Below are 57560 nucleotides of genomic sequence, written 5' to 3' on the forward strand. Positions count from 1 at the left end.
TATACTTAAAAAAAGCATCAGAACGAAGGCAAAGCAACTGAATAAATGAAGTTATTTGATAAGCAATAGTTCTGTATTCAGCCTCAGTTTTTTTATTGTTCTGATTTTCATAATGAGCTTTAACTAAAGGAAGTATCTCAAATGGATAAATAATTTCCTCTTGTACCAATATGTAGGGTACAGAAACTCTTATAAATTGACTATGTGCGTCTATAAATTCAAAAAATGCAATTATTATTTCTCGTAACTGCTGTTTAGGCACTAAATCTTTAATATCATGTGAGGCTTTATACTCATCCATATGACACTTTAAAAACTTTTTAATAGCAGTATTAACTAATGCTTCTTTAGATTTAAAACAATAGTTAATCATAGCTAAATTGACATTTGCTTTAGCTACAATTTCTCTAGCTGTAATGCTTGAAATATCTTTATGCGAAGATAATAACTGGATTGTGGCATTAATTAGCTGTTCTTTTGTAGAATCTGTTCTCATAATTTTCCCCTCAAAAATTTCCCTATAAAAAAATTAAACGTGTTTAATACACGTTTAGATACTATCATGAAAATTTTGGGATGTCAATGGGTGCTTAGACCTTTATAAGGGGGATTTGAACTTCTGTAAGATAATTCTCAGGATTTGATTCATTATGCTCACCTCTATGACCAAGCTGTCTATTTACACCTGACATCTTATAATCACTATTCTTATCCAACCAATAACAAAAGGATTCATATGCACCAGCTATATTTTCATATGGTCCATATACCATGGTGCATGCCATTATATCAACTTCTTCTGTCTCGCGATATGTAAATTTGGACTTATTCTTTCCAAACTTCTTTACAACCATTCCAACCTCAACATCTACGCCATTACCTGTAAGCTCTTCGTCATGATAAAACGCTATATTATTGTTGGATTGATGTGATACTTCTATATGTTCCTCATTAATAAAATCAGATAACTTTTTCCAGAGGATACCTTCATAGAAGTAGTCTGGTATTATTTCTCTAAGAGATATGATTTTATAACTTGGAATTTTCTTAAAGACAACATTATGACGAATCTCATCTTTATCACATTTTAAGGTTTCTATAAATTTATCAATTTTATTTATTCTCTGTTTCTCTTGTTGTATTTCCTTTTGTATTTCATTCTTTTTTCGATTTAATTCCTGAATTACAAATTCATCATCCCAGTTATGTAATATATTTGATATTTCTGCAACACTAAACTTTGAATCTCTTAATAAGACGATTTTTTGCAAAGTTGAAATCTGTTCAACTGAGTATAGGCGATAACCTGTATATTTATCTATTTCTGCTGGTTTTAAAATACCAAGTTCATCATAATAACGTAACATACGAATAGATATCTGTGTCAATTTTGAAACTTCTCCAATTTTAAACATGAAAATGCGACCTCCTTTTCACTTATAATCAGTATATATTTTGTTTTTATATACTTCAAGTGTTTAGGAAAATACGTTAAGGTTGCAAATCTAGCTCAAATTCAAAATCATTTGACTTTATCTGTTCAATTTCAGAATCTACCTTCTGTTTAAATTTATTAGAATAAAGTATGTATACAACAAATACTAGTCCAAATACTATTTGTACATATTGAGAGATTACACATAATTTAATAGAGTATTGAGATAACAATTGGATATTAAAAAAATTGTACATCATATGGACAAATCCAGCTGCTAAAATGCTTCTATTGGTATTTATATATACAAAATTAATTATAAAGGTTAAAAGTACAATGTTTGGTATAAATAAAACTGCATTAAATAAAGAATATTGTGCTAGATTATAGGGCATTTGACCAAAAGTAAAATAAGACCCTATATACCAAATTCCACAAATAATTCCTAAAATAATTGAAGAAGTTGTAAATCCAAATCTTACTAAGAGTTTGTCAATACAGTATCCTCTCCATCCTGCTTCTTGACTAAGTATACTTAATATAAAACTTGATAATAGCATGAATGCAATTTTAGAAGGCTCATATATTGCCATATGCATCAAATTTATATTAGAAGTTTTCTCATTAAAATGATTACCTATTATTAAAGAAACTATAAAGATTGAGGCAAAGAATAGTATTGTAAATAATGGCCATTTTATGCCCATTTCTTTAAAGCTAAAAGCTCTATAAGAAAAATCTTTTTTTGCATCATCTGGATATATGGTAGAGATAAAAAATAGACCTACAATAGCTGGCGATGTATATCCAAGATAAAAAATAAGTTCTCCAAGTATAGTACCAGTAATCCCGAACAGTACAGGTGTAAGACTGAATATCCAATTTAATAGTAAAGTAAATGTAAAAAAATAGCTTAAGTGTTTATTTGTATTAAAAGGGGTATTATATATTTGCATCTTTTCATTATCCTTTCATTTTATAAGAATGTTTTAATTTGTATTAGTTGATTTTTTTATAATAAGATATAATTTACTAGCAACTCTCAGTTATGATAATATATTATTTCTTATATTTTTGCTAATTGTTTCTACACTAAATATGATTAGTTAGCATTTAACACTGACCAAATATGTTGTACTGTTTTGATTATAATATAGGTCAATAAATATAAAATTAGTTATATTAATAAAATACTTTAAGATTTATTAAATGTTTAGCTTTTCTCTAATATTTTTTATGTAACGGCGATTAATAATAACCTTTTCATTATTTGTTAAAGTGGCTTGCATACGATTATGTGATATTATTTTTATGCTTTCTATGTAGTCCCTATTTAAAATCATGGATTTAGATATTCGTGAGAAGGACGTATTAACTAATAATTTTGATAATTTATATATCTTTAAATCAATTTCAAACACATCGTCCTCATAATAAGCAAATGTCTTGTTTCCTACTGTCTCAAAATATAAAATATCACAGACATTAAGTTTATAAATCTCTCCTGATTTTTTCCCTTTTATATCAAGTAGTGGTGTACTTAATAATGAAATTATTTTCTCGATGTTATTATCTAAGGTAGAGCATTTTATAGTTATCTCAATATCATCGCAATTAGTAGCTTGTTCGACATGTATTTTCATTAATCATCACCTCATTTTATTACTGTCATTAGAATAGCATTATATCTTATTGAGTCCAACTAGATGCGTTCTGAATTTCAAATTAAGTATAGTGAAATTCAAAAATAAAATAGTGAAATTCAAATTTGAGGTGGCAAAATTCAAAAAAATACTATAGATATTTGGATTATTTTTCCAAATATCATAGTATTTTTCATAGAATATATCTAATTATTTTACAAACAGACCTATTTTATGATTTTATATATTGTCAAAATTATTTCTTAAATACCAAAATATTTTTGGATAGTGTATCAATACTGTTTGATAAAGTATTTAATTTACCTTCAATTCTAACCAATAAATACATGGATAGGGCCATAGGGAAACCAACATTTGTTATTAACAGCTGTAAACTATCGTCCATGAAATTAACCTCCTATTCTATAACTAAGTCATAAGGAGTGGTATTTGTTTCTACAACCTTAGCTTCAACAGCAGAAGCAAGGTCGAATCCTCCAACTGAAAAAATATTTTTAGATATTATTAAATCCATAACAGATTTTATATCTTCTTCAGTTAAGTTATCTTTTGGATTTTCTATAGAAAAAGAAACTTGCTTATCCTTTATATTTTTAAAACTCATGACTAATTTTTTCTTAATCTCCATACAGTTACCTCCGTTATAATAATTTATATTTTTAATTGTTGCTATTAGTGGTTGATTTTAATTGTTGTTGGTATATTTAAAAGATATTATTTAGATAATGATGTACTATCTAATTTTAAAATATCTACAATAGGGTTTTCTTGAAGCCCTGCTATTGCTTCTGCAACAGTATAAACATCATCATCCAATGCTTCTGCCTTTACGTTTGCAAATGACTTACTTTTAATAACCGCCTTACCCTTATCATCAAAACCAGCATCCAATTTCAATTTTATACTAGATAAATTTTTTGTTGAAACAACTGCCATAAAATTACCTCCTAAAAATTTAATTTCAAAGATTTGTCGACTTTCTTTGGTAACTATAATACTATCATCTAAGATAATATCGGAGTTAAACAGTAATTTCTTAAGATTATTTGTGTAAATTTTTATTGGAAAAATTTTGATGTAGGTATATTTATTTAATTTATATGTTATATTTGAAGACTTATTTTCAATATTTTTGATGTGGTATTTGTGTGTTTTTCTAGGACTTTGAGCTATTGCTGTTTGAAATTGTGTGTGTCTAAAATTAAATACTCAAAGATTGGGGAGTGTTTAAAAAATTATTAAATTTAATCTGTAAATAAAAAAGTTAAAAGTCCAATATTAACATTTTACTTTTAAACCATTAAAATCTTTATTAAGGCCAACAAAGTTATTATGTTATGAAAAATTTTATTAAGTTTATTAAAAGGAGTAAATTTTTTGTTCAGATAAATAAAGTTATTAGATTAAGAAGATTTATACTGGAGCAAATGAAAGTGTAAAATTAATAAGCATTTTTTTTAGTAAATAGTGTTAATTGAGTCAATAGGGTTGATTGAAAATCAACAAAGTTAATTGATTTAATAGAACTGATTGAGTTAATAGAGCTGATTGAAAATCAATAAAGTTAATTGATTTAATAATATACTGAATAAAAACTTTGTTAAGGTTATAAAAAATATTTTAAGGGGGAATGTAGTTTATGAAAATAAAATTAGAGGATATACCAGTTCAGTTTCATGCAATGATAGAAATAGTGGGGATTGATAAGTTCATAGAGATTGCTAAGTTGTATGGAGGGACAAATACCTATATACCAACATGTAAGGGGCTTTTTAGATATGCAAGAGATAGGGAGATAGTAAAACAGTTTAATGGAGTAAATTACAACGAGTTGGCTATTAAGTATAATATGTGTGTAAGTAATCTTAAGCGAATATTAAATGAAAATGGAATATAAAATATAATACAAAATGTCTCATAAAGTCTAAAGATAAAAGACAGAAAAGACATTTTGCAAAATTTTTTTAGACAGAAAAACTAAAATTACTGCTTTTTAATTTAAATACATTGTATATTCTATAAAAGAATTTGTTAGATACTGGAGATATATTGAGAATGTAAAGAAAATAGTCGAAAATATTTGTTGGCTAAAAAATAGATAAAATGATACAATTGCTTGTACAAAGGGGAAAAAACAGTAAATAAGCCATATAAATAAAAAAATATAAATTAATATGACATAATATATTTGTATTTTTAAGGATATAAATAGATATTTTAAGGAATAAGTTATGTAATTAAAAAAAATATATATTTATATTTAAACTATTGTGTTATTTATATAAAAATAATAATTAACTTGTTACAAGCACTTATTAATAGAAATGGGGGAAATAGAGATGAGTAATGGATTTTACAAATTGAATTCAGCGGTATTGGGTTTTGATATAAAGAATGATATTAACAAAATAAGATTTAATCACTATATAATGAGAAAAGAAAATATACAAAGGTTTCAAGGTACTTTACCAATGGGTCAATTTTATATGACAGTGAGAAGAACTGCTACAGACTTACATCTGTCTATTTCTACTATAAGCAGGCTTGTAAGAGAGTTTTTGGATTTAGGAATAATAAGGTTGGTAGCTAAAGGTGTAAAAGGTAAAAACCATTCTATATATAGTTATGTAAGTGTAGAATTTAATGGAAACTTATCTGAAAACACTCACATGGAAGGTGATGTTAATGGGGATTTAGTTGATATTGATAGTGATATAGAATTTGATTATTATGATAAAGAGGAATCCTTTAATAGTGGCGTGAATGTAGAGCTTGAGTATAAAGATAATAAGGATTTGTCTAACGATACAGAGTATAGTCGTGATAATTTCCATAGCAAAGACACTATAATTAATAAATCCATTTCTAATATTAACACTATCAAAAACTATATCAATGAATCCTTTAATATAAAAAAATCAAAAGAGGACAACTCTAATCTACTATCAAAACCAGTAAATCTAAGCCTTAATGATACATACAATGACATATATAAAAGAGTTAATAATAGTATAGAAAATAATCAAGTTAAAAATGTCATAAAATCCAGCAATAGCAAAATATCCAGTGATATAGGTATCACAAGTAAAAATAATTCCTTTAATCGCATTCATAATATACAAAAAGAAACTAAATCTGTAACAAGTAAAAAAGAATCTTTAAATAAATTTAATAAAAAAAATATACAACAAAATATTATAAACATGCTAAACAAAAAATCAGGAAAGAATTTTAAAATCAATTCTCCAATAAGTATAAAACTTATCAATGAAAGGCTAAAGGAAGGTTATGTCTTAGAAGATTTCTACAGAGTTATTGAGGTAAAAGTAGCTAAGTGGAAGAATACCATAATGGAAATGTATATAAGACCAGAGACTTTATTTAGCTATAAATTTGAATCATATGTGAATGAAAACATATCTATAAAAAGTCAAAACAATGTTTATCAGTGTAAAGAGGGCAATAGTCACCACAACTGTAATTATGGACATTCTAACTATACAACATATGACAATAGTAGTCGTGAGAGAAAAAAACATGAGAATGTAAGGTACTGGAATCCTATATGTGAAATTTAATTAGTATAATAATGTATTCGTAGCTAATTGTCGTATTATAACTAATAATCATATTGTAACTGACAATGTATTCATAATAAACAGTGTATCACGTCATAATTAGTAATGTATCTATAACTAGCAATGTATTTTTATTCTAATAATGTATTCATAGCCAATAGTATTGTAACTAACAATATATTCATAACAAACAACATATCATATCATAATGAATAATGTATTTATAACCGATAATGTACTTAAAAATTAAAATATAAAAAACTTATGAAGAAAGTGAGATTAATTTATATGGGTAAATCAGATGTTGAAATAGAAAAATCTATTTTAGGCACAATTCTTTTAGACAATAAATTAAACTATAAGTTAGATGAATTAAGTGAGGACATGTTTATGGAAAATACATGTCTTGAGATATTTAAAATTATGAAAGAGCTTAAAAAAGAAAACATAGTGATTGATGTAGCTACTGTAAAGTCTAGGATAGATAGAAAATCTCTAGCGATAAAAACGAGTGACTTAACTAGTCTAATCACTTGGGGACAGAATTTTGGGATTGATAGCCATATTAAGATTTTAAAAGAAAACTTAGCTAGAAGAAGTATAAATCAAAACTGTCAAAGACTTTTACAAAGTCTAAACCTTGGAGAAAATATCGATACCTGTATATACAAGTTTGAAAATAATATAAAAGAAATTTTAGACAGAGATACCCATGAAAATGATGATGTAAATAGTATTGCAGAAAAGGTACTAGATTTCTTGGAAAATGATAAAGAAGTTGGTTTTAAATTTGGCATAAAGTTACTTGATGCAACTATAGGTGGTCTTTTTAAAGGGGAACTGACTACAATAGCAGCTAAGTCTGGGGTTGGAAAGACTGCTTTGGCACTTCAAATAATGTTAAATTCAGTTAAGCAAGGAAAAAAGACTTTATTTATAAGTAGAGAGATGACTAGCGAGCAAGTGTTTATGAGAAATATATGTAGGATGACAGGTGTAAGTACAAGAAATATGAAGTCTAAAGAGATAAGTGAAAATGATTGGAAGCTTATTGTAAGTGCAATAGGCGATTTGAGTGAGAATAACTTAATTTACATAAATGACAAGATAGATACAATTAGTTCAATTAGAAAGAGGATAAGGCAGGTAAAGCCAGATTTATTAATAGTGGATTATGTGCAACTACTTACATCTCAGAAAAGTATGGATAAAAGGGAAAGAGAAGTAGCTACATTTTCTAGAGAGCTTAAAAATATGACTTTGGATTTTGATATACCAATAATTCAATTAAGTCAGTTAAATGATGAAATGAAAGATTCAAGACCTTATGGAGATAGACCCATGAGGGATAGTAAGGCTATTTACCACGATAGCAACAATGTGGTTTATATACATCAATTAAAAGGGAGTGATTATGAAGAAGCAGTTAAAGATATAGGAGAAAGTGAGGAAGCAGTTAGGGAATCAGAGTACAGGGGAATTAAGATGGTTGATTTAATCGTTGCAAAGTGTAGAGATGGACAGACCAAGCATAAGCACTTTTGCTATTTTGGGGATAAGTTGCATTTTCAGGAGCTAAAGTATTAGGTGAGTAGGATAGCTATAATAAGCTTATTGAAAGGTAAGAAACAGGAAATATAATATAAAATATGAGGTGAAAATATGCTAGAATTAGAGAAAATTATAGAATTACTTGAAGAACACAAGATAGAAGTGAGTATTCCAAAGGAGTTACATAAGTATAGTTTGCTGGAATATCTTAAGTTGTGTCAAAAAAGCGGGGGAACCTATTTTTATATTAAGACAATGGAAGGTGCTTTAAAAGATGCTAGAAATGAGCTTATGATTAAATTGTTTAATGGAAAAAATTATATGGAGTTAGCAAGAATGTTCGATATGAGTGTTATTAATGTCAGGTATATTGTAAGAAAAAAATAGAGTTGATTTGGAGAAGGCAATTTTGAGGTGTTCATAAAATATAGGTTAATGTAGTTGGGGTTAAATTGTGATTAATAGATTAAGAATGTGTATAAGTTTAAGGATATAGAGGAATCTAAGTGTGATTAATAACATGATTTTGTGAATAAAGTTGGAGTTATATTTGGGTTAAATGTGTGGCTAACAAGGTAAAACTGTGTATAAGATTGTGAGTATGTAAAGGAATGAATTATAATTAGTAAGGTAAAATGGGATGTATAGTTAAGAATATGCAAGATTTTAAGGTATTAAACTATACTAATAAGGTAAATGTGCGTGTGTAGTTAAAGTTTGTATAAGAGTATGATGTGTGATTAATAAAGAAATATGTGTATAAAATTACGAGCATAGACAGGTCTAAGCTGTGAATAATAGAGTAGGAATGTGTATAAAGTTATAAGTAATAGATAGGTGAGATTGTGAGTAATAGAGTAAAAATGTATGTAAGATTAGAAACTAATAGATAGGTTCGTTATTAATTAAATTTCTTCCATAGATAGAGTACAATTTTAATATTGATATTTTATGTGATTAAGTCACAGATAAAAAGCAAATATATTGATATAATTCTTATAGATTAATAATATAGGGAGGTTATTATGTCTAACAAAAAAAAGAAGTATGCAAATATTTTAGAAAATGAGTGCGTAGCTTGTGGAAGCTGTATAAAAGTATGCCCAAGAGGGGCAATCTCAGTTCCACAGGGTATTAGTGCAAAAATTGATAGAGATTTATGTGTTGGATGTGGTATTTGTGAAAAGACATGTCCAGCATCTGTGATTGAGATTATAACAATATTAAAAGAGGAAGAAGGTAAGTGTCATGAATAATAAAAAACATTGGTATGACTATTTATGGATTTTTTCCTCAATATATTTAATATTAGGATTTGTAAATATTATTTTCGCTTGGATTGGATTAATTTGCTTCTTTGTACCACTAATTATTTCTATTATCAAGGGGAATAAGGCCTATTGTAATAAGTATTGTGGAAGAGGGCAACTGTTTAATCTGCTTGGAAATAAATTAAATCTGTCAAGAAATAAAGATATTCCTAGATTTATTAGAAGTAAGTGGTTTAGATATGGGTTTTTGACGTTTTTTATGGTGATGTTTATTAATATGCTTTTCTCAACTTATTTAGTATTTGAAGGGAGTAGAAGTCTTAAAGAGGTAGTGACTTTGCTATGGACTATAAAAATGCCTTGGCAGTGGGCGTATCATGGAACTTTAGTTTCACCTTGGGTGGTACAGTTTGCTTTTGGTTTTTATAGTGTTATGCTTACATCGACTGTACTTGGATTGATTACAATGGTATTGTTTAAGCCTCGTTCATGGTGTGTTTATTGTCCTATGGGGACTATGACTCAGATGATATGTAAGGCAAAGAGTAAATCTGTATAGAAAGAGGTTTTATGAAGATTTAAATATCAGCGAAAAAGACCTTGAAAATATTGAGGTAGATTTTGAATAATGTAATGAAGATAATAAGTTATATCATTTAGGGAAGATGGTTTAGTCTATGATATTGCAAGTGAAAGAATAAAAAAATGAATAAGAGACTTGGTTGCAAGTAAGTTTGTATGAACTTAGAATTACTTGCAACTAAGCATGTTTATATTTATGTTAAAATGTACAATAATTATTTAAATATATTATTCAGCAATTATTAGAAATTAGGATGGGAAAGTTTCTAGTATATACAACTATTAAGTAGATATAACTAATACCATATAGAAATACTTTTTATATTGAAAGTATTTTAAAATCAATTATTAATTCTTTATGACATTCTAAAAAAGAATCTCTTGTACTTATAATGTCAAAGAACGAAGCTTATCCTTATCCAATATTTTTATCCCACCACGAGATAAAGACACAATACCTTCACTAGCAAAATATTTTAACATTCTAGACACAACTTCTCTGGCACTACCCATATACTTAGCAATTTGCTCATGAGTCATCTTTATAGTAGTACTGTTATCCTTAGCTATTTCATCAATTAAAAAAGATGCCAAACGCTTATCAAAACTCATAAAAAGAATTTGTTGCATTGCCCACATAACATCAGAAAAACGTTCAGTAGCTAATTTATATGAAAATAATTCTACATGGATATTTTCAGTAGACAACTTTGAAAAAACAGAGGAACTAATCTGTATAATATCACAATCCGTTTCAGCATTTACATATACATCAAAAGTTATTGTTTTCAGAATACATGAAGCTGATAAGATACATACATCACCATTATCAAGGCGGAAGAGTGTAACCTCACGACCTTCATCTGAAAGTATGTAAGTACGTATTGTTCCAGTTTTTATGATTAAAACACCAATACAGTCACTATCGCCACAGTGTATGGGATTTCCTTTTTTATAATGGGAGATATCTGCTGAGGCAATTAGTAGCTCTTTTTGTGGGTCAGTGAGTTTATCCCAAAAAGGCAAACTGTGTGTAAGTATATCAATATCATTTTGTGAAATCATGTAAGCGCTCCTTTCTTAAAATCTTATAATCCCATGATACAAGTGAATTAATAAAATAACAAGTAGTTTATTAGTAGGATTGTTTAAGTGGATATTAATAGTATGATTTGTGTAGAAAAAATATGATAATACCTATATTCTTGCCTATTAATGAGTAAATTATATAAAGGGGAGTATTAATATATTTATAGATTGCAGTTATTATATGAAGTGATAAATACATGAATTTAGGTATATCTAGTAAGCAGAAAGAACTATTTGATAGTGTACTTACTGTATAATTCTTTGAGCTTACGAAAGATATACAATAGTTTTATTTATTGAATAAAAATATATATGAAGAATCTACGCGATAACTATTTGATAAAAGGACATATATGAAGAATCTATACAATAGATATTAAAAATAGATTTAAAATTTATATATATTTTAAAAGATAGAGTTTGTTTTTAAAAATTTAAGCTCTTTATGTAGCTTGATTGCCATGAAACCTGCAATTATTGCAGCCACCAAATCAGCTATTGGCTGTGCATATAAAATACCATTTAATCCATAAAATACAGGAAGAATCAAAATTATAGGAATAAAACACACACCCTGTCTACACATACCTAAAAATCCACCTTCCTTTGCTTTTCCTAGTGCAAGTAATAATGTAGAATACACTGTATAAAAACCAAATAACATAAATGAAAGTCCATTTGCTCTAAGTGACTTACTTCCACATTCAATCAATAGCATATCACCACTTGTAAATTGTGAGATTATAACCTTTGGGAAGATTATCATTACAAGACCAAGCACTACACAAAATACTGTAGTCCATAGTATGGATGTTTTTATTGCACTATGCAATCTATCGTAGTTCTTTGAACCAAAATTATAGCCAGCAATTGGTTGAAATCCTTTTATAAAGCCAAATACTATAAGACTACCTAAAGACATTATTCGTGTCACTGCACCCATACCAGCTATAGCAAAATCACCATATTTTGCGGCCTCCATATTAGTTAATGTGATAGCAAGACTAGTTAATAATTGAAATATCAAGGTAGGGATACCAATCTTCAAAATTTCTGACATGACATCTTTTGAAAAACAACATTCATTAATTCTAAAACTAAACATACTTTTCTTGCTGAAAATATATCGTATATAAACAAGTGTTGAAACTATCTGAGAGATAGCTGTTGCAATAGCGGCACCCCTTACCCCCATACCAAAAGTATAAATGAATATAGGGTCTAAAATCATATTAAGCAATGCACCTGATAACATTGCACACATACTTGTTTTAGCAGCTCCTTCACTTGTGACAATATTAGTCATAGTGACATTGAATACATTGAAAATAGAGGATACTATATAAATACTTGCATAAGATACTGCATAAGGCATGATACTTTTTGTAGCTCCTAATAATTTTAAAACAGGATTTAGAAAAATTATAATAACAATAATGACTAATGCACCTACTATAATGCTACTGTAAATAGATGTACTAGCTACTTTACCTGCCTTTTCATTATCACCATGACCTAAAAGTCTTGCGATATATGAAGCAGCTCCATTTCCAAACAATAGACCTAATCCAACAACAAGCTGACCTAATGGAAATGCAACAGATATAGCACCCATCTGACTGGTTCCCAGTCCACCTACAAAGTACCCATCTACTAGATTGTACAATGCAGTTATCATCATACCTATCATAGTAGGTAACCCCATAGCTAATAATGCTTTTGGTATTGGAGCAGACCCCAATAATTCAATTTTCTTGTTACTTTCTTTCATGTTAAACACCCCTTTTCTATTGACATTAACTCTAAATTATAATACTATAAATTATAGTAAGTATGGAAAATAGTACTATAATTTATAGTATTTGTCAATAGAAAGAAAATGAGAGGAGAATTTTTATGGCTACAATAGATTTAATTGTATTAGGTATAGTAAAGCAAGAGCCTCAGAGTGCTTATGATATTCAAAAAGCAGTAGAATATAGAAAAATATCACGTTGGGTTAAAATAAGTACACCATCAATTTATAAAAAGGTAATTCAATTAGAAGAAAAGGGATATATTGAAAGTACATCTGTGAAGAAGGGTAAAATGGCAGAGAAATCAGTTTATTCATTAACTAAATTGGGAGAAGAACATTTTTTAGATTTAATGTTTGATACGGCTTCTAAGCCAATAAACATATTTTTAGATTTTAATGCTGTCATAGTAAATTTAAATAGCCTTACACCAGAAAAACAGAAACTATGCCTTAAAAACATTGAAGAAAATATACAAGAGCTAAAGAAAACTATTGAAGAAAACATAAGTATAAAGACTGATGTACCGGATATAGCAAAAGCAGTGTTGGACCAACAGTTAGTACTAGCTCAGTCACTAGAAACGTGGATAAATTCTTTAAAAGATAGTATGGACAATAATTAGAGAGTTGGATTTAATTTATTGAATAAAATCTAGCATAAAAGAAAGTATGTAAATTAATTAGAAAAACTGGTTTAATCATAGGACAAAAGCTATTCCAAAAAAAATATGGATAATAATTAGAAAATCAGGCTTAATTTATTGAATAAAAATTAGCATAAAAGATAATGAAATATTATTTATATAAAAAGAGTGAGGATTATTTATATTTTATGATGAAGATTTAGTAATATGACACACTGGTGTCTTGTTCTGTGGTATATGATTAATAAATCAAACATAGAAGGAGGAATAGTTATATGCCAGACTTACTAAAAAATAAGTTTAATCACAAGTCACTTTATGAGGTTGCATTGGCTATCCAATCAGTCTATAACCCATTTCAAGTGGATGAGTTTATAAAATCGACAATAGATGAGACGTGGGATAATTTAGAGTTAAAATCTAGATGTAGAAAAATAAGTATGAATTTAGGAAAGTATTTACCATCAAACTACAAGGATGCTATTTCCATTCTTGAACAATCTGTCAGAAGATTTCCTTTTGCATTTTTCCTTCCAGATTTTGTTGAGGTTTATGGACAGAACGATGCAGATTGGGATTTATCTATAAGTGTGTTAGAACGAAATACTGAGTACTGGTCTTCGGAGTTTGCTGTAAGGGTATTTATCATCAAGGATGAAAAGCGTATGATGGAACAGATGTATAGATGGTCTAAACATGAAAATGAACATATTAGAAGACTCGCAAGTGAGGGTTGTCGTCCTCAATTGCCTTGGGCACAAGCAATAACAAGCTTTAAAAAAGACCCCACACCTATTCTACCTATCTTGGAACAGCTCAAGACTGATACATCACTATATGTACGAAAGAGTGTGGCTAATAATCTAAACGATATATCCAAAACACATCCAGATTTAGTTATCAATCTCGCACAGGATTGGTATGGAAAAAATGAACACACTAACTGGATTTTAAAACATGGTTGCAGAACTCTACTAAAAAAGGGTAATCGTGATGTATTAGCCCTTTTTGGGTACGATGATACCACTTCAATAGATGTTCAGGACTTTGCATTAGACACAACACCTATTTCTATTGGAGAAAATTTAATTTTTTCATTTACTATTTTAGCGAAAAAAGCTACGAAAACAAGACTTGAATATGGGATTGATTATGTGAAATCCAATGGAAAAAGGAACAGGAAGATATTTAAAATATCAGAAGTTTCATTAAAAGAAAATGAGAAGAAGTTGTACAAGAAAAAGCATTCATTTGCAGATATAAGTGTAAGGAAACATTACCCAGGGGTACATTCGATTACACTTATTGTTAATGGTGTCGAACAAGGTAAACTGGATTTTGACCTAGGTGTATAATTTTATTTTAGTAAGACATAGCAGTCATTGCAAAAAATTAACAGGAAATTATAAGTGTGTGTTTAATAACTTATAAAAAGATAATCTGAAAACTACTATGGTTTTTATATTAAAAAATTATATAAAGGAATCAGGTATAAGAGAATGATTGAGAGTATACCAGCAAAACAAATTTTACAGAAAGTTAAGTTTGAAAATACAAGATGGTTTGGAATAGATTATAATATGAATCTCTATCGTGGTTGTCCTCATGGGTGTATATACTGTGATAGCCGTAGCACAATATACAACATAGAAAACTTTGACCAAGTTAGATATAAGGAAAATGTGATAGAAATTCTAAGTAAGGAATTGCGTTCAAAAAGAAAAAAAGGGGTGGTAGGTATTGGTGCCATGTCTGATACATATAATCCTTTTGAAAAGGAGCTTTGTATTACTAAGCAAGCATTGAATTTACTTGCAGAAAATCACTTTGGAGTGTCTATTGATACCAAAAGTAGCTTGGTAGTTAGAGATATACCGATTTTACAGAAAATCAAAACAAATAACTCTGCTATTGTAAAGCTAACTATAACCACTGCAAATGATGAATTATCAAAGAAAATAGAACCCAATGTAAATCCAAGTTCTGAGCGATTTGAAGCAGTAAAAGAACTTAATGATGCTGGAATTTTCTGTGGTATATTATTGACTCCTATGTTACCATTTTTGACTGATAATAAAGATGAAATACGAGCAATTGTAGAAAAAGCACATAAGGCTAATGCAAAATTTATTTATTGTATGTATGGAGTGACAATGCGTAGTGGTCAGAGAGAGTTTTTTTATAAGCATTTAAAAAATATATCTCCAGAACTAGTGCTTAAATATCAAAGGTTATATGGTTTAAACTATTTATGTAGTATTCCTAATAAAGATTATTGTGAGAAGTTATTCAAAGAAGAATGTAGACGTTATGGTATTTTGACAGATATGAAAGATATTGTAAAAGCTTACAAGAGGTCAGAATCATATACTCAAATGAAATTTTTCTAAGATGAGTTCTAGATATGATATTATAGAAGCATATTAAAATAAAATCTACATAAAACGAGGTGAAGAACTTATGATAGAAATAAAAACTATAAAAGAAAACAAAAAAAGTCAAATTGACCTTTTAATGTTAGCTGACCCATATGAGGAAATGATTGATAAATATCTTGAAAAAGGTACTATGTATGCTTTGTATGATAATGAAGAGATTACTTGTATAGCAGTTGTAAATGAGGTTTCTAAAGAAATCTGTGAGCTAAAAAATATTGCCACATATGAGTGTTTTCAGAATAAGGGCTATGCATCAAAGATGATAAATCATATTTTAGATGTGTATAGTAAAAAATATTCATCAATAATCGTTGGTACAGCTGAAAGTGGGATACCATTTTATGAGAGATTTGGCTTTGTTTATTCACATAAAATCAAAAACTTTTTTGTAGATAATTATCCAGAGCCAATCTTTGAAGGGGAATTACAGTGTGTTGATATGTTGTATTTATCATATAGATTTTAGATAAACAGTATTTTTAGATAGTTATAATGGTTTTATGATGTAAGTGTATTGGTTTTAATTTAGTTTAATTTAAGTATGTAGAAGGTTAGAGGCTATTTTGTAGATTTGTATATTAGTCTTGATTAGATAGTAAAAGAAGGCATTGTGATAGATGTGAGTATTTATCATGATACTTTCTTTTTTTGTGGAGATTTAAAGTTGTAGAGTGGAGATTTAAAGTTGTAGATAAGGTAAATAAATTTTCTAAAAAAGGTCAAATTGACATTAAAAATATAAATATGTCATTTTAATATAAAACTAAAATAAAGTTAAAATAAAACAAAGATAAAACTAGAACAAGACTAAAACAAAACAAAGATAAAACTAAAATAAAGCTAGAATAAAACTAGCATTAAAACATATTGGAATTAAATAATGAATGAATATCATTCATTGACATGCAAAATACCTTGTGCTATACTATGGGCAAGAAGAAGGGGGATTGAATATGAAAGATATAAAATCAAAATCAAAACAGGCATTTAATAATCAAGCAAATACTTATGACCAAGATATAAAAGGACAACATGCTAGAAATCTCTATCCAGTATTGATTGAAGAACTTTCAAAAATTTCATATGACACTATTTTAGATTTAGGGTGTGGAACAGGAGCCGTATTACAAGCTATTTTAAATGAGGACTGTAAAAAGAAGGCATATGGAATTGATATTTCTGAAAACATGTTGAAAGTGGCAAGAGGTAAGTTAAAGGAAAGTGCTACTTTAGTTTTAGGAGATTCTGAGTATCTTCCTTTTGAAAATGATTTTTTTGATGTTGTGTACTGTAATGATTCTTTTCATCATTATCCTAGACCAGATAGAGTATTATCAGAACTAAGTAGAGTACTGAAATCAAAAGGGAATTTAATAATTTGTGATTGTTGGCAACCATTTTTGTTTAGAGATATAATGAATGTCTTTATGAAATACAGTAAAAATGGAGATGTAAAAATGTACTCAGAGAAAGAAATCTGTGGATTGTTATCTGTAGATTTTAATGATATTGTGTGGAAGAATGTAAATAATACTTCATATATTGTAACAGCTAAAAATAAAAAGCAATAATGTAATTAATATAGAGAGGGATAGATATATAGATGAGTATACATATCAGAGAAATAGAAATAGGGATGAGGTAAATAGTAGAGAAATATATATAGATAGGTGTAGAGAAGTGGGAGATAGTAGAGATATAATAAATTAAATGAGGAATATTTTTTTAAATAGTAAATGAATGATATTCATTCATAAGAAGAAACTATACATATCTCTTTATTAAAATATATATTCTGCTAATTAACTTATATATAGATTAATTTAATAAAATTCATAAGGAACATAATTAATTTAAATAATTTACAAATAGTAGATTATAATTGTTTATAAAATGAGCGAAGTATCTCAATTAAAATTGAATAGAAACTTCGCTCTTATATATGATTAATATAATTTATCTTTCCATAAATAATTTGATGTCATCATCAACTTGACCAATACCTGATATACCAAAATTATCAACTAAAATATTTGCAACATTAGGTGATAAAAATCCTGGTAATGTTGGTCCAAGATGGATGTTTTTAACTCCTAAGTAAAGTAGTGCAAGCAATACAATTACTGCTTTTTGTTCATACCAAGCAATATTAAATGCAATTGGAAGTTCATTAACATCTTCAAGTCCAAATATTTCTTTAAGTTTTAAAGCTATTACAACAAGAGAATATGAGTCATTACATTGACCTGCATCAAGTACTCTTGGTATACCACCAATATCTCCAAGATTAAGTTTATTGTAACGATATTTTGCACAACCTGCAGTAAGAATAACTGTATCTTTTGGAAGTTTCTCAGCAAATTCAGTATAATATTCACGAGACTTCATTCTACCATCGCATCCAGCCATAACAAAGAATTTTTTTATTGCACCTGATTTTACTGCATCAACAACTTTATCTGCCAATTCAAATACTTGATTATGTGCGAATCCACCAATAATATTACCAGTTTCAATTTCTACTGGTGGTTTGCATTTTTTTGCCATCTCAATTATTGATGAAAAATCTTTTTTACCATTTTTATCAGCTTTAATATGTGTACAACCAGGATATCCTGTTGCGCCTGATGTAAATATTCTTTCTTTTACTTCTTCACTTCTTGGTGGTACAATACAATTTGTAGTGAACAATATTGGACCATTGAATGTTTCAAATTCTGTAACTTGTTTCCACCAAGCTCCACCATAATTTCCTACAAAATTATCATATTTCTTAAATTTAGGATAATAATGAGCTGGTAACATTTCACTATGAGTATATACATCAACACCTGTGCCTTTTGTTTGCTCTAATAATTGTTCTAGGTCTGTAAGGTCATGTCCTGATATTAATATTGCAGGATTGTTTCTTACTCCAATATCAACAGTTGTTATCTCTGGATTTCCATATCTTGAAGTATTAGCTTCATCTAAAAGAGCCATCGCTTTTACCCCAAATTCACCTGTCTTAAGTGTTAATGCAACAAGAGCATCTGTTGTTAAGGAATCATCAATAGTGCCAGCAAGAGCTTCATATATAAATTCATATATACTAAAATCTTCTCTACCAATATTTAGAGCATGATGAGCATATGCAGCCATTCCCTTAATTCCATAAGTTATCAGCTCTCTAAGAGAACGAATATCTTCATTTTCAGTTGAAAGAATACCCACTTTTGATGCCTGTTCTAACATTGAAACCCTATCATTTATTTCAAAGTTTATTTTATTATCTAATATAATATCAGATACTTGTTTATTTAATTCAGTTCTTAAATCAATCATTTTGTAAATCTGTTTTTCAATTGCATTATCATCAAAATTAGCATTTGTGATAGTAATAAAAAGACTTTTTATTACTTGGTGGTTTATTTCATTTATAGAGTTTACGTCTATTTTTCCTTTAACTACTATTTCAGAGATGTTTTTTGTAACATAAACGAGTAAATCTTGCAATTTTGCAACTTCCTCACTTTTACCACATACACCTCTTATTTCACAACCTGTACCTTTAGCTGTTTCTTGACATTGATAACAAAACATACTCATATATTTTCCTCCTAATTATTTTATAATTGTTTTAAATTTTTAAAAAATAATGCACTATCATTACTACGATACTGGAACCTTTATAACAATTAATTCTAATACATCATCGTGTAAATTTTTCACATCTATTTTTGTATTAATTGGAATTTTTAAAAGAATACCAGCATTATATTGATGAATCTCTTGTTTTCCTAAACATATAGAAAGTGTTCCTCTTACAACTGTAATATAAGTATTTGCATTAGATAGATATTTTGCCAACTTATCACCTTTATTAAGAACTATTTGAAGGTAACTAAAATCTTCATGAGAAATAACCTTTTTTACAATTCTTTCATTGTTAGGAACAGATAACTTAAATATTTGTTCAACCATAATGAGTACCTCCTAAAATAAGTTCATAATATCTTGCTAAAATAAGTTAATAATATCTTATTAAATTTGAAGTTGTAACTATAGTGTTATTATAATATGGATAACTATATTTAGTATGTTGCAATTGCAACAATATGGAAATTTTCTTAAAATATCTTTTTAGATTTTGTATGACAATGATGAATTATTTATTTTATCACACTATTTTTATATAAAATCATTTATGGGTTTATTCTAATGGTGTATTTAAGTATATAGTTAAATTTTTTATGTATATTGTTTATACTAAAAAGCTATATTACTATCTATTTGATTCATATTACCTGACAATAATTTAGTATAATAAGTTATGTTTTTTAATTTATGTCTATATTAATTTAAATAATATACTATTCTCTTTATGAATATGGATGAATAAATCTTTTTCTAAATTATCCAATTTGTCATATACTAATTTGTAAGTAGTGCATCCCCAATTAGGGATATTATATCCATTGGTTTCCCTATATAGAGACTGTAATATTTCGCCTGCTACTGTGTGTTCATATTCGATTACACCTATCATTTTCATTATTTCATCCCTTAAGTACACTGAAGGTTCTTCTAAATATTCTTTAATCATGGGAAATAACTCTTCTTCTTCTTTTATTAAATGTCCTTCTAATTCAGCTTTAAGGTTACAAAATAATTTATAGACAGATTTTAATTCTGTACTACTGTGTTGATAATGTACACTAAAAACTTTAAGCAACAATTGGTCAATTTCATCAAGTTCTTTAAAGGTAAAATGGTGATGTTGTTTGATTATATTGTCAATTAATTTTAATGGATTTTCATTTTTCCAATCTATGTATGTCTCTTTTGAATTTAAAAATTCTTTGTATTTGTTATTCAAATTTTCTAGAAACTCAAAAACATTAATTCCTTTTTCCTTCAATACTTTTTCAAGATATTGGTCACCATGACAACAATAATCTATTTTTAGATTGTTGAATATCCTTGCAGATTCTGGATATTGTGTTACTATGTCACCTATTCTTTGTTCTTTAGTTAAAATCTTCATGTAAGTCTTACCTCCTTTTTATTTATAGGAAACTTTGTGCATTATTTTTTAGTGGATATAAAATGTTTATTGTTATAATCTATCATAGATACTGTAAATATTATGTAACCTGAATTACAAATTGAAGTTTTAGATACAAATAACTAATATAATGCTTTTCATAATAATTTAAATTTGTAACTTTGGATACCGAATGTAAAAAAAGATAATAATATAATAAATTTAGAAAATACAAATTATGTTTGGAGGTAAATAAAAATGAAAATTTCAAAACAAATGGTTATAGGAGAATTAATTAGAGAATATCCTAATAGCATAGATATTCTAGCAGGTTTCGGATTTGGGTGTGTAGGATGCCCTTCTGCACAAGCAGAAACAATAGAAGAGGCTTGTAAAGTACATGATATAGATGTAGATAAAGTTATTAAATCATTAAATGAAAATCTTATTTAAGGAGTTATAAATATGAGTGCTTTTTTAGGAAAAATTCATTTTTGGTTATACAATAAAATTCAATTGCATGAAAAACTCTTAAAAGAAATTCTAAGTCTAGCAGAAAAAAAGGGGTTTGATTGTAATTTGCTTGTAGAAGAGTCTTACTTGAAATTTGGACATCCTATAGTGGGTTCTCTAGAAAATGAAATAGATAATTCAAATATTCATGGATGGCTTCAAGAAAGGATAATAAGTGTTGAAAAACGTTTGGCATATATTATTACTAAATTATTACATCAAAATGTTATTAACATGGATGAGATATCAGAAATATTCTATAAAAATGCAGTAACTTTAGCTGAAGATGTTGATATAGAAGGATATTCACCACAAGAAATTTTCAAATTGATATTTGACTACATGCTTGAAGGTATGCCATGTGATAGAATAAATGAAGTGATTGAAAGTGATGATAATTTAGTCAAATGGAGAAGTTCGATTGACATTCATGAAGAATATTGGAAGGCTGTAGATGGTGATATAAACAACTTCCACCTTCTTAGAGATGCATGGATTAATGGGTTGTTAAGTAAAAAAGATGTAAATTATGTTTATGTTAGAAATAAAAATCTAAGTATAATAAAGAGGGTGTAAATACATTGGATGCAATCACATTAATGATTGAAGAACATAAAAACATAGAAAGAATGTTAAAAGTTATAAGACGCATATGTTTAAATATTTTAGATGGAAACAATGTTGATTACAATGATTTCTACAAAATTATTGATTTTGTAAAACATTATGCAGATAAACACCATCATGAAAAGGAAGAAAAATTTTTGTTTACAAGAATGGTTGATGAAATTGGTGGTCCAGCTGAAAAACTAGTTAAATTTGGTATGCTTGTTGAACATGACCTTGGAAGATTATATATAAAAGAACTTGATGAATCACTTAAAAAATTTTTAGATGGAAATAAGGATGCAAGACTCGATATATTAGCCAATTCTATGTCATATGCAAATTTATTATCAAGACACATAGATAGAGAAAATAATGTTGCATATTCATTTGCAAGAAGGGAACTCTGTGAAGAAACTTTATGCAAAATCAACTCTGAATGTGAAACTTTTGAAAAGGATATGGAAAATGTTGGACTTCAAAATAAATATATTCAGATGTTAGAATTACTTGAACATAAATATATGTAAACTTACAAGAAAGAGGCTATCTCAAAATAGAGATAAGCCTCTTTTTCATTGAACAAAACTAAAACAAGTTTATTATCAAATATAATTAAAATTATCCAATTAATAAGACTTGTATATCTGAAATATTATCCAATTAAATGATTTTATATTTATTAGAAAAGGATATCTTTTTTTAAAGCTTCCATATTTTTTATTTTAAACGTTGATAGATGGAAATCAATTGTTCCTTCATCTCTCATTCGGCATATTTCTCTTGATAGAGAAGGTCTAGATATATTTAAAAAATCAGCAAGTTCGTTACGATTTAATGCTAAGTCTATGTTATTGTTTTTTTTGTAACTATATTGCTCTAGTATGTATGTTGCAATTTTACTACGCACACTCTTTATTGACAAATATTCAATTCTTTTATTCAGTACAAGTGTCTTGTTTGATAGTATTTTTATAAAATTTTCTAACATTTTTGTGTGACAAGAACATGATTTTGTACATCTAGGTATTACATTAAAACCTTCAAAAAATAAAATTGTACAATTTTTTTGTGATTTGACAGTGACAGGCCATAAATCAAGAGCAGAAAATATAAATGTTCCTCCAAATATGTCACCCGATTTGATTATAGATATGATTGCACTGTTTCCCTCAATACTTTCCTTTAGAACAATTACTTCACCTTCTACAACCAAGCCAATTTTACTAATTTTATCTCCAAGATTTATAATATGTTCATCTTTTTTGTATTTATGAATACTTGGATTTAAACATTTTAAAACATTCACAATATCAACTTCATTCATATCTTTAAATAATTCCGATTTTTTAATTAAATCAATATACAAGTTAATCATATTGTTATTTTCTCCTTTGTATCTGTGGTTACGCAATCACTATAATAAATATAGTATAATTGATAAAGAATAACAAGTAGTTTATAAAAATTATTTTTTGTAGAAATAATATATTTTAAATAAATATACAATACTTTAAAATGTAAAATAAAGTAAATATTTATTTGATAATGTAATTTAATAAATATTAAGTATAATTATATTGATTATTTTGTGTTTAACAATAAAATTTAAATTAATCAATAGAGTGGGATTCTATATGATACATATATTTGTATTATAAGTAATTATAAAAATTAAGTTGAAGATAAAGTTAAAAGATGAAAAGATTATTTAAAAACACTTGAATTAACAGAAAAATGATAATATTTAATTTATTGTGGCAAATAGAGGTGTCACAGGAACTAACAATTGTCAGAAACAAAAAAACTGGTTAAAAGAGCATTAAACAATTTTATAAAAAGATTAATAATTAACACATAATATACATAACTATTTACAATAATAATTAAACTTTTTTATATTTATTAATGTAATTGACTTTTAATGAATGTTAAATACCTAAAGTTGTTAGTTAATTGTATATTAGATATTTTATATCTACTTAATATTTTTTATTTATGGGGGGATAAATTATGTTTAAAGATATGATGGACGAATGTGTTCATACAATGACAGCCTATATTTTTAGTTTGGAAGAATATGATTTATTTATAGAAACTCAAGTTGAGGATTTTATTACAAAGTATGGAGAGGATGTTGTTGAGTCTTGTATGCATAATATAATGATTTTGCTATGTAAACTTAATTTAAATTAAACAAGTTATGTATATTTTGTAGACTTTTTTATAATATACCTATTAATCAATATTTAGATATATTTATATTTTTTAAAAATATGTATAATCAAATAGTATAAATATATTGAAAAGGAGTTGTATTATATATGAAGTTTTATACTATACAGACTTTAAAATTTTGGAATAATAATAAGAATAATAAATATCTATTAAATAATTATTCTCTTATAGTAGAAGGTTTTGATATTCCATATAGATGGATGTATGCTCAAATGATAAATAGAATACCTAAATTTGATGATAGTATGATATGGGTTTGGTTGAATAGACCTGATTTAAGATGTAGTGGATACTTAGAAAAAGGTACAAAAGGTGTCTTACTTGAAATAGAAATAAGCAGAGATAATGTACTGTTATCGGATTTTGACCTATGGCATTTACCTTTGATGGATATTGCTGTAGAGATTTATGAAGATGAACAGATTGAAAAAGAGATAAGTTGGCAAAGAATATTTGACTTGGAATTATGTTCAAAATTCAATGAAGTGAATATAGAAGACTTGACTCTTCAAGGAGTAACATCCAAAGTTTCTCTATCCAAAGTCAAATTAATGAAAGAATTTGTTGCAAAATGATATTTATATTGATATTTCCATTGAAATTTATTCCATAAAGTTATATATTTATAACAAGAGGTGTTATAAATACATAACTTTTTTTAAGGGGTGATTTTATATGTCTAAACGACAAATTGGTATTAAATCAACACTTATTTCAGAAACACTAGCAGTTGCCTATTGTCTTGGAGCAACGTTGGTAAACAAATATTTTTTTAAAGGAAGTAATATTGAGTATATTCCTATAATTTTTTTGGTAGTAGCTGTAGTATGTCAATGGATTTATGACCAAAAGAATGATGATTTGGTCGATGAAGCATCTAAATACATACTATCAAGAGTTAATGGGATTGCGATAAAAGTATTGTTTTATTCTCTGGTTATAATCTCTGTATCCCTTGCAACACTGGATATAAATGTATCGAATTTAAATTTAGGGATGTTTTTATTAGTCATTTTGTTTATTCAATCTTTGTTGAAGTTATTTTTATTTATATATTTTGATAGAAGGGGGATATACAATTAGGTGTCAGTATCACTAAAGACAAAAATTAAATACTATAGAGAAAAGCACCTTATGACACAAGGAGAACTTGCAAAGTCAGTAGGGGTAAGACGTGAGACTATCGTACATTTAGAAAATGGTCGATATAATCCTTCTTTAAAATTAGCGATGGATATTGCTAAGATATTTAATACAACTGTAGAAGATTTATTTGAATTTGTTGAAGAAGATAGCATTTAAATTTCAGAGCTTAATTATATATTAGAAGATGAACGGTTTTATAAAGTTGAAAATATGTATTAAGATTCGCATAAAAATAAGTGTATTTTTATCATAAAAAAATTAAGTTAAATAAATATAAAATTAATATCAGATATACTTCCAAAATTATCTAATCGTAGATATAATGTAATTATAAAAATAATGAATATTTTTATAGTAGTAGTTAATTCTCTAATAAGGAGGGTGCAAAATGCCTAGTATGATTATGGAAGTTGTAGGAGTATTATTTATAGCTATTGGATTAATTTTGACATTCATTGAGATAAAAGGAGGTTTTCCTTCTTTTTATGGAGTTGGTCAAAATGCTGTAAGAAAAAATGCTGTAGGTATTATAGCAGTAGGTGTGGCTTTAATTTTCTTCAGAAATGGCATAGAGAGTGTAGATTCTATAGCTACTTTCGGCATGTTTTTAGCTATAGAGCTTGTTGTAATAGTTGCATATTTCTTAATAAGAAGAAAATTTGTTAAAGAAGACAAACATTTAAGAGTTAATTAACTAAATTATCTACTATAAAAATTGGAAGATTAAAAACAAGTAAGGTTTTGTTTTTAGTTATTTAAAATCCAAATTCGATTATTTTTAGAGAAACTATGTTCTGTATAAAGCTGGAATGTAGTTTCTTTTTTATATGTAATATAATTTTTAGAAATAAAAGTCATAATATATTATGTAAGGTAAATACCATTATAAAGTGTATGTTTGAATACAAAATGAAGCACCATGAATTTGAAGAAAGATATAATGAAAATTCTGATATAAGAGCAAGTAGACTAGACAATGTTGTTAAGTAACTGGTTGATGTTATGATTCCAATTATAGAGCAAGGTGTAAGAGAAAATGTATTTCATTATACAAATGTGACTCTTGATACTAAGTTTTTGGTGTTTGGTATTATTCATACCTTTCATGAAGAGATGCCAAACGAAAAAATTAAAGATTATATAGTATCTTTCATTGATTTTATGAAAGATGCGTTTATTTGTACATTAAAAATTGAAGATACAGATAAAATTGGTGACGTATAGCTTAATTTATAGGCCATTATATTTTAGTTGTAAGTTATTATTAAGTAGTGTAAATACTGATAAAGTATTTGCTTGGGGGTATATTTAAAAATAAAACAATGACTTTGATATATGGATATGCTACAATACAACCAAATCGGAATTTGGAAGTAGATATTATAATTGTAATGATGATTTGATGACAAAATTAAATATAGTCAAAGTATATTTTTACTAAATTTTACACTTAAATAATCTATTTTAAGCAAGTATGATGTACAAAACTAATAGAGAAAGTTTTTAAAGTCTATTTTATTAATAAAATAAATATTAGGATAAATAAACATATTTTTAGATTTTATAAAGTTAAAATTTTAAAAAATAATTGATATTTATTCTAATGGAGAGGTAAGTATAATATGAAATTACATAAAAAGATACAACTTTTGTTTCTAATGCTTTTATTTACTATAATGTTAACTTCTTGTTCTGGCTCTGCAATGTCATATACATTTGAGGTTGAAACTGGTGATAAGATAAAGGTAAAATTAGACACTTCAGATGGCTATTCATTAACACAGAAAGATGGAAAGTTTACTGTAAAAAAGGATGATGAGGAAGTATTACAAGGGATATTTACTACAAAAGAAGGTTATGAAAAATATCAAAGTATAAAGACTGCTAAAGGAGTAAAAGTTCTTGAAGATAAAGAGAAAGATGAAAATAAGTATTTCTTTTACGAATTTGAAGGTAAAGCTGGTACAGAAAATAACTTTGTTCTTTGGGTTAAGGACTCAAATACAGGTGTAGTTATAGGTAGCTTGTCTGGAGAAGAAGAGGCAAAGTCCGCATTTGAAAGATTGTCAATTACATTATAATGAGAGTTATAATTAAATATTAATCATCAAAATCTAAAATTCTGATTTTTAAAGCAGTTAATCTTATAAGATTAACTGCTTTTTTTAGTTTAATTCAATAGTTAAGAATTATAAGATTAACTGTTTCATTGTATCTAATTTAATCATATATATTTAAAAATAAGAACCATTTTTTATTTGGTTTTTATTTATCTCTTTTTTTATTAATTTAATATCATTTGACATATTAATTCTCCTTATCTTAGACTTTAAAACTATATATACATAGTAGCAGATTTCACCTAGAAATAAAAATATATAATGAACTTAAAAGAATTTGTTAGATATTCAGTATCTTAGAGTTGTAAAAATAGGTAACTTAATTTTGAAACTATTTATACCTCATAACAAAAAATTCTCCATCCCCTAAATAAGTTTTTTGTATCTTAGTCTCAACTATTTTAAATCCTTGGGACTCATAACATTTTATAGCTCTCGTATTCCAGGTTCTTACTTCTAATACAACAGGTTTAGTACTATATTTATTTCTACATTCTTCTAGGCCTAAACTAATTATTTCTTTACCAATTCCCATTCCACAATAATCTGGCTTTATACCAATACCAAAGAATACAGAGCTTCCTTTATCTAATAAGTTTATAAAACCTATCAATTCTTTATTATCATCTATAAAACTTATAAAATTTTTTCTCTTATCTTCTTTTGCTAGTGAAAAATTATTCTTTTTAATCTCATTCCATGAAGGCAGATTGTATATTGAATATTCCCCCTCATATTTCCAATTAGTAATTTCTATAGCATGTTCTTCTGTAAATATAACTTTATTTAGTTTCACACATCCTCCTAATTTCAAATCAAATTTTAATATTTATGCATCGATTTTTCTTCTGTATGTGTACTTAAAGTAGAGTATAATCATAATGTATAAGTTTTTATTATAAAAAATTTTCATTAGAAAATCAAATAAAAGTATTAAAATTAGCAAAGACTTATTTAATAAAGTAAAAGTGTCTTGGGCGAGTACCAAAATACATATCAACCAAATATAAAACTCATAAATATAAAACTCAAGCAGTATAAAATTTAAAATATATTAATGATAATATAAACATATTAAAAATCTAAATTAAAAATAGAAAAATAAAAATTTTAAATTTAAAATTTTTTATTTTTTATTTATTGCGGAAAGAATAAAAAGATGCTATACTTTTTGTAACATATTATTCCAATTATTAAGACATAATAAGCTTTTATAGTCTAATTTGTCTAATACTATTTTAGAAATTATGTTTTTATTATAATATGGCAAAAGAATAGAAATAAGGTGATAGTAGTGAAAGTAAAATCAAATTTAGATGAAATTTTATATCATAAGATTATTGAAAGTCTTATTCGTGGTGAATACTCTGTGGGTCAAAAAATCTTACTAAATGACCTTTGTGAAAAATTTGAAGTAAGCAGAACACCAGTAGTACAAGCAGTAAAAATGTTAAATAAAGATGGTGTGCTTACTATTATGACAAATGGAAAAGTGTATGTACCAGAGTATGAATACGATATGGTAAAGCAAGTTTGTGAAACAAGAACACTGATTGAAACATATGCCTTAGAAAAAATGATGCAAGAGGAAGAAGAAGTATTTCAACAAAAGCTAGAAGTGATAAAAAGATATTCAGCTAAATGTGAAGAGTTCTATAAACAAGAAAAATCTGTAGAACTTGCATTGACAGATTTAAAATTACATAAAGCTATTGTTGAAGGTGCTAATAATGAGATTTTAAATGATGTATATGTTGGTATACAAGGAAGATTTGTAGTAGTTAATTATCTGATACGACCATTAAAAAATCGTAATTATGAGGGAACAGTGCAAGACCATTTTGAAATATTGAAGTTTATTGAAAGCAGAGATACAAAAAAAGCAGTGGAGAAATTAAGAAGTCATATTCAAGGAACTATTAAACGCTTTTGTGAAGATGAATAATGTACTTAGAGATTTCTATATATTACAGGAAGCCATAAGGCTTCCTAAAAAAATAGCCTTTATAAAATTTTTTATTTTAAATTTAAAATTTTTTATTTTAAATTTAAAATAAAAAATGAAAGAGGTGGTAGAGAGTTTGAATAAAATTATTACAGAAAGGATAGAAAAGACTATGAAGAAGCTATTTACAAATGAAACATTTTTGGAATATCAATTTGTGAGTGATTGCCAGTTATCGCCAGATGGAGGATATACAGCATTCGTTGTAAAAAAAGCAGATATCAAAGAGAATAATTACACAAGCCAAATTTATGTATTAGACAATAAGAGTGGTGAACTAAAACAATTAACATCTATAAACTCTGTAGGAGCATATGCTTGGGAAGATGAAAATACTATTTTATTTCCTGCTTTGAGAAATGAAAAAGTAAAAGAAGCTATCAAAAACGGTAAGCAATGTATGAGTTATTATGCTTTATCTTTACATGGTGGAGAAGCAAAGGAACTTTTTACCTTACCCATTAAAGGTGGTAAATTAAACCCTATAGGAAAAGGTTTGTACGCAGTTATTGACTCTTATGATAATGATAGACCTGTCGTAGAAGGATTGTTAGAAGAAGAGAAGCAGAAAAAAATAAATGCTTATAACAATAGACACTATGAGCACTTCAAAGAAATTCCTTATGCTGTTAATGGTGAAGGATATATTAGTAGAAAAAGAAAGCGTCTATATGTATACAACAGTAACACTAAAGATTTGAAACCAATCACAGCACCTATGTTTAATGTTGTAGGTATAAAAATAAATGATGGCAAAATCTTATATGTGGGTCAAGAATTTGAAGATGTAAAAGGTTTAAAGAATGGTGTTTATGTATTTGATACAAATACTGATGAGAATGTTTGTATCTTAGAAAAAGATAAGTATATTGTAAAAGGTTTTGAACTATACAAAAATCAAGCAATATTAAATTTGACTGATGCTTTATCTTATGGAAATGGAGAAAATGGAGATTTTTATACAATAGATATTGATACAAAAGAAATGAAGTTACTTTCAGAACATCAGCATCATTGTATTGGAAATACAGTAACATCTGATGTTAAAATGGGTGCTGGTCAGACAAGCAAGGTAGATGGTGAATATATTTATTATACTTCTACAGTAAATATGGATTGCATTATTGAAAGAATACATATTCCAACAGGAAAACAGGAAAGAGTTACACAAACAGGTTCAGTTGAATTTATAGACGTAAAAGATGGAAACATTGTATGTATAGGTTGTTCAGAAAACAGTTTACCTGAAGTTTATACAGTAGAAAATGGAGCATTGTGTAAGAAAACACATTTAAGTGACCATATTTTAGAGGAATATAAAATTTCTGTACCAGAATATATCGAATCAAAAGGAAGTTCTAACTGGGCGATACAAGGATATGTATATAAACCAGTAGATTATGAAGTAGGGAAAAAATATCCAGCTATATTGGCGATTCATGGTGGACCAAGATTAACATATGGACCATACTTTATGCATGAGATGCAAGTATTTGCAAGTCAAGGTTACTTTGTTTTCTTTTGTAACCCAAGGGGGTCTGAAGGTAGAGGCAATGATTTTGCAGATATTAGAAAACAGTTTGGGGATATTGATTATATAGATTTTATGGAATTTACAGATACAGTGCTTGAAAAATACACAGATATTGACGAAACAAAATTAGCTGTGGAAGGTGGAAGCTATGGTGGATTTATGACAAATTGGATAATTGGTCATACAAACCGCTTTGCTGCTGCTTGTGCTCAGCGTTCTATTGCAAACTGGAGTGGTATGGAAGGTACAACAGACATTGGTTACTATTTCTGCAAAGGACAAACAGGTGCTTCTCATATGGAAGACCACGAATTGCAATGGAAACAATCTCCTCTCGCTTATGCTGATAAGTGTGTTACACCAACTTTATTTTTACATGGTGAAAAAGATTATAGATGTTATATGCAAGAAGCATTCCAAATGTTTTCTGCACTAAAAATTCATGGATGTCCTACAAAACTTTGTCTCTTTGAAGGAGAAAATCACGAGTTATCTCGTTCAGGTAGACCAAAACAAAAGCTACAAAGACTAGTTGAAATGATGGATTGGTTTTCAATGTACATAAAAGAATAAAAGTAATATGCATTAATGAAAGACAAAAATGAGTATTAAGGAAAAACAATAATATAAATTAAAAAGTACTTCTAGATAAAGAGAATAGCAAAGAAAAAAAGAAAATGATACAGAAAGAAAGACAATAAAGAAAGGAGAATAGAAAAATGGAAAAACTAAAAATTGAAAGTTCAGATATTTTTGAATATATATTCCCACATGATATTTCTTGTTCACCTGATGGAAGTCATATTGCTTATATTATATCAAATATCAATGAGGAAAAAGATTGCTATGAACATGACCTATATGCTATGGACATCAAAACAGAAAAACAATTACATATGACACAAACAAAAGATGTAACATCATTTAGCTGGATTTCTGATACAGAGCTCCTTTTTACATCTAAAAGAGATAAACCAAAAGCAGGTACAACAGATTTTTATACTATTTCTATAAAAGGAGAAGAAGCAAAGAAAGCATTTTCTATTCCAAAAACTTGTAGTGTACCCATATCACTTGGAAATAAATTATGGTTATTTACAACAAAAAATCCAACAGACACAAAAAAAGCAGAACCAGACAGAGCAGTAGAAGGAATAGATTACTGGACATTTACAGACAAACCTTTTATAAGAGATGGGGAAAACTTCTCTCAAAGAAGACGTGTAACATTAGAATTGTATCAAGAAGGAAAAAAAGAAACAAAATCTATTACACCAAAATATTGTGAGGTAGCAGGTGTAGATGTTTCTCCTGATAAAAAAAGAATTTTATATTCAGGTCAGATTTATGAAGATTGTGCAACACCTTTCTCTGGTCTTTGGGAGTACCATGTAGATAGTGGTGAAACAAGAGAACTCATACCACAAGGAAAATATCAAATCAGCTTAGTTAAATATATTGGTGAAGATAGAGTAATGTTACAAGCGTCTATATTAGACCGTTCTATTACACAAAATCATGATATTTTCATGCTTGACTTGAATACTGGCGAAATAAATATGATTGCCAGCCCAGATGGGATGTATGCTACATTACTGGATGTAGATGCAGTATATGGTGGTGGACGTAGTAATAAAGTTGTAGGAGATAAGTTTATTGGAGCAAGAATTTGCAGAACTATGACAGAGTTTGATGAGTTTGATACAAAAACAGGTAATATACGTATCATCACAAAAGTGGATGCTTTTACATCTTTTGATATTTATGACAACACTATGTACACAATCATGCTGAAAGATTATGAGTTGGCAGAAATATATAGTATTGATATGGCTACTGGTGCAATGAAAAAAATGACTTCTTTTTCTAAGCCATATTTGGATAGTCATAAGGTTTCACTACCTGAGAAATTAACATTTGTAGCAAAAAATAAAGAAGAAGTTGATGGTTTTGTTATACCACCAATAGATGCAAAAGAAGGTGAAAAATATCCAGCTGTATTGTTCATTCATGGTGGACCTAAGTGGGCATATGGTTACATGTTTACACACTTAAAGCAGTGTGTAGCTGCAAAAGGAATGTATGTTATTTATTGTAATCCTCATGGTGGTGACGGTTATGGTGAAGAGTTTTTGGAAATGGTAGAAAGATGGGGATATGTTGATTATGACCATCTTATGGAATTTGTAGATACTTGTATTGAGAGATACCCTGGGATTGATGCAGACCGTTTAGGTGTTGCAGGTGGAAGTTATGGTGGTTATATGACAAACTGGATAATTGGTCATACAGACCGTTTCAAGGCAGTTGCTTCTCAAAGAGGTATTAGTAACTTGATTACAGCTTCCTTAATTATCGACTTTGGGGATAGAATTATGAAGCAAACTTGTGGGGATAAGACACCTTGGAATCATGAAGAAGTTCTTTGGAACCATTCACCTATTAAGTATGTAAAAAATGTAAAGACACCAACTTTATTCTTACATAGTGATAGGGATTATAGATGTTTTATGGGAGATACCTTCCAGATGTTTACAGCATTAAAACAGATTGGTGTAGATACGGAAATGTATTTATTCCACGGGGATACACATGGATTGTCTAGAAACGGAAGACCATCTAATAGAGTTGTACGTGCCAATGCCATTGTAGATTGGTTTGAAAGATATTTATAAGGGGGTTATTCTATGAGTGATATGTTATTATGGTTTAGTGTTGTATTAATCTTATTTGCTATTGGGGATTTGATTGCAAGTAAAACAAAAGCAAAAGTTTCAGCTGTATTTGTGACATTACTTTTATTTTTGATTCTGTTTGTTACAAAGGTAATACCAGGGGATATTATTGAAAGAGCAGGTATGACAGCAGCTGCAAGTTGGAGTGTTCCAATGATTATGTTTAGTATGGGAACAATGTTGAATGTTAGACAGTTTATAGATGAATGGAGAACTGTGTTGACAGCATGGCTTGGGATTGTTGCAGTTATAGTTTGTGTTTCACTTTGTATTCCTTTGTTTGGAAAAGCAACAGTGTTAACAAGTATACCAGTTATAAATGGGGCATTACCTGCCACTACTATCATGACACAAGCAGCATTAGAAAAAGGATTGACACTTGCAGCAGCTACAGCAACAGTTGTATTTGCAATCCAGAAGTTTGTTGGGACACCAATTGCCTCTAGAGCTGCACTACAAGAAGCAAATCGTCTTTTAGTAGAGTATCATGAAGCAAAGGCAAAGGGGATTGATTTAGCCAATGTCGATAATGATAAGAAAGAAGCAGAAAGTACAGGGGAAAAAGTAAAGCAAGTATTCTGTGAGAAGTATGATAAATATTATTCTACAAATGTTTGTATATTTTTCATAGCTATATTTTCTTATTTGGGATATGAGCTTTCAGAGCTTATCCATGTGAATTATTCTATTGTATGTCTTATAGTTGGTGTTCTTGTAACTCGTATTGGTATTGTACCAAAAGATATTTTAGAAAAAGGTAAAATCAAAGGTTTTATCAATATGGTTGTATTTGCAGCTGTTATTCCTTCTTTAGCAAAAGTTTCTTTGGGAGATTTAATTAGTCTGTTTGTACCAATTGTAGGTATGTTCGCAGTTTCTATTATTGGTATATTCCTTGTGATGAAGGTACTTCCAGGTTGGAAAATTATTGGTTCTAAGCCTCTTGCTTTTGGAGTAGGGTTCTGTCAAATGTTGGGATTTCCGACTACATATTTGATTTCAAATGAAGTGTGTAATGCTATTGGAGAAACGGAAGAAGAAAAAGCATATTTGATGTCTAAAATAATGCCTAAATTAGTAGTTGGTGGTATGGCTTGTATGATTTCGATTGTAGTAGCTGGTATTATGGTACCTATGTTGTAGAGGGGTTTGTAATAATGTAATAATAAGAATATCTCTTTTTAAGGTTTTGTGGTATAACATCTACTTTATGTTATACCGCTTTTCCTTTTTCATCTCGTTATATTTTAAAATTAACAAAAATATAATCTTAAAAACTAATATCTACAGTATATTCATCTTCTATTAAGATATAATTACAGTCATACTTTTTACACATTTGTAGATTTTTAGTATTTTCTTCAATAGTGGATTCCATTGTGCAGAATGAATCATCCAATCGACTTTCAATAGCATTTGCATATTTTTTAATATCTGAAAAATACCTTTCTATATAATCTTTAGTCATAACAAGGCAATAATACTGAATTTCTTTTATATATTTACTATCAAAATCTTTTTGCCAATCAAATGGAATAGAGCATCCCTCAACTACAAGGTTCTGATTATTTTCAATAGCTGTTTTTATAATCTCTTTAATGATAGACCATAGATAGGGTACAAGTTCTTCATCATCTTCTGGTGTTAACTTAGTGTTTCCACTTCGTATAAGTCCCATTTTTAACAGGTCAATAGATAAATATGTATATTTGTATTTTTCTAATATTTTCTGTGCAAATAAAGTTTTTCCAGTATGAGAAGCACCTGCAATTAAAATAATCATAATTTAAACACCTCTTTCAATAAAGTGAACTGTTGAATTATCCCAGTATTTTTTATATACTCTATCATTCCTACCATCAAGATTTAGTTGATACATTCTAAATGTAACTAATATATCTTTTGGTTGCCATTGTTCTTCATAAGAATATTGATAGCTCATACCTAATTGTTTCATTACATTACCACTACGTTGATTTTTAATATCATGTGTGGCAGTAATATAAGGTATACTATCTCTTTTTAACTGTTCAACAACTGCTTTACTTGCTTCAGTCACAATACCTTTGTGCCAAAATTCTTTACACAGTCCGTAACCAAAATCGTGATTATCATCCATACTTACGTTGACATAACCTATTGGGATATTGTCGTTTTTTAAGCAAATCGCATAGTTATATCCATGAGAGTTTTTATATGCTTCTACATACTTTTTTTCAAAAAACACCTTTGTTTCTTCCAGTGATTTAAGGGGAAACCATGGCAAATAAGTATTTACATCTTTATCACTGTAAATTGTGAACAAAGCTCCTATGTCATTCTCAGTAAACCTTCTTAATATGAGTCTTTCTGTTTTTAGTTCAGGAGTATTTTTAAATATCATATTCCTTATTCTCCTTTCAAAGTCAAAATTTATCAGCTAACTTCTTGTAATAAATTATACTATGGTTTCATATTCTAGTCATTTTTTCTGCTTTGATTAGGTTACTTTTATGTCATGATTCATCAAAAGTGAAAGGGTTGTAAAGTGAGTGATAATTAAATAGAAATAAAAACTATGCTTATAAAGCATAACAATAGATTTAATATAGGTATTTGATATTTAAATAGTCAGATTCTATAATGTAGTTTAAAGGGATGATACTATAATTGATAAACAAAATCAATATAGTTTTATTATCTAAAATTTAAAGTGAGTACATCATATTATCAAATTATGGGTATATGCTCCTTAAATTATAGGTATGTGTTTCTTAGTAAAATTAATAAAAATCAAAAACTTTGTTACTTGATTTTTAACACCGAAAATAAAAATTAAAATACAAAAAGGAAAGGTGAATAAAATGAATACTAACTTTAATTTTTTTATACCAACACGTGTAAAGTTTGGATGTGGGCAACTAAATCAACTCCATAGTGAGGGGTTACCAGGGAAAAAAGCATTGCTTGTCATATCAAATGGAAAATCTACGCATACTAGTGGAGCTATTAATCGAACACAAGAACAGCTTAAAATTGCTGGAGTAGAATTTGTACTGTTTGACAAAGTACAGGCAAATCCCATTAAATCTACTATCATGGAGGGGGCTAAAGTAGCACGTGACAATAAATGTGATTTTATAGTTGCTCTAGGTGGTGGTAGTGTAATGGATGCCTCAAAAGCAATGGCTGCAATGGCCACAAATGATGGAGATATATGGGATTATATGTTTGGTGGCACAGGTGGAGAAAAAATGATTGCAAAAAATCCTCTTCCACTTGTATGTATTACTACTACTGCTGGAACTGGTTCAGAAGTTGACCAATGGGGCGTTATTACCAATGATAAAACAAATGAGAAGATGGGATTTGGTGGAGATGATAGACTTTTTCCTGTATTAGCGATTGTAGACCCTGAGCTTATGGTAACTGTGCCTTCAGAGTACACTGCATACCAAGGTTTTGATGCTCTATTTCATTCAACAGAAGTATATATTAGTAAATTTGCAAATCCTATGAGTGATATGATTGCTTTAACTGCTATCGAAAATATTGTAAATTATCTTGCTCGTGCAGTGAAAAATGGAAAAGATATGAAAGCAAGAGAACATGTTGCTTTTGCTAATACATTATCTGGTCAAGCAATGGTAATCACTAGCACTACAGCCAAACATTCAATGGAACATGCTATGAGTGCATATCATCAGAATCTTCCTCATGGAGCAGGTCTAATTATGATATCAAAAGCATTTTATGAATTTTTTATTGACAAACATGCTTGTGATGAAAGATTTATACGAATGGCACAGGCTATGGGTATGGAGAATGCCTCAAAGCCAGAAGATTTCATCACAGCACTAGTAAACTTACAAAAAGCATGTGGCGTTGATAACTTGAAGATGAGTGACTATGGGATTGTTTATGAAGAACTTGATGTCTTAGCAAAAAATGCTCGTGATACTATGGGTGGTCTATTCCTTGCAAACCCTTGTGAAATGAGTCATGAAGAATGTGTTGCAGTTTTTGAAAAAGCATACCATTAAGGAGTGATATACAAATGATAAATTATTACAAAAAGCTAATAGGTGTGGTTCTTTGTTCTACATTGATATTTTTTCTTGTTGCATGTGAAAAACAACAAGAATCAGAATCTACTCAAAGTAAAACACCTGAAACGAGTGAATCGTTAAAATCTGATAATGAAAAAATTAAAATAGAAGATTCACGTATCTTAATTGCTTATTTTTCTCGTATTGGTAATTCAGATACTCCAAATGAAACAGAAGCTGTATCCTCTGCAAGTATAAATATTAGAAACAATGTAATTGAAGGAAATACTGAAATTGTTGCAAAGATGATTCAAAGTAAAACTGGTGGTGATATATCTCTTATAGAAATGGAAAATAAATATCCATCTGATTATAGTGTTATTGAAAATCAAGGTCGTGATGAACGAAATGATAACATTCGTCCAGTACTTTTAAATAATAGAAGTGATATAGACTCTTATGACATAATTTTCCTTGGATATCCTAATTGGTGGGGTGACATGCCAATGGCAGTGTACAGTTTTTTAGAAGAATATGATTTCTCAAATAAAATTATCATACCATTTTGTACTAGTGGTGGTAGTGGATTTTCAAACAGTATTGAGAATATTAGAAAAGAACAGCCTCAAGCTACAATTAAAGATGGTCTAGCTATTAGTCAAACACTTCCAGATGGTACAGAAGATGAGATAAACACATGGTTGTCTAATCTTGGATTAACAAAATAAATATATAATAATTAATCGAAAAGGGGAATAAAAGTATGGGAAAAAATGTTTGTATCATATCTACTAGTCCACGAAAAAATGGAAATTCTGAAGAACTAGCAGATGAATTTGCAAGAGGGGCAAGAGAGCAAGGTAATGAAGTGGAAAAGATTACTCTGTATGATAAAAATATTAATTTTTGTATTGGCTGTCTTGCTTGCCAAACAACGTGTCAATGTGTACTAAAAGATGATGCAAATGACATCATTAAAAAAATGTGTAATTCTGATGTACTTGTATTTGCTAGTCCAATATATTTTTATGAAATGACTGGACAAATGAAAACACTTTTGGATAGAACGAATCCAATTTTTCCAGCGGAGTATACTTTTAGTGATATTTATTTACTTGCAACAGCAGCAGATGTTAATGAAAGTGCCATGGATGGTGCACTTAAAGGGTTGCAGGGATGGATTGACTGTTTTGAAAAAGCAAGATTGGCTGGTGTAGTAAGAGGAACTGGGTTAGACCAAATTGGTGCAATTAAAAATGATACAGATATACTGAAACAAGCTTACGAAATGGGAAAATCTATTTAAGAAAACTAACATATAAGAAAATAAATTGTTGAAAAACGTGAAACTCATTGATTAGCAAATAAGATTTACTTATCGATAAAAGGAGAATTTTGTATGCATAAAATAAGAAAATGGATTATATTTTTGGCTATATTAACTAGTAGCTTTGTTTTATCAGCATGTAACAATACATCATCAGCGAAGACAAAGGCGAATGATTTAAATGTATCTCAAGCCCCAAATAATCAAAGTACAAATGCAACTGATAAAATAAATACTACTAATAAAATAAATGCTACTAATAAAGTAAATTCTAATGACAAAGTAAATAGCCATGACAAAATAAATGAACATGAAGTCCGTATTAAGTTAACATTTGATGATAAAGAAGCAATTGCTGTGCTTGAAAATAATCCAACCACGCAAAGTTTGATTGTTCAGCTTCCAATAACAGTTTCCTTTGACGACTTTGCAGGTGCAGAAAAAATTGCATATACTCCAACAGAACTTTCTCAAAAAGAAGCACCTAGTGGCTATAACCCAGATATTGGAGATATTACATGTTATGGTCCTTGGGGCAATCTAGCAATATATTACAAAGACCAACCTTATGCCAATGGATTGATTCCTATGGGGCATTTTGAATCTGGTTTAGAAGAGTTGAGTAATATGGAGAAGGGAGTTAGAGTTACTATAGAAAAAATGTAAAGTTATATACTTTAAAGGAGTGCTTAAATATGTCCCCAAAAAGAACCTTACAAATCCTTCTTGATGTTGAAATGATTGGGATGTTACCAATTATAATGGCATATGAACTGGTTGGCGAATCTACACACGAATGGCTAGGATTAACGATATTTATTATATTCATTCTACATAATATTTTAAATTATAGGTGGTATAAAAATATACTAAAAGGTCGGTATTCATGTACTAGAATTATCTTACTCATAGTAAATATTCTATTACTTGTTTGTATGGTATGTTTAATGCTCAGTGGAATAATTCTCTCAAATCATGTTTTTGTTTTTCTGCCAATACATAATGGTATATCATTAGCCAGAATAGTACATTTACTTGCTTCTTATTGGGGGTTTGTGCTGATGTCAATACATCTCGGTCTTCACTGGAGAATCATGATAAATACTGTAAATAGTATGTTTTATATTAAAAATTCAAAAATTAGAGTTTGTATTTTAAGAAGCATTTCTACTGTGGTAGTTGTTTATGGTATTTATGCATTTGTACAGCAAAACATTATAGATTATATGTTTCTTGTTAATCAATTTGTATTCTTTGATAAAGAACGCTCAATAATTTTGTTTTTTATTGATTATTTGTCAATTATGGGGATGATTGTGTGTATTGTGAGCTGTATTTCAAATTATTTTCAAAAAATTGCCTTATTAAAACAGAAATCTAAAGCATTACATAACTGAATCAATATGCATATAAATTAAAAAAACATTAGTCATATGGCTAATGTTTTTTATTAATTAAATTTTATTAATTAAATAATATTCTGTTCTTTATAAATAATCATCTATAATGTAGTGTAATCTTTTTTCATATTATTTTAATGTGCTTTTAGTTTTAATAATATCAATACTAGAGTAAATCAAAGGATAATAAGAAAAAATAAAAGTAGTTGAAAAGCTTGTAATTACTTGCTTCTATACTAATTACTATACCACAAAATAACAAAAAAATCAAGTCGAGTAATCCCTCAACTTAAGTGATATACTAGGTATTAACAATTTTTTATTAATAAAATATAACTAGAGGCTAATCTATGTTTTTTCAATTTCTTTAATTAAATTAACCTCTAATTAAGTAATTATAAGGAGAAATATTATGAACTTAACAAAAGGATTAGATGTTTTAAAAGTTTCATCACATGTATTGGGAGAAAATAAAGTTATGTATATTCCTGTAATCTATACAGAAGATGAGGCAACTCTTGTTGATACTGGTCTTCCAGGTCAAGGAGAGTTGATAATTGAGGCTCTTAACAAAAGTAATACAAGCTTCGATAAATTAAAAAATATAATAATCACTCATCATGATATAGACCATATAGGAAACATAAATTACTTAAGAGAAAAGTCTGAAAATAATATCAAAGTATACGCATACAAAAGTGAAATTAGCTATATAACAGGGGAAGAGACTCCTTATAAACTTTATATGCTAGAACAAATGGTGAATAATATTGATGATAAGATGCTTAGTATGTTAAATGTTATGGGACTTGGGTTTAAGTCATCATATACTAAAGTAGATGTATCTTTGGATGACCATGAAGTTTTAAATTTAGGCGAGGAAGTAGAAGTCATACATACAGGTGGTCACACTAGAGGTCATATATGCCTTTATTTAAAGAAATCTAAAGTACTTATTGCTGGTGATTTGTTACAGATAAAGGATGGGGAACTCGAGCCAGTTGATGTGATGCATAGCAACAAACAAGAGTTGGAAGATGCTATCAAAAATATAAGTAATTATGATATAGAGGAAGTAGTTTTTAGTCATGGCGGATTGTTTCAAAACAATATAACTGAGGCATTAAAAAATATAGTTATTGAATAGTATTATTATCAAATAGTATTATGTGATTTAAAATAATCTACAATAATTTCTTAAATTACTTAAAATAATGTCTGAATAGGAAGCAGGAAAATTAAAGATAAGTAATAAAAAAATCCTTAGAATCTATTTATTTAAATTCTAAGGATTTTTTTAAGTTCTAAAGATGTTATTAAGTTGTAAGGATATTAATTTTGATATTAAATCTTTAAGTTCTAAGGATATTAAATTTATTACAAACATATCTCTAAAGTCGAAGTTAGTTGCTAATCACATTGTTCATACCTTTTATTTTTAATAAAATTCTAGTAACTAAAAATAATATAGGTAACTCTATCAAAGGACCGATTATAAGTGCTAACGATATTAAAGGTTTATCTGGAAAAGTAGCTACTGCAATAGCTAATGCTATTGGAGGGTTTCTAGCAAGTGTAGTTAAATTTAGGGGTACACTATCCTCATAACTTAGATTAATTGCTTTACTTATAACTCTAACAAAAATAAAGTTTATAATAAAAAATATTAATATTGGTACTAGTAAAATAAATAAGATTTGATAATTTTCTAGTAGTATTTTTCCTTGAGATGCGAACATTGCAACTATAGCTATGTTTAAAAAATATCCTTGGAAATCACATGCCTTTGAAGTTATTCTGAATATATTTGTATGAATTCTATTTGAACCATTAAGATACCTAGAAGTACCATTCCTAAAATAATAAAACTCTGAAACTTATTTACTTCTTCCATGTAGACCTCTTTTATTCGAAAATTAATTTTAATTGAAAACTCATATCAATTATTAAATTATAACACGATAATTGATTTTTAAAAACTCATTTAAAAAATAATTACGTATTGTGGATTTTGCACAAAATAAATGCCCATATAATCATTCATTAGAATTATAAGGGCATTTTAGTAGTTAATTTTAATATTAAATTAATGTACTCATTTATGTAATCTATAAATCTTTTAACTTTTCAACTATTAATTTATTATTAATCTTTGATGGTTCAAACTCAATAATCTCGTAATCACCAAGTTTGTTAATATAAAAAGGGTCTTCTTGGATAATTTTATTAACTTCTTCTTTATCAGCGTTGCATAAAATTATTCCACCTATTCTAGGATTTTTTCTTCCAGAGCATATGAATTTATTATTTGCATAATATTTATTTAAAAATTCTATATGTGCATCTAGTTTTTCTTCAATTTTATTTAGTTCAACTGTATATGTTATATTTACTATTACCATATGTACATCTCCTTAGATAAAGTATATTTAATACATTTAAACTATCACTTCTAAGTTACAAAGTCAAATATAAAGCTAATGTAATACGATTGTATGATGTTAAATTTTATTAAAAAATAAAACAAAGTATAATGTGATAAAAAAGGTAATCATTCAAGAAGTATTGGTCAAAGTCATTGGATGTTTAGGTGTAACACATTTTGCAACTAAGGTAGGTAAGCTTTGGGAAATGTGGTATAATACTATATTAGTATTTTGAGTTAACAAATTAGTCTAATTATGATTTTATAGAATTAATGACAATTAGTTTAGTTCACTAATTGCCATTAATTAAAACTTACTATTTCTGGGCTAATAAATTGAAACACCCTTTGTTGATAATTTTTTTAAAGCCTTTTCTGTAGAATTTACACTTTTACCAAGAACACCATTCTTTATGATATTAACATGGTACCCTCTGTTTATTGCTCCTAATGCTGTCTTATAAACACAAGCTGAAGAGTCTAATCCAACAATTGAGATTGTATCAACTTTATTTTCTTTTAGAGATTCACTAAAACTTTTGGATGTAAAGGAATCTTGCTGATGTTTAACAAACACTTCATTATTTTCGACCTTTAAATCACTACAAATGGAAGCTCCCTTTGACCCTTGAAAAAGGCAACCACCCATTGAAATAAGGCAAAATAGAAAATCAAAGTGATGAAATTCTTGACAGATATATACTATTTTTTGTCCTTGTTCTTTAGCTTCAATGATAATTCTATTTACACTACTTACAAATTCCTCTTTTTGAGGATAAATTCCATCTTTTCCACACATAGCTTCTTGCATATCAATAACCAACAAAACCTTTTGAGGTTCTTGAAAATCTTGTATTTTTTCTCCTTTTGTAGGGCGTATAAATACAATCATTCTAATAATCAAAATTATAAGAAGAAAGTATGATATGGCAGTGGGCGTAAAAGAACACAATGCAGCAAATATGATAATACTACATAGTTGTACAAAAGTATAGAAACCTTTCATAAATAAGTCTCCTTTTAGTTTATATTTTTAATATTTGGATAATATTACTTTTATTTTTAATGATATGTGCTTTTACTTTTTGTACTTTGTAATAAAAGCATTGAAAGCAGTAATAAGTAGTTGTTTTTCTTCTTCAACTGTAAGAATTAGACTTCCTTTGTAGACTAAACAAGCAATACCATGAGTATAAATCCATATATTATAAAATAATTCTTTTGCCTGTTCAAAACTAAGCGAACCTTCACTAGCAGCACTATTCACCACAAAATCAAGTTGTTTAGATTCTTGTTCATTTAAATTATAATTTATAGTACTATGTTGCATAATAGCTTCAAACAAATTTGGGTATTCTTTGGCAAAGTTAATATATCCAAGTCCATAAGTTAAAAAAGCAGAATCATCTAAAGAGTAATCACCGATATATTGAGAAGGATAATCACTGATATATTGAGTATGAAATGTATGGATTTTTTCCTCTACAGAAACACGCAAATCTTCAACTGTCTGGAATTCTCGAAAAATTGGGGCAACTGATGTATCTAGTACTAGTGCAACTTTCTGAGCAGTGATGACAGTAACACCTTCATTTTTGGCTACTTCAAATCCTGCATTTATGATTGCATCTCTATCTGTTTTTATTTTAGGTGGCATAAGCTCAACTCCTTAAAATAGTAATTGTTATCTAACAAGTACTATTTTATACTCTAAAAAAAATACTGTCAAGTAAACATAGTAAAAGATATAATTTATTCTAAATTGTATCTTTGATTTAGATATTAAATATAGCATTACAAGTATTTTAGATAATAGTTTATATACTACAATTTGAAAGTTTTATAATACTTAAGTTGAAAAATATAATAATTGTGAACTTTGTTACCTTATAAATATTTTTTTATTATTTTTACGATATATAATAATTATTGTAATTGATTTTGTGAAATTATTACTGTAATATCTAATTATATAGATAAGGAAGTGGAGTGATAACTATGTGTTTAAAAAAATTATCAAAATTAGAGTTAGTTATTATGAAATTTATTTGGAATTTAGATATAAAAACAAATTCATATGAGGTTATTGATTATATGCAAGAAGAGCATAATTTACCAGAGAAAGTAGCTTTAAAAACTCTATCAAAATTATCAAAGAAAAAATTCTTATACGTACAAGAAACGAGTAAATGTACATACTATACCGTTGCAATCAAAGAAAATTCGTACTTTGAATTTATATCAAGAAATGTACAAAGCCTTTTGAAGAATATTTTTATAAAGAATTTATTAGTGTCATTTCATGAAGAGGAGTTAACAGCAGAGAAGATAGACTCATTGGAAAATTGGGTGATAAACTGGGAAGAAGTTTGTATATAATCTAAAAAGAGTTTTATAATGGTTTATTTACAGTTATAAAGCTCTTTTTAACTGTGTAAATTTAATATAAAATAAGAAACCAGTTATATAAGAATCAATAAAAGGAGGTTTTATAAGATGAAAAATGAGATAGTAGTTATTGCCCCTTCTAAGCTATTTTCAGATACTGTATATGAAGTGCTTGAAGAATTACACATAAAAATTCCGTCATATATTGCTACAGGTAAAGAAACCATAGAACTAGCAGATAATCTAATTAACTCAGGCACTAAAGTAATAATTACTCGTGGTCAAAATGTTGATTTATTGCGTAAACATGTTTCAATACCCATAGTAGACATTGGATACAAATACGAAGACATATTTTATTCATATAAAAAAGCACTTAAGTATTCCTCAAAAATAGGATTTATAGGTCTAGAATCATCATATAAGACAGCTAAACGATTCAGAGAAATCTCAAATTTTGATTTAGAAATACCTAAGTTAAATTCTCTTTATGAGTTTGAGCATACAATAAAAGAATTAATTGATGATGGTATTGAAATTTTCATAGGTGGTAAAACAACAAAAGAAATCACTTCTAAATATAATAAACCTTGTATAGAAACTGAAGTAGAAAAGTCTTCTATTCATGCATCTATCAATGAAGCAATTCATCTATATAACATAGGAATTGAAAAGAGAATAAATAACTCTATTACAGAGGAAATTTTAGAATGTACTCATAGTGGGATAATCGCCATTGATAAAAATCACTCACAACTTTTTATAAATAATCAAGCAAAAAGATTACTATTTAACCAAGTTGATAAATTTATAAAAGATTATTTAACCTCTAGTGATATTTTAGATTCACTTAAAAATGGACACTCTCTATGCAACAACATAATTAATTTTAAAGGTTCTTCTCTTACATTTGACTGTTTTCCGATTATAATTGATAATTTACATTTTGGATGTGTTGCAATTATACAAGACATAGAAAATATTCAATCTACAGAAAAAGAAATAAGAGAAAGTTTGATTTCAAAATCTCATTGTGCAAAGAGTTCTTTTAATGATATATTAGGTTCGAGTGATGCATTAATGCACTCAGTAAACATGGCAAAGAAATTTGCTAAATCTGATTCCACAATTATAATTACTGGAGAATCTGGTACTGGTAAAGAAATATTTGCTCAAAGTATCCATAATTACAGTAATAGATTTGATGGACCTTTTGTGGCTATAAACTGTGCAGCGATACCTGAGAACATACTTGAAAGTGAACTGTTTGGGTATGTAAAAGGTGCTTTTACAGGTGCAAGAAACGAAGGCAAAGCAGGTGTATTTGAATTAGCACATAATGGAACTATATTTTTAGATGAAATAGGAGAGATTTCTAAAGATGTACAAGTCAAACTGCTTAGAGTATTGCAGGAGAGAGAAGTTACTAGAATAGGTGATACTAAAGTTGTACCTATTAATGTAAGGGTTATAACAGCTACTAATAAAAATCTAGTAGAGCAGATTGACAATAATAACTTTAGAGAAGATTTATTTTACAGGCTTTGTGTGTTGAAATTGGATTTGCCTCCTCTTAGAGAGAGAAAAGAAGATATAGAGCAACTGACATATGCTATTATATCTCAATATAATAAACCAGTTTCAATATCTGATTCTGCACTTAAACTATTAAGTAGATATGATTTTCCTGGTAATATAAGACAGTTAAAAAATATAGTGGAGAGATTGGTCGTTATGTGTGATGATAATTTTATAGATGAATACTTGGTTTCTGACATATTAATTTCTGAACCACATTTTAGAAAGGATACAAATTCAGCACCAACAACCGATTATTCTCATACTTTGGTGGATAATAAGATTGTAAATTATGAAAAAAAATTAATTCTTGAAACACTGGAGAAAAATAATGGAGTAAAATCTGCCACTGCAAGTCAACTAGGGATTAGTACTACTACTCTTTGGCGTAAACTTAAAAAATATGAGCTCTCTAATTAAATAAAATAATAATTAAGTACTAGTATTTTATAAGTAAAATAATAATTAAATAAAATAAAAATACGATTAACTAAATTGATAGTTAATCGTATTTTGAAATTTATATGTATAAATATTTTATAGATATAGAGTAGAGGTCATTTATTATTATGCTCTGTAAACATCATCTATAATTTCTACACCTTTTTTTTCTAACGTTTCTTTTACCCAATCTCTATTTGCAGTTCCTTCAGAAGCCTTTACCACCTTAGCATGGTCTTGCTGAGCATTTGCTTCTGCTTTCTCAATAAGGTCTACTGCATCATTTTTAGGAATTACGATTACACCATCTTGGTCTCCCAGTATTATATCACCTGGATTAACAGCAATCCCACCTATAGATATAGGAACATTTACCTCACCAGGACCTTCTTTATATGGACCACCTGGAGTAGTTCCTGTAGCATATATTGGACAATTAGACTTTGATATAACATCAATATCTCTTATTGGACCATCTATTACTATTCCAGCTACTTTTTTGAAATCTGCAAGATATTTGTACATTATCTCTCCCATAATAGCTTGTGTTCTATCTCCATTATTAGATAGTATTATTATATCTCCCTCTTGAGCTATATTAAGAGCTTGATGAAGCATTAAATTATCTCCTGGTCTTGATTTTACTGTTAATGCAACTCCACACATTTTGTTTTGTGGTGAAGACATTAACTTTATTTCTGAACTTAATGCACTTGACCTATACATGCAATCTCCCACATTTGCTGCTGGTAATACACTGAATCTTTTTACAAGTTCTTTATCTGGTAAGTCTCTTTTTAAATATACTCTATTTCCTATTGTCATTTTAAATTCCTCCTAATAAGTGTTTATTGTTTACTAATCATTGTATATAGTTGCATTATCCCAATCTATTGATTTTACTGGCCATGTAGGATTTTTACCTTCAAATACTTCATTAACTCCAATTGCAGAGTGTAAAGAGGCTCTATTAGTAGCTTCTTTAGTTGCTGCTCCTATATGAGGAGATACCACAACATTATCTAAATACAATATAGGATTTTTTGAATCAACTGGTTCTTGTTGTAATACATCTAAACCAGCGCCTGCTATAATATTATCTCTACATGCTTCATATAAGGCTTGTTCATCTACAACACTTCCTCTTGCTGAATTTATAAAAAACGCTGTTTCTTTCATCATATTAAACTGTTCTTTTCCTATAAAGTTTTTAGTAATAGAAGTTGTTGGACAGTGAACAGAAACAAAATCACTTTCTTTATATATCTTGTCTATATCCCTAGTTACTTCTATGCCTTTTGGGAAATCTTTAGATGATTTATATGGGTCATATGCAACCACTTTCATATTAAATCCATCCATACACATCTTAGCAACTCTTGAACCTATGTTTCCACATCCAATAATTCCTACAGTTTTTCCATCAAGCTCACATTTAGGAGTTCTTAATTTAGCTTTATAATAGTCCTCTATAAAGCTTTTTCTTACTTTTGTATAATTTCTAGAGCAATATAACATATACATTAGTGTTACCTCTGCAACAGAAGTACTATTTGCTACTGGACAATACAATACTTGAACACCAAATTCTTTTGCAGCTTCCAAGTCTACAGTATCAAATCCTGCACCATGACGTACTATTACTTTTAAGTTATCAGCAGCTTCAAATACCTCTCTTGTTATTTTAGATAACCTAACTATAATTGCATCAATACCTTTTATATCATTTATTATATCTTTAGTATCCATACCTGAACCAGTTATTAGTTCATGTCCTCTACCTTCTAAGTAATCTCTTCCTTCTTGCATTATTTCTTGTGGTAATAATATTTTCCAACCCATTTTCTTCCTCCTAATTAATTTTCATATATGTAATCTGGGGCACAATATACTATAAATCCATCTTTTATGGTCATTTCTGTTTTTAATAATTTATCTGCCTCGAATTTACTACCTTTCCAATCTGTATAAATTTGTTTAATATTCATGATGTCAAATATTGCTACATCTGCATTTGCACCTTCTGATAAGCATCCTATCTGATTTTCCATTTTCATAAGTTTAGCTGGATTCTGTGTTGTCATTTTTACAACATCATATAGACTTATTCCCATACATATGTATCTAGACATAAGGTTTGGCAGAGAGAATATAGGTCTTCTAAACATGCTTGCCAACACCAAATCTGTGCTACAAATATCAGCTATAAACCCTTGTTCCTTTGCTTTTAACATGACTTCAAAATCCCCATGTTTTCGACCTTCTCCTGTATCAAATATGATTCCTCTTTCCCTTGCTTTCTTCACACATTCATATAAATTTCCATCTGAGTCGAGGATAGTATTTTGAACGCCTTGATATACATGTTCAAATATATCTCCTGGTCTTAATATGTTTAATACTTCTTCTGTAGGAACTGGTAAATTTGTACAATGAACTTCAACAGGACATCCTATTTTTTCAGCTATTTTAATAGTTTCTTTTAATGGTTCTATTCCTAGACCTTCTACTAAATTTTCACTTAATCTTATTTTTAGACCTAATATATTATCTTTATTTTCATTGTATATTCGTTCTATTTTTTCATGATTAAAATATTTTGGGTCAATACATTCATGGTAGCTAGTAGTTACCAAACCTGCTGAGCAAACTTGCAAGAAACTTTTTATATTAACTTTACTTCTAGCTACAATTGAAGATTTAAATAGTTGGTAATTTGCTACTCCTGCTGAACAATCAATTGCACTAGTAACACCTGTTGGAAGATATGTACTATCTGGATATATGCCAATTTCAGTTCCATCTGCAAACATATGAGGATGTGCATCAATCAACCCAGGAAAAACAAATTTACCTCTTGCATCTATTGTGTGTTTTGCTTTATCACCATGTTTATATTCAGTTACTTTTCCGTTGTATATAGCAATTGTTTTATTTCCATTTACATTGTTTTTAGGGTCTATTACATGACCATTTACAATAAGTAAATCTAGCATAATTATTCATCTCCAATATATAAATTTAATGTGTACTTACCATAATCCAATTATTTTCCAGTAAGGTAAACCTATTACTAAGAATATTGCTAATGCAACCATTACCATGATAGTACCTACTTTCCAGAAGTCTTTTTGAGATACATATCCTGATGCAAAGGCTATAAGACCAGCTCCATTTCCATAATGAGTCAATAAAGCTCCATAACTTGCAAAGAATGCTAATAATAATGTAACTATCATTGGGTTTGCTTTAGTAGATAAAACTATTGCAAATAGTACAGGATAAAAAGATGCTACAAAAGCACTATTTGATACAAAGAAGTATCTAACTGCTAAACTTACTAATAATAGAACTATTGTAACTAATAATCCATTTACATCTGATAGATTAAGTACAGTACCCAATTTATCAGCTAACCAATTGTAAAACCCTGCATCAGCTAATGAACCGGCAATACCATAAAATGCACCATACCATATAAATACATTCCATGCTCCTTTAGCACCAATAACATCATCCCAATCTAAAATACCTGCTATAAGGACTAATGCTAAGAATACAAATCCTACTACCTGCATATTTAAGTTTATAAAAGGTATTTTTTCACCAAACATCCATCCAAGAATTGCAAGAATAAAGAATACAACTAGTATCTTTTCCTGTTTTGTAATAGTACCTAATGATTCCAAATCTTTTCTTATCTGTGGTTTAATATCTGTTAAATGAGTTAAACCTGGTTTGTATATCTTATATACTATAAGTGGTGCTACTAGTAAGAATAAACCTGCTGGTACGACTGATGCCATAAACCAAGTTCCCCAAGTTAAGTTAACACCTAACATACTTGATGCCAAAGAAACTGTTATCGCATTGGTTGCCATACCTGTCAAAAATAATGCTGCTGTCCCTTGAGATACTACATATGTTAATACTGTTAAATATGCACCTAATTTTTTAGGCTCATCATCAGGTTTAGAACCTGCACCTTCTGCTATATTTCTAAATATAGGGTATATAATAGTTGTTCTAGATGAATTTGAACCTGTAGCAGGGCTAAGTATTAAATCACTTATCATCATTAGGTATCCAAGCCCTAAGGTAGAATCTCCTGCTCTTAGTAAAAGGTTATATGCCATACGTTTTCCTAATCCTGTCTTTACAAAAGCTGTACAAACAATAGTTACAACAACTAAAAACCAAGTCATCTTATCTGAATATCCATGAAGTAGTATTGACTCGTCCATAAACATAAGTGCTACACCTACAATGATTAAAGTGATGATTGGTTCTTTAAATGGTTTAATAACAAGACCTGCTAGTAAACCTAGATATAAAGCAACAATATCCCAAGTTTCTTTTTTTAATCCTTGTGGTGCAGGTAAGCTCCATACGATTATTGGTATAGCTGCAACAAGTAAGAATTTCATCAACTGTTTTTTATTCATTTTTTTCTCCTTATTTGATTTTAGATTTATACTAAGTTATAAAAGCACAAAATATGCCAACTTTTCAGATTAATACTATTTTTTTATTTTTTTGTGTAATTTATTACGATTTAATTGAGAATCGAATCGATTCAATAAGAATTTATAAAAACCTTTTCTTAGATAGTATCAGTAGTAGTGCTTTATTTTACGATGTTGCATTTCAAAATGAAATACAATAGTTCTAAAATGAAATGTAATATTTCAATTATTAATAAAACGATACAAAGTATATCTTTAAACAAAGACATAAATAATATGTGACAATTAAAGAAAACATTAAATCTAAATTTTATTATATATATAATTGTATAAATAGTTACACGTATCACTATATAAGTTAGAAAAAGAATATCTATATACTATCTTTAGAAATAAATAAGAAAATGTAGTTTGGATAAATAGGGAAGAGGACTTTAGAAATGTGGTTTTAAAGATTATAAGGTGCATAAGTCGTTGAAAGAAGGCTGATAAATAATAATACTGAGATATATTTATTAAGGGAAATCATTAATATGATACAATAAATATAATATGATAAAGTAGAAAAAATTTAAAATATATGGGTAAATCTTATGAAGATTTTATGGAATCAAAATGTTACATAATGGGATGCTCTGGAAGATATTTTCTTAAAAAAAAGAATAGTGAAAAACTTTTAGAGACTGAAAATTTTATATGAAGAGTAAACTTCAGAAAGATGGTGTATTATGGGTGAGTTACAAAAAATTCCAGGGGTAGGGAAAGTAACTGAAAATCCAGAATCAGAAAAATTAAAGTGGTGGTATTGGAAAGATTAAAAAAACTTTTAAAAATTTAAAAATCAATAAAAGAGTTAAAAATCCGTTTTAGATATTGATAAGAACGAATATTTAACTCTTTCTTAGTTGTAAATTTTATGTAAATCTATCAATCTAAATATCTATCCATCTAGTTAAATATACTATTCAACAAAATAGATTGAGATAATTAATTAGAAACTGCTTCTTCAAGCCATTTTCTGCACTGTTCAATATTTATCATAGGGTCGAAACCTTGGTATTTACCCTTATTTAAAAGCATATCACAAGGGAAAGTGTCACATTCACCACAATGATTAAGCTTCTTATCTTCACAACAAGTTTTAACCTTACATTCTCCACCCCAAAATGGCTTTTCCATATTTGGACAGCCAGTGCAATTTACTTGTTCTTTTCTTGTACAACTGTTACAACAGACACCACATCTTGATTCAAACATATTCAAACATCCTTTCTAGTACTAGTATTATAAAATAAATTTAGATGACTCTGTAGCTTCAAATAATTGATTTTGAGTCATCTAAATATCACACATAAAGTTATTGTATTTGCTATACTAAATTATAAAGACTATTCAAAAAATTCTTTTGCATATTCTACAACACCAGAGACTCCTTTAAACCCACCTTCTAATAATTCTATAGCCATGAAGTTTTCATCTGGTACTTCAAATGGAGCCATTATATTAAATTTACTTGCTACCTGATAACCAAATTTAGGATAATACTTGTCATGACCTAAGACAACACAACCTCTATATCCTTTTTCCTTTGCTATTTTATGTCCTTCTTCAATTAGCTTTGTACCGATTTTTTTACCTTGCATGCTAGGAGAAACCGATACAGGTGCTAATGTTAAAAGTACATCATTTCCAACTTTTATTTCTGTAAATAAGATATGACCAACTATATCTCCATCATACTCAGCTACTATTGAAAGTTCTGGAACAAAGTTATCGCTATTTCTTAAACGATTAACAAGATTATGCTCATCATGGTCAGAAACTTCTTCATTTTCAAAGGCAGACTTAATAACATCATACACTTTACTTTTATCACTTTCTTTTTCCTGTCTAATTATCATTTTAATTACACCTCTCAAGGTCAAATATTTATTTACTATATTCAATAATTTTTTAGCTATATTTAATTAACTTTCATTATATAATATAATAGTTAGTTTCACACTAAATCTTTAGTATATTATTAAATAAATTTAAATAATAATATTATTATGTACATTTATACCTTTAAGTATATCAAGCATATAGTTTTTAAATAACATACGTATTATTCTTAAATATCAAGCATATAGTTTTTAAATAACATACGTATTATTCTTAAATAAAAAGCACACAACTTTTAAATAACATACATATAACTATTAGATAAAAAACATATAGCCTTTAACTGATAGGTACATAATTATTAAATAAAAAACACATAACATCTAAATAAGTAGTAGAGTAGTAAGTATATATTATTTTTTATAATAAAAGACATTACACCAAGAATAATTATATCCTCTAACTTCTAACCACTCAGGGAATGAAATATCTTTATCGGTTTCATCATATTGAAACCATAAGTTATACAACTCTTGATAATAAGTCTTTTCCTTTAAGTATTCACTATATGAATCTAAGTTTTCTTCATACTTTGTAAGTAACTTGTCCATCTCATCTAAATCATACTTAATATTTGCTTTAGTACTTAAAATAACGCTTTCTTGTATATGATGAGAAGCAAACCATAGTTCATCTATATACTTATTTAATAATAATTCTACGGATTTAATATCTTTACTATCTAACTTTAAAGCATCTTTTAACATGTTTTCAGAAGAGTAGTATATATATTCTTCACTATTCAAAGAAATAGGAATATCTAACTGGTATCCCCATCTAAGAAAAGGCATCTCCTCATTTAAAATAGCCTCTTTGACTATTGGAAAAATCAACTTAACAACTAGAGGTTGCTGGAATGTTTTTATATTATTCTTATCAAAACGTTCTTTGCAAATATATGTAATAAAGTGTTTCTGTTTAATTTCAGGTAATGTCAATATGTACTCAATCATAAGGTCTAGCTTTTTGTTTGCTAACTTCTTAAGGCCACTATTTCTTGTGTTTGCATATTCATTCCAAAGTGTTGTTATTTGCTTATCTTCATAATCTATAGTATTCATTAATTGCCTCCAAACAATATTAAAACTCTTTGCGAGTTATATAATTATGTCTAAATTATAATTATGTAAATAAGCCTATTACCATGTATCGGGAATTAGATTCCAGATTACAATTATAGTAATAAGTATTATTGATAAAGTAACTGATGATGTAACTAATATTGGCTTATTTTTTTTTATAATACCCACAAATATACCTACTGTTAACAGTAGTACTAATAAAAGGATTACTAAATTAAATCCAAATGCAAACATATTTATATGCCCTCCTCATAAAAATATATATAGGCTTCTCCTGTATTTTACCATATTACATGATGAAAGTCATTTTCTAACACTAAATATTTTAAGGTGACATACAAATAATCACGATAAAAAATAAGATTATATAACCTTAAGATAATAATTACTTTACAAAAATAAATATACAATATATAAATAAATATAATATATAATAAGTAAACCATCTAATTATAATTCAAATATAATTAGGTAAAATAAATATTTGAATTTTAATAGATGGTTTTTATTATAAATCCTTATTATTAATATATTTGATTCTAATATATTGACCATTAAGAAATGACATCATTTTTCTTAAAATTTCTATTGGCAATTTCAGAAAATACTAGAGTAGTAATGAATGCAACAAATATTGAAACCATAGTATCATTAATACTTAAAGCAGACTGCTTTATAATTCCCATTGCACTTCCTAGCATAGAGTAAGGGAAAAAGATACCAATAGAAGGCTTAGCTATCAGTAACCCCATACCAAATAAAGAAAGACAAAGGCTAATTCCAATAGGAGTTGCAAAACTTCTAATCTTAATAGACATATATAGCTGTATAGAAGCTATTGAAATAGAAATAATCCAACCTTTAACAATCCAACCAGTAAGTTCTTTAGGGATACTATCAGGAAAAGCAAACATATTTCCTGCAACTATATAAAAGATAACAAAAACAATTTGTGTAATAGCCGTAAGTACTGAAATTACTGCAAGCTTAGATAAAAATATATTTTTTAGATTGATTGGTAATGTCATTATATTGTTCCAGTTATGATTCATATGTTCAAGCCTACAAATATATGCACAAAAGATTGCTATTAAGATAGGAAAGAAAAATTCCCCATAAAAAAGACTAACTTGAGTCCATAAGCTATACCATTGTTTTGTAAGAATACCTTGATTTAGATAAAAATTACCACAACCAATTAAGACACTTATAAGTGGTAAAGCTATCAATACATACCATATAAAAGAATTTTTTAACTTTAGGATTTCTCCCAAGACTGCTTTCCTTAACATTTAAACCCCTCCTATAATTCTTTTTTTAATAGATGATTTCTTCCAATATAATAAATTAACATTCCAATTAAGAAGATTATAATAGTAATTAAAAGATTCATATCAATTCTGTAGACGGATGGTCCACTGGCATTATCATATGCATAGTTTAAAGGTGACAATTCCAAGTAATAAGACCATATAAATAATCTACGAATACCTTGATAAAATAGTCCTGATGTTAAACCTATAAAACTACCTACCATACCAAATGTAATTGCAATCATTTGATTTGGAATTACAGTTGCAATCCACAGGTGTAGTGCGATTATAGCAGTACTTACAAGTATTGTTCCAAATGTATATTTTAGAAGTAAAATTAAAGAGAAGGGTTCAATCATATCTCTAAAACATCCAAATAGTATAATAGATAACAATTGCATTAACACAGATACAGATATTAAGATAGTAGTGCATAAGAATTTAGAGAAATAGATACTATTTAAAGGAGCTACAGAAGATTTTAGAAGTTTCCACGTATCTCCTTTATGCTCTATATCACTTATGCGTGATGTAATTATTGATATTAAAATAGGAAAGAATAAGCCATTTAGAGTTACAAAATTCATGATAATATATGAATATTCAAATCCACTTAACATATCTGGATTACGTGTAATGGTTCTATTTGAGTTCATAATACACCACAATATTTCAACAACTACAAATAAAAATGTCATAAGAAAAAGTTTCTTTCTTCTAAGTTTGTAAAACTCTAGACCAAGATATTTCATTATAAAGTCACCGCCTTACCAGTAAGTTCTAGGAATATATCTTCTAAGCTCTTTTTATGTTCTTCTATTCTGAATACATCAATATTTGAATTGACAAGTATGTTATTTACTTTAGCTACATCTGAGTCGTTTAAATTTTCAATAGTCAAGTATCCGTTTTGTATAAGCGACATATATCCTTTATTGTTCAATAATTTCTGTGAAGATATAAGGTTTTGTGTTTTGATAGCGATATGACTTTGACCTCTATCATGAAGTTCTTTTATGCTATCTTGAAAAACAAGTTCACCATGATTTATTATTCCTATTGATGTTGCAATCTGGTCAATTTCACTCAAAAGATGGCTAGAGATTAGAACTGTCATACCATATTTTTCTGGAAGTGACTTTATTAATTCTCTAATCTCTTCAATTCCTGCTGGGTCAAGCCCATTTGTAGGTTC

The 57560-nt window shown here is 28.2% G+C and carries 63 protein-coding genes and 1 pseudogene (1 of these 64 only partly in view); 33 read left to right on the forward strand and 31 right to left on the reverse strand.

All coding sequences use genetic code 11. The annotated features are described in order from the left end of the window. The 7 genes from Q3304_RS15685 to Q3304_RS15715 form a co-directional block, all read right to left on the reverse strand. Positions 1 to 496, reverse strand: the 5' portion of a protein-coding gene (locus tag Q3304_RS15685) for a TetR/AcrR family transcriptional regulator (RefSeq protein ID WP_167640317.1). 86 nt of this gene lie to the left of the window's left edge; the window shows 496 of its 582 coding nt (coding positions 1-496); it begins with the start codon at positions 494 to 496; its stop codon lies beyond the left edge, outside the window. A gap of 94 nt (positions 497 to 590) precedes the next feature. After that, positions 591 to 1415 (reverse strand): MerR family transcriptional regulator, encoded by an 825-nt coding sequence (locus Q3304_RS15690; RefSeq protein ID WP_407814141.1) that lies wholly within the window; start codon positions 1413 to 1415, stop codon positions 591 to 593. Between the two features lie 76 nt (positions 1416 to 1491). Further along, entirely contained in the window at positions 1492 to 2391 is a 900-nt protein-coding gene (locus Q3304_RS15695) for a CPBP family intramembrane glutamic endopeptidase (protein WP_407814142.1), read from the reverse strand. Positions 2392 to 2640: 249 nt separating this feature from the next. Continuing rightward, positions 2641 to 3078 (reverse strand): LytTR family DNA-binding domain-containing protein, encoded by a 438-nt coding sequence (locus Q3304_RS15700; RefSeq protein ID WP_054269140.1) that lies wholly within the window; start codon positions 3076 to 3078, stop codon positions 2641 to 2643. A gap of 256 nt (positions 3079 to 3334) precedes the next feature. Next, the gene (locus Q3304_RS15705; protein ID WP_407814143.1) at positions 3335 to 3484 is read right to left on the reverse strand and encodes a YvrJ family protein; all 150 of its coding nucleotides are present in this window, start codon (positions 3482 to 3484) and stop codon (positions 3335 to 3337) included. Between the two features lie 12 nt (positions 3485 to 3496). Continuing rightward, entirely contained in the window at positions 3497 to 3727 is a 231-nt protein-coding gene (locus Q3304_RS15710; RefSeq protein WP_054269142.1) for a DUF2922 domain-containing protein, read from the reverse strand. A gap of 86 nt (positions 3728 to 3813) precedes the next feature. Further along, entirely contained in the window at positions 3814 to 4035 is a 222-nt protein-coding gene (locus Q3304_RS15715) for a DUF1659 domain-containing protein (protein ID WP_054269143.1), read from the reverse strand. A 703-nt stretch (positions 4036 to 4738) separates the two neighbouring features. Between Q3304_RS15715 and Q3304_RS15720 the strand changes: the two genes are divergently transcribed. The 6 genes from Q3304_RS15720 to Q3304_RS15745 all read left to right on the forward strand — a co-directional run bounded on the left by Q3304_RS15720 (position 4739) and on the right by Q3304_RS15745 (position 10058). Further along, the gene (locus Q3304_RS15720; RefSeq protein ID WP_054269144.1) at positions 4739 to 4996 is read left to right on the forward strand and encodes a Mor transcription activator family protein; all 258 of its coding nucleotides are present in this window, start codon (positions 4739 to 4741) and stop codon (positions 4994 to 4996) included. Positions 4997 to 5438: 442 nt separating this feature from the next. Then, entirely contained in the window at positions 5439 to 6677 is a 1239-nt protein-coding gene (locus tag Q3304_RS15725; protein ID WP_407814144.1) for a conserved phage C-terminal domain-containing protein, read from the forward strand. Positions 6678 to 6941: 264 nt separating this feature from the next. Then, complete coding sequence (locus Q3304_RS15730) at positions 6942 to 8264, forward strand: replicative DNA helicase (protein WP_407815451.1); 1323 nt, start codon at positions 6942 to 6944, stop codon at positions 8262 to 8264. A gap of 75 nt (positions 8265 to 8339) precedes the next feature. Further along, the gene (locus tag Q3304_RS15735; protein ID WP_167640313.1) at positions 8340 to 8615 is read left to right on the forward strand and encodes a Mor transcription activator family protein; all 276 of its coding nucleotides are present in this window, start codon (positions 8340 to 8342) and stop codon (positions 8613 to 8615) included. Between the two features lie 638 nt (positions 8616 to 9253). Then, positions 9254 to 9484 carry an ATP-binding protein gene (locus tag Q3304_RS15740; RefSeq protein WP_054269148.1) on the forward strand — a complete coding sequence of 77 codons (231 nt, stop codon included), beginning with the start codon at positions 9254 to 9256 and terminating at the stop codon, positions 9482 to 9484. Continuing rightward, complete coding sequence (locus tag Q3304_RS15745) at positions 9477 to 10058, forward strand: 4Fe-4S binding protein (RefSeq protein WP_054269149.1); 582 nt, start codon at positions 9477 to 9479, stop codon at positions 10056 to 10058. Before Q3304_RS15740 ends, Q3304_RS15745 begins: the two co-directional genes overlap by 8 nt. A gap of 410 nt (positions 10059 to 10468) precedes the next feature. Here Q3304_RS15745 and Q3304_RS15750 read toward each other — a convergent pair whose 3' ends face one another. Then, entirely contained in the window at positions 10469 to 11146 is a 678-nt protein-coding gene (locus Q3304_RS15750; protein ID WP_407814145.1) for a Crp/Fnr family transcriptional regulator, read from the reverse strand. A gap of 430 nt (positions 11147 to 11576) precedes the next feature. After that, a complete protein-coding gene (locus tag Q3304_RS15755; RefSeq protein WP_243194022.1) occupies positions 11577 to 12941 on the reverse strand; it encodes an MATE family efflux transporter in 1365 nt (454 codons plus the stop codon). Between the two features lie 125 nt (positions 12942 to 13066). On the opposite strand from Q3304_RS15755, the gene Q3304_RS15760 reads away from it, so the two are divergent. The 5 genes from Q3304_RS15760 to Q3304_RS15780 all read left to right on the forward strand — a co-directional run bounded on the left by Q3304_RS15760 (position 13067) and on the right by Q3304_RS15780 (position 17621). Then, positions 13067 to 13591 carry a PadR family transcriptional regulator gene (locus Q3304_RS15760; RefSeq protein WP_407814146.1) on the forward strand — a complete coding sequence of 175 codons (525 nt, stop codon included), beginning with the start codon at positions 13067 to 13069 and terminating at the stop codon, positions 13589 to 13591. A 296-nt stretch (positions 13592 to 13887) separates the two neighbouring features. Next, complete coding sequence (locus tag Q3304_RS15765) at positions 13888 to 14967, forward strand: DNA alkylation repair protein (protein ID WP_407814147.1); 1080 nt, start codon at positions 13888 to 13890, stop codon at positions 14965 to 14967. 144 nt (positions 14968 to 15111) lie between these two features. Then, positions 15112 to 16002, forward strand: coding sequence for a radical SAM protein (locus tag Q3304_RS15770; RefSeq protein ID WP_407814148.1), 891 nt, complete (start codon positions 15112 to 15114; stop codon positions 16000 to 16002). 70 nt (positions 16003 to 16072) lie between these two features. Beyond that, positions 16073 to 16516, forward strand: a complete 444-nt coding sequence (locus Q3304_RS15775; RefSeq protein ID WP_407814149.1) for a GNAT family N-acetyltransferase — start codon at positions 16073 to 16075, stop codon at positions 16514 to 16516. 487 nt (positions 16517 to 17003) lie between these two features. After that, positions 17004 to 17621 carry a class I SAM-dependent methyltransferase gene (locus tag Q3304_RS15780; protein WP_407814150.1) on the forward strand — a complete coding sequence of 206 codons (618 nt, stop codon included), beginning with the start codon at positions 17004 to 17006 and terminating at the stop codon, positions 17619 to 17621. 385 nt (positions 17622 to 18006) lie between these two features. Here the strand turns inward: Q3304_RS15780 and hcp are convergent, their stop codons facing one another. From hcp to ric, 3 genes are all read right to left on the reverse strand, one after another. Next, positions 18007 to 19638, reverse strand: coding sequence for a hydroxylamine reductase (hcp, locus tag Q3304_RS15785; protein ID WP_407814151.1), 1632 nt, complete (start codon positions 19636 to 19638; stop codon positions 18007 to 18009). A 63-nt stretch (positions 19639 to 19701) separates the two neighbouring features. Further along, positions 19702 to 20013 carry a cupin domain-containing protein gene (locus Q3304_RS15790; RefSeq protein WP_407814152.1) on the reverse strand — a complete coding sequence of 104 codons (312 nt, stop codon included), beginning with the start codon at positions 20011 to 20013 and terminating at the stop codon, positions 19702 to 19704. Between the two features lie 367 nt (positions 20014 to 20380). Then, positions 20381 to 21076, reverse strand: coding sequence for an iron-sulfur cluster repair di-iron protein (gene ric, locus Q3304_RS15795; protein WP_223152710.1), 696 nt, complete (start codon positions 21074 to 21076; stop codon positions 20381 to 20383). A 258-nt stretch (positions 21077 to 21334) separates the two neighbouring features. On the opposite strand from ric, the gene Q3304_RS15800 reads away from it, so the two are divergent. The 3 genes from Q3304_RS15800 to Q3304_RS15810 are packed head-to-tail and all read left to right on the forward strand — an operon-like array spanning position 21335 to position 22725. Next, on the forward strand, positions 21335 to 21529 hold the full coding sequence (locus Q3304_RS15800; protein WP_054269160.1) for a DUF1858 domain-containing protein: 195 nt from the start codon (positions 21335 to 21337) through the stop codon (positions 21527 to 21529). Positions 21530 to 21541: 12 nt separating this feature from the next. Further along, positions 21542 to 22165, forward strand: a complete 624-nt coding sequence (locus tag Q3304_RS15805; protein ID WP_054269161.1) for a hypothetical protein — start codon at positions 21542 to 21544, stop codon at positions 22163 to 22165. Positions 22166 to 22170: 5 nt separating this feature from the next. Then, positions 22171 to 22725: a hemerythrin domain-containing protein gene (locus Q3304_RS15810; protein ID WP_167641062.1), complete on the forward strand. Its 555-nt coding sequence runs from the start codon at positions 22171 to 22173 to the stop codon at positions 22723 to 22725. Between the two features lie 152 nt (positions 22726 to 22877). Here the strand turns inward: Q3304_RS15810 and Q3304_RS15815 are convergent, their stop codons facing one another. Next, entirely contained in the window at positions 22878 to 23573 is a 696-nt protein-coding gene (locus Q3304_RS15815; protein WP_407814153.1) for a Crp/Fnr family transcriptional regulator, read from the reverse strand. A gap of 635 nt (positions 23574 to 24208) precedes the next feature. Here Q3304_RS15815 and Q3304_RS15820 point away from each other — a divergent pair. The 7 genes from Q3304_RS15820 to Q3304_RS15850 all read left to right on the forward strand — a co-directional run bounded on the left by Q3304_RS15820 (position 24209) and on the right by Q3304_RS15850 (position 27660). After that, positions 24209 to 24391: a hypothetical protein gene (locus Q3304_RS15820; RefSeq protein ID WP_167641063.1), complete on the forward strand. Its 183-nt coding sequence runs from the start codon at positions 24209 to 24211 to the stop codon at positions 24389 to 24391. A 128-nt stretch (positions 24392 to 24519) separates the two neighbouring features. Beyond that, positions 24520 to 25008 carry a DUF3841 domain-containing protein gene (locus Q3304_RS15825; protein ID WP_407814154.1) on the forward strand — a complete coding sequence of 163 codons (489 nt, stop codon included), beginning with the start codon at positions 24520 to 24522 and terminating at the stop codon, positions 25006 to 25008. A 100-nt stretch (positions 25009 to 25108) separates the two neighbouring features. Further along, complete coding sequence (locus Q3304_RS15830; RefSeq protein ID WP_223152707.1) at positions 25109 to 25516, forward strand: hypothetical protein; 408 nt, start codon at positions 25109 to 25111, stop codon at positions 25514 to 25516. After that, positions 25517 to 25735, forward strand: a complete 219-nt coding sequence (locus tag Q3304_RS15835) for a helix-turn-helix transcriptional regulator (protein ID WP_074179116.1) — start codon at positions 25517 to 25519, stop codon at positions 25733 to 25735. A gap of 232 nt (positions 25736 to 25967) precedes the next feature. Continuing rightward, complete coding sequence (locus Q3304_RS15840; RefSeq protein WP_407814155.1) at positions 25968 to 26273, forward strand: hypothetical protein; 306 nt, start codon at positions 25968 to 25970, stop codon at positions 26271 to 26273. Between the two features lie 308 nt (positions 26274 to 26581). Then, positions 26582 to 26803, forward strand: coding sequence for a hypothetical protein (locus tag Q3304_RS15845; RefSeq protein ID WP_407814156.1), 222 nt, complete (start codon positions 26582 to 26584; stop codon positions 26801 to 26803). Between the two features lie 398 nt (positions 26804 to 27201). Continuing rightward, positions 27202 to 27660 carry a hypothetical protein gene (locus Q3304_RS15850; protein WP_054275887.1) on the forward strand — a complete coding sequence of 153 codons (459 nt, stop codon included), beginning with the start codon at positions 27202 to 27204 and terminating at the stop codon, positions 27658 to 27660. A 370-nt stretch (positions 27661 to 28030) separates the two neighbouring features. Here the strand turns inward: Q3304_RS15850 and Q3304_RS15855 are convergent, their stop codons facing one another. Beyond that, positions 28031 to 28495 (reverse strand): GNAT family N-acetyltransferase, encoded by a 465-nt coding sequence (locus Q3304_RS15855; RefSeq protein WP_407814157.1) that lies wholly within the window; start codon positions 28493 to 28495, stop codon positions 28031 to 28033. A gap of 498 nt (positions 28496 to 28993) precedes the next feature. On the opposite strand from Q3304_RS15855, the gene Q3304_RS15860 reads away from it, so the two are divergent. From Q3304_RS15860 to Q3304_RS15875, 4 genes are all read left to right on the forward strand, one after another. Continuing rightward, complete coding sequence (locus Q3304_RS15860) at positions 28994 to 29644, forward strand: GntR family transcriptional regulator (protein WP_054269171.1); 651 nt, start codon at positions 28994 to 28996, stop codon at positions 29642 to 29644. A 136-nt stretch (positions 29645 to 29780) separates the two neighbouring features. Next, positions 29781 to 31811, forward strand: a complete 2031-nt coding sequence (locus Q3304_RS15865) for a prolyl oligopeptidase family serine peptidase (protein WP_407814955.1) — start codon at positions 29781 to 29783, stop codon at positions 31809 to 31811. 146 nt (positions 31812 to 31957) lie between these two features. Then, positions 31958 to 33913 carry a prolyl oligopeptidase family serine peptidase gene (locus Q3304_RS15870; protein ID WP_407814956.1) on the forward strand — a complete coding sequence of 652 codons (1956 nt, stop codon included), beginning with the start codon at positions 31958 to 31960 and terminating at the stop codon, positions 33911 to 33913. Positions 33914 to 33925: 12 nt separating this feature from the next. Beyond that, positions 33926 to 35116 (forward strand): hypothetical protein, encoded by a 1191-nt coding sequence (locus Q3304_RS15875; protein WP_054275892.1) that lies wholly within the window; start codon positions 33926 to 33928, stop codon positions 35114 to 35116. Between the two features lie 127 nt (positions 35117 to 35243). On the opposite strand, the gene Q3304_RS15880 is transcribed toward Q3304_RS15875, so the two are convergent. Continuing rightward, the gene (locus Q3304_RS15880; protein WP_407814957.1) at positions 35244 to 35756 is read right to left on the reverse strand and encodes a hypothetical protein; all 513 of its coding nucleotides are present in this window, start codon (positions 35754 to 35756) and stop codon (positions 35244 to 35246) included. A 3-nt stretch (positions 35757 to 35759) separates the two neighbouring features. Continuing rightward, positions 35760 to 36356, reverse strand: coding sequence for a GNAT family N-acetyltransferase (locus Q3304_RS15885; RefSeq protein ID WP_407814958.1), 597 nt, complete (start codon positions 36354 to 36356; stop codon positions 35760 to 35762). Positions 36357 to 36816: 460 nt separating this feature from the next. Here Q3304_RS15885 and Q3304_RS15890 point away from each other — a divergent pair, with 460 nt between their 5' ends. From Q3304_RS15890 to Q3304_RS15915, 6 genes are all read left to right on the forward strand, one after another. Beyond that, entirely contained in the window at positions 36817 to 37995 is a 1179-nt protein-coding gene (locus tag Q3304_RS15890) for an iron-containing alcohol dehydrogenase (protein WP_407814959.1), read from the forward strand. Between the two features lie 14 nt (positions 37996 to 38009). After that, the gene (locus Q3304_RS15895) at positions 38010 to 38729 is read left to right on the forward strand and encodes a flavodoxin (protein WP_407811861.1); all 720 of its coding nucleotides are present in this window, start codon (positions 38010 to 38012) and stop codon (positions 38727 to 38729) included. 35 nt (positions 38730 to 38764) lie between these two features. Beyond that, the gene (locus tag Q3304_RS15900) at positions 38765 to 39307 is read left to right on the forward strand and encodes a flavodoxin family protein (protein ID WP_054269179.1); all 543 of its coding nucleotides are present in this window, start codon (positions 38765 to 38767) and stop codon (positions 39305 to 39307) included. 93 nt (positions 39308 to 39400) lie between these two features. Next, on the forward strand, positions 39401 to 39994 hold the full coding sequence (locus Q3304_RS15905; RefSeq protein WP_407814960.1) for a cyclophilin-like fold protein: 594 nt from the start codon (positions 39401 to 39403) through the stop codon (positions 39992 to 39994). A 29-nt stretch (positions 39995 to 40023) separates the two neighbouring features. After that, positions 40024 to 40725 carry a DUF4405 domain-containing protein gene (locus Q3304_RS15910; protein ID WP_407814961.1) on the forward strand — a complete coding sequence of 234 codons (702 nt, stop codon included), beginning with the start codon at positions 40024 to 40026 and terminating at the stop codon, positions 40723 to 40725. 415 nt (positions 40726 to 41140) lie between these two features. Continuing rightward, positions 41141 to 41875, forward strand: coding sequence for an MBL fold metallo-hydrolase (locus Q3304_RS15915; RefSeq protein ID WP_243194010.1), 735 nt, complete (start codon positions 41141 to 41143; stop codon positions 41873 to 41875). Between the two features lie 256 nt (positions 41876 to 42131). Here Q3304_RS15915 and Q3304_RS15920 read toward each other — a convergent pair whose 3' ends face one another. From Q3304_RS15920 to Q3304_RS15935, 4 genes are all read right to left on the reverse strand, one after another. After that, positions 42132 to 42467, reverse strand: coding sequence for an arsenic resistance protein (locus Q3304_RS15920; RefSeq protein ID WP_407814962.1), 336 nt, complete (start codon positions 42465 to 42467; stop codon positions 42132 to 42134). Between the two features lie 369 nt (positions 42468 to 42836). Further along, entirely contained in the window at positions 42837 to 43130 is a 294-nt protein-coding gene (locus tag Q3304_RS15925; RefSeq protein ID WP_054269183.1) for a YciI family protein, read from the reverse strand. A 351-nt stretch (positions 43131 to 43481) separates the two neighbouring features. Then, a complete protein-coding gene (locus Q3304_RS15930; protein WP_407814963.1) occupies positions 43482 to 44159 on the reverse strand; it encodes an isochorismatase family cysteine hydrolase in 678 nt (225 codons plus the stop codon). 72 nt (positions 44160 to 44231) lie between these two features. Continuing rightward, complete coding sequence (locus Q3304_RS15935; protein ID WP_407814964.1) at positions 44232 to 44810, reverse strand: hypothetical protein; 579 nt, start codon at positions 44808 to 44810, stop codon at positions 44232 to 44234. Positions 44811 to 45151: 341 nt separating this feature from the next. On the opposite strand from Q3304_RS15935, the gene Q3304_RS15940 reads away from it, so the two are divergent. Together Q3304_RS15940 and Q3304_RS15945 are read left to right on the forward strand one after the other, a co-directional pair. Further along, positions 45152 to 45532, forward strand: coding sequence for a BlaI/MecI/CopY family transcriptional regulator (locus tag Q3304_RS15940; protein ID WP_054269186.1), 381 nt, complete (start codon positions 45152 to 45154; stop codon positions 45530 to 45532). Between the two features lie 117 nt (positions 45533 to 45649). Then, entirely contained in the window at positions 45650 to 47539 is a 1890-nt protein-coding gene (locus Q3304_RS15945; protein ID WP_407814965.1) for a sigma 54-interacting transcriptional regulator, read from the forward strand. A gap of 147 nt (positions 47540 to 47686) precedes the next feature. Here the strand turns inward: Q3304_RS15945 and Q3304_RS15950 are convergent, their stop codons facing one another. The 11 genes and pseudogenes from Q3304_RS15950 to Q3304_RS16000 form a co-directional block, all read right to left on the reverse strand. Then, positions 47687 to 48385 carry an RraA family protein gene (locus Q3304_RS15950; RefSeq protein ID WP_054269188.1) on the reverse strand — a complete coding sequence of 233 codons (699 nt, stop codon included), beginning with the start codon at positions 48383 to 48385 and terminating at the stop codon, positions 47687 to 47689. 33 nt (positions 48386 to 48418) lie between these two features. After that, positions 48419 to 49402, reverse strand: a complete 984-nt coding sequence (locus Q3304_RS15955; RefSeq protein WP_407814966.1) for a hydroxyacid dehydrogenase — start codon at positions 49400 to 49402, stop codon at positions 48419 to 48421. Positions 49403 to 49416: 14 nt separating this feature from the next. Continuing rightward, positions 49417 to 50556, reverse strand: a complete 1140-nt coding sequence (locus Q3304_RS15960; RefSeq protein ID WP_407814967.1) for an amidohydrolase family protein — start codon at positions 50554 to 50556, stop codon at positions 49417 to 49419. A gap of 36 nt (positions 50557 to 50592) precedes the next feature. Beyond that, positions 50593 to 52005, reverse strand: coding sequence for a DASS family sodium-coupled anion symporter (locus tag Q3304_RS15965; protein WP_407814968.1), 1413 nt, complete (start codon positions 52003 to 52005; stop codon positions 50593 to 50595). 1008 nt (positions 52006 to 53013) lie between these two features. Beyond that, positions 53014 to 53283, reverse strand: a complete 270-nt coding sequence (locus Q3304_RS15970; protein WP_407814969.1) for a DUF3795 domain-containing protein — start codon at positions 53281 to 53283, stop codon at positions 53014 to 53016. Positions 53284 to 53414: 131 nt separating this feature from the next. Then, complete coding sequence (locus Q3304_RS15975; protein ID WP_243194005.1) at positions 53415 to 53927, reverse strand: GNAT family N-acetyltransferase; 513 nt, start codon at positions 53925 to 53927, stop codon at positions 53415 to 53417. A gap of 396 nt (positions 53928 to 54323) precedes the next feature. After that, complete coding sequence (locus Q3304_RS15980) at positions 54324 to 55031, reverse strand: hypothetical protein (RefSeq protein ID WP_407814970.1); 708 nt, start codon at positions 55029 to 55031, stop codon at positions 54324 to 54326. Positions 55032 to 55109: 78 nt separating this feature from the next. After that, complete coding sequence (locus Q3304_RS15985) at positions 55110 to 55286, reverse strand: hypothetical protein (RefSeq protein ID WP_153885125.1); 177 nt, start codon at positions 55284 to 55286, stop codon at positions 55110 to 55112. Positions 55287 to 55606: 320 nt separating this feature from the next. After that, on the reverse strand, positions 55607 to 56344 hold the full coding sequence (locus Q3304_RS15990; protein ID WP_407811867.1) for an ABC transporter permease: 738 nt from the start codon (positions 56342 to 56344) through the stop codon (positions 55607 to 55609). A gap of 11 nt (positions 56345 to 56355) precedes the next feature. Further along, positions 56356 to 57117 carry an ABC transporter permease gene (locus tag Q3304_RS15995; protein WP_054275910.1) on the reverse strand — a complete coding sequence of 254 codons (762 nt, stop codon included), beginning with the start codon at positions 57115 to 57117 and terminating at the stop codon, positions 56356 to 56358. Then, positions 57117 to 57560: pseudogene (locus tag Q3304_RS16000) on the reverse strand (bacitracin ABC transporter ATP-binding protein); the annotation flags it as partial. The gene Q3304_RS15995 and the pseudogene Q3304_RS16000, both read right to left, overlap by 1 nt.

Source organism: Clostridioides sp. GD02377, assembly GCF_045899875.1.
Taxonomy (GTDB): domain Bacteria; phylum Bacillota; class Clostridia; order Peptostreptococcales; family Peptostreptococcaceae; genus Clostridioides; species Clostridioides difficile_A.

Excerpts from the sequence above, each read along its gene's own strand:
- Q3304_RS15690 (WP_407814141.1), bottom strand. The coding sequence starts at position 1,415 with ATGTTTAAAATTGGAGAAGTTTCAAAATTGACACAGATATCTATTCGT.
- Q3304_RS15695 (WP_407814142.1), bottom strand. The coding sequence starts at position 2,391 with ATGCAAATATATAATACCCCTTTTAATACAAATAAACACTTAAGCTAT.
- Q3304_RS15700 (WP_054269140.1), bottom strand. The coding sequence starts at position 3,078 with ATGAAAATACATGTCGAACAAGCTACTAATTGCGATGATATTGAGATA.
- Q3304_RS15705 (WP_407814143.1), bottom strand. The coding sequence starts at position 3,484 with ATGGACGATAGTTTACAGCTGTTAATAACAAATGTTGGTTTCCCTATG.
- Q3304_RS15710 (WP_054269142.1), bottom strand. The coding sequence starts at position 3,727 with ATGGAGATTAAGAAAAAATTAGTCATGAGTTTTAAAAATATAAAGGAT.
- Q3304_RS15715 (WP_054269143.1), bottom strand. The coding sequence starts at position 4,035 with ATGGCAGTTGTTTCAACAAAAAATTTATCTAGTATAAAATTGAAATTG.
- Q3304_RS15720 (WP_054269144.1), top strand. The coding sequence starts at position 4,739 with ATGAAAATAAAATTAGAGGATATACCAGTTCAGTTTCATGCAATGATA.
- Q3304_RS15725 (WP_407814144.1), top strand. The coding sequence starts at position 5,439 with ATGAGTAATGGATTTTACAAATTGAATTCAGCGGTATTGGGTTTTGAT.
- Q3304_RS15730 (WP_407815451.1), top strand. The coding sequence starts at position 6,942 with ATGAAGAAAGTGAGATTAATTTATATGGGTAAATCAGATGTTGAAATA.
- Q3304_RS15735 (WP_167640313.1), top strand. The coding sequence starts at position 8,340 with ATGCTAGAATTAGAGAAAATTATAGAATTACTTGAAGAACACAAGATA.
- Q3304_RS15740 (WP_054269148.1), top strand. The coding sequence starts at position 9,254 with ATGTCTAACAAAAAAAAGAAGTATGCAAATATTTTAGAAAATGAGTGC.
- Q3304_RS15745 (WP_054269149.1), top strand. The coding sequence starts at position 9,477 with ATGAATAATAAAAAACATTGGTATGACTATTTATGGATTTTTTCCTCA.
- Q3304_RS15750 (WP_407814145.1), bottom strand. The coding sequence starts at position 11,146 with ATGATTTCACAAAATGATATTGATATACTTACACACAGTTTGCCTTTT.
- Q3304_RS15755 (WP_243194022.1), bottom strand. The coding sequence starts at position 12,941 with ATGAAAGAAAGTAACAAGAAAATTGAATTATTGGGGTCTGCTCCAATA.
- Q3304_RS15760 (WP_407814146.1), top strand. The coding sequence starts at position 13,067 with ATGGCTACAATAGATTTAATTGTATTAGGTATAGTAAAGCAAGAGCCT.
- Q3304_RS15765 (WP_407814147.1), top strand. The coding sequence starts at position 13,888 with ATGCCAGACTTACTAAAAAATAAGTTTAATCACAAGTCACTTTATGAG.
- Q3304_RS15770 (WP_407814148.1), top strand. The coding sequence starts at position 15,112 with ATGATTGAGAGTATACCAGCAAAACAAATTTTACAGAAAGTTAAGTTT.
- Q3304_RS15775 (WP_407814149.1), top strand. The coding sequence starts at position 16,073 with ATGATAGAAATAAAAACTATAAAAGAAAACAAAAAAAGTCAAATTGAC.
- Q3304_RS15780 (WP_407814150.1), top strand. The coding sequence starts at position 17,004 with ATGAAAGATATAAAATCAAAATCAAAACAGGCATTTAATAATCAAGCA.
- hcp (WP_407814151.1), bottom strand. The coding sequence starts at position 19,638 with ATGAGTATGTTTTGTTATCAATGTCAAGAAACAGCTAAAGGTACAGGT.
- Q3304_RS15790 (WP_407814152.1), bottom strand. The coding sequence starts at position 20,013 with ATGGTTGAACAAATATTTAAGTTATCTGTTCCTAACAATGAAAGAATT.
- ric (WP_223152710.1), bottom strand. The coding sequence starts at position 21,076 with ATGAAGATTTTAACTAAAGAACAAAGAATAGGTGACATAGTAACACAA.
- Q3304_RS15800 (WP_054269160.1), top strand. The coding sequence starts at position 21,335 with ATGAAAATTTCAAAACAAATGGTTATAGGAGAATTAATTAGAGAATAT.
- Q3304_RS15805 (WP_054269161.1), top strand. The coding sequence starts at position 21,542 with ATGAGTGCTTTTTTAGGAAAAATTCATTTTTGGTTATACAATAAAATT.
- Q3304_RS15815 (WP_407814153.1), bottom strand. The coding sequence starts at position 23,573 with ATGATTAACTTGTATATTGATTTAATTAAAAAATCGGAATTATTTAAA.
- Q3304_RS15820 (WP_167641063.1), top strand. The coding sequence starts at position 24,209 with ATGTTTAAAGATATGATGGACGAATGTGTTCATACAATGACAGCCTAT.
- Q3304_RS15825 (WP_407814154.1), top strand. The coding sequence starts at position 24,520 with ATGAAGTTTTATACTATACAGACTTTAAAATTTTGGAATAATAATAAG.
- Q3304_RS15830 (WP_223152707.1), top strand. The coding sequence starts at position 25,109 with ATGTCTAAACGACAAATTGGTATTAAATCAACACTTATTTCAGAAACA.
- Q3304_RS15840 (WP_407814155.1), top strand. The coding sequence starts at position 25,968 with ATGCCTAGTATGATTATGGAAGTTGTAGGAGTATTATTTATAGCTATT.
- Q3304_RS15845 (WP_407814156.1), top strand. The coding sequence starts at position 26,582 with ATGATTCCAATTATAGAGCAAGGTGTAAGAGAAAATGTATTTCATTAT.
- Q3304_RS15850 (WP_054275887.1), top strand. The coding sequence starts at position 27,202 with ATGAAATTACATAAAAAGATACAACTTTTGTTTCTAATGCTTTTATTT.
- Q3304_RS15870 (WP_407814956.1), top strand. The coding sequence starts at position 31,958 with ATGGAAAAACTAAAAATTGAAAGTTCAGATATTTTTGAATATATATTC.
- Q3304_RS15875 (WP_054275892.1), top strand. The coding sequence starts at position 33,926 with ATGAGTGATATGTTATTATGGTTTAGTGTTGTATTAATCTTATTTGCT.
- Q3304_RS15880 (WP_407814957.1), bottom strand. The coding sequence starts at position 35,756 with ATGATTATTTTAATTGCAGGTGCTTCTCATACTGGAAAAACTTTATTT.
- Q3304_RS15885 (WP_407814958.1), bottom strand. The coding sequence starts at position 36,356 with ATGATATTTAAAAATACTCCTGAACTAAAAACAGAAAGACTCATATTA.
- Q3304_RS15890 (WP_407814959.1), top strand. The coding sequence starts at position 36,817 with ATGAATACTAACTTTAATTTTTTTATACCAACACGTGTAAAGTTTGGA.
- Q3304_RS15895 (WP_407811861.1), top strand. The coding sequence starts at position 38,010 with ATGATAAATTATTACAAAAAGCTAATAGGTGTGGTTCTTTGTTCTACA.
- Q3304_RS15900 (WP_054269179.1), top strand. The coding sequence starts at position 38,765 with ATGGGAAAAAATGTTTGTATCATATCTACTAGTCCACGAAAAAATGGA.
- Q3304_RS15905 (WP_407814960.1), top strand. The coding sequence starts at position 39,401 with ATGCATAAAATAAGAAAATGGATTATATTTTTGGCTATATTAACTAGT.
- Q3304_RS15910 (WP_407814961.1), top strand. The coding sequence starts at position 40,024 with ATGTCCCCAAAAAGAACCTTACAAATCCTTCTTGATGTTGAAATGATT.
- Q3304_RS15915 (WP_243194010.1), top strand. The coding sequence starts at position 41,141 with ATGAACTTAACAAAAGGATTAGATGTTTTAAAAGTTTCATCACATGTA.
- Q3304_RS15920 (WP_407814962.1), bottom strand. The coding sequence starts at position 42,467 with ATGTTCGCATCTCAAGGAAAAATACTACTAGAAAATTATCAAATCTTA.
- Q3304_RS15925 (WP_054269183.1), bottom strand. The coding sequence starts at position 43,130 with ATGGTAATAGTAAATATAACATATACAGTTGAACTAAATAAAATTGAA.
- Q3304_RS15930 (WP_407814963.1), bottom strand. The coding sequence starts at position 44,159 with ATGAAAGGTTTCTATACTTTTGTACAACTATGTAGTATTATCATATTT.
- Q3304_RS15935 (WP_407814964.1), bottom strand. The coding sequence starts at position 44,810 with ATGCCACCTAAAATAAAAACAGATAGAGATGCAATCATAAATGCAGGA.
- Q3304_RS15940 (WP_054269186.1), top strand. The coding sequence starts at position 45,152 with ATGTGTTTAAAAAAATTATCAAAATTAGAGTTAGTTATTATGAAATTT.
- Q3304_RS15945 (WP_407814965.1), top strand. The coding sequence starts at position 45,650 with ATGAAAAATGAGATAGTAGTTATTGCCCCTTCTAAGCTATTTTCAGAT.
- Q3304_RS15950 (WP_054269188.1), bottom strand. The coding sequence starts at position 48,385 with ATGACAATAGGAAATAGAGTATATTTAAAAAGAGACTTACCAGATAAA.
- Q3304_RS15955 (WP_407814966.1), bottom strand. The coding sequence starts at position 49,402 with ATGGGTTGGAAAATATTATTACCACAAGAAATAATGCAAGAAGGAAGA.
- Q3304_RS15960 (WP_407814967.1), bottom strand. The coding sequence starts at position 50,556 with ATGCTAGATTTACTTATTGTAAATGGTCATGTAATAGACCCTAAAAAC.
- Q3304_RS15965 (WP_407814968.1), bottom strand. The coding sequence starts at position 52,005 with ATGAATAAAAAACAGTTGATGAAATTCTTACTTGTTGCAGCTATACCA.
- Q3304_RS15970 (WP_407814969.1), bottom strand. The coding sequence starts at position 53,283 with ATGTTTGAATCAAGATGTGGTGTCTGTTGTAACAGTTGTACAAGAAAA.
- Q3304_RS15975 (WP_243194005.1), bottom strand. The coding sequence starts at position 53,927 with ATGATAATTAGACAGGAAAAAGAAAGTGATAAAAGTAAAGTGTATGAT.
- Q3304_RS15980 (WP_407814970.1), bottom strand. The coding sequence starts at position 55,031 with ATGAATACTATAGATTATGAAGATAAGCAAATAACAACACTTTGGAAT.
- Q3304_RS15985 (WP_153885125.1), bottom strand. The coding sequence starts at position 55,286 with ATGTTTGCATTTGGATTTAATTTAGTAATCCTTTTATTAGTACTACTG.
- Q3304_RS15990 (WP_407811867.1), bottom strand. The coding sequence starts at position 56,344 with ATGTTAAGGAAAGCAGTCTTGGGAGAAATCCTAAAGTTAAAAAATTCT.
- Q3304_RS15995 (WP_054275910.1), bottom strand. The coding sequence starts at position 57,117 with ATGAAATATCTTGGTCTAGAGTTTTACAAACTTAGAAGAAAGAAACTT.